The 57,671-nt window shown below is 65.2% G+C and carries 50 protein-coding genes, 1 tRNA gene and 2 pseudogenes (1 of these 53 running past the window's edge); 10 read left to right on the forward strand and 43 right to left on the reverse strand.

Annotated features, from left to right (window positions below):
• Positions 1–958 precede the first annotated feature (958 nt).
• Positions 959–1,357: a hypothetical protein gene (locus A5788_RS10110; RefSeq protein ID WP_156525491.1), complete on the forward strand. Its 399-nt coding sequence runs from the start codon at positions 959–961 to the stop codon at positions 1,355–1,357.
• A 338-nt stretch (positions 1,358–1,695) separates the two neighbouring features.
• Here the strand turns inward: A5788_RS10110 and A5788_RS10115 are convergent.
• A tRNA-Ala gene (locus A5788_RS10115) sits at positions 1,696–1,771 on the reverse strand.
• Positions 1,772–1,890: 119 nt separating this feature from the next.
• On the opposite strand from A5788_RS10115, the gene A5788_RS10120 reads away from it, so the two are divergent.
• Positions 1,891–2,673 carry a hypothetical protein gene (locus A5788_RS10120; protein WP_064870002.1) on the forward strand — a complete coding sequence of 261 codons (783 nt, stop codon included), beginning with the start codon at positions 1,891–1,893 and terminating at the stop codon, positions 2,671–2,673.
• Here A5788_RS10120 and sepX read toward each other — a convergent pair.
• The 6 genes from sepX to A5788_RS10145 form a co-directional block, all read right to left on the reverse strand.
• The gene (gene sepX, locus A5788_RS10125) at positions 2,630–4,027 is read right to left on the reverse strand and encodes a divisome protein SepX/GlpR (protein ID WP_064870003.1); all 1,398 of its coding nucleotides are present in this window, start codon (positions 4,025–4,027) and stop codon (positions 2,630–2,632) included. The two genes, A5788_RS10120 and sepX, sit on opposite strands and share 44 nt — an antisense overlap.
• Positions 4,028–4,188: 161 nt before the next feature.
• Positions 4,189–4,557, reverse strand: coding sequence for an SIMPL domain-containing protein (locus tag A5788_RS24490; RefSeq protein WP_331710817.1), 369 nt, complete (start codon positions 4,555–4,557; stop codon positions 4,189–4,191).
• Positions 4,558–4,571: 14 nt separating this feature from the next.
• A complete protein-coding gene (locus A5788_RS24495) occupies positions 4,572–4,847 on the reverse strand; it encodes a hypothetical protein (protein ID WP_331710818.1) in 276 nt (91 codons plus the stop codon).
• Positions 4,848–4,895: 48 nt separating this feature from the next.
• The gene (locus tag A5788_RS10135) at positions 4,896–5,558 is read right to left on the reverse strand and encodes a GNAT family N-acetyltransferase (RefSeq protein ID WP_039856816.1); all 663 of its coding nucleotides are present in this window, start codon (positions 5,556–5,558) and stop codon (positions 4,896–4,898) included.
• 81 nt (positions 5,559–5,639) lie between these two features.
• Positions 5,640–6,953 carry a molybdotransferase-like divisome protein Glp gene (glp, locus tag A5788_RS10140; protein WP_064870004.1) on the reverse strand — a complete coding sequence of 438 codons (1,314 nt, stop codon included), beginning with the start codon at positions 6,951–6,953 and terminating at the stop codon, positions 5,640–5,642.
• A gap of 107 nt (positions 6,954–7,060) precedes the next feature.
• A complete protein-coding gene (locus tag A5788_RS10145; RefSeq protein ID WP_064870005.1) occupies positions 7,061–8,017 on the reverse strand; it encodes a UTP--glucose-1-phosphate uridylyltransferase in 957 nt (318 codons plus the stop codon).
• Positions 8,018–8,179: 162 nt separating this feature from the next.
• Between A5788_RS10145 and A5788_RS10150 the strand changes: the two genes are divergently transcribed.
• Entirely contained in the window at positions 8,180–8,758 is a 579-nt protein-coding gene (locus tag A5788_RS10150) for a 5-formyltetrahydrofolate cyclo-ligase (protein ID WP_064870049.1), read from the forward strand.
• Between the two features lie 20 nt (positions 8,759–8,778).
• On the opposite strand, the gene A5788_RS23525 is transcribed toward A5788_RS10150, so the two are convergent.
• Both A5788_RS23525 and nhaA read right to left on the reverse strand, forming a co-directional pair.
• Positions 8,779–9,126, reverse strand: a complete 348-nt coding sequence (locus tag A5788_RS23525) for an FmdB family zinc ribbon protein (protein ID WP_082937984.1) — start codon at positions 9,124–9,126, stop codon at positions 8,779–8,781.
• A 107-nt stretch (positions 9,127–9,233) separates the two neighbouring features.
• Positions 9,234–10,487, reverse strand: coding sequence for a Na+/H+ antiporter NhaA (gene nhaA / locus A5788_RS10155; RefSeq protein ID WP_064870006.1), 1,254 nt, complete (start codon positions 10,485–10,487; stop codon positions 9,234–9,236).
• 281 nt (positions 10,488–10,768) lie between these two features.
• Here nhaA and A5788_RS10160 point away from each other — a divergent pair, with 281 nt between their 5' ends.
• Together A5788_RS10160 and mscL are read left to right on the forward strand one after the other, a co-directional pair.
• Entirely contained in the window at positions 10,769–11,428 is a 660-nt protein-coding gene (locus A5788_RS10160; RefSeq protein ID WP_197494530.1) for an SAF domain-containing protein, read from the forward strand.
• Positions 11,429–11,614: 186 nt separating this feature from the next.
• Positions 11,615–12,448, forward strand: a complete 834-nt coding sequence (gene mscL, locus A5788_RS10165) for a large conductance mechanosensitive channel protein MscL (protein ID WP_064870008.1) — start codon at positions 11,615–11,617, stop codon at positions 12,446–12,448.
• A 493-nt stretch (positions 12,449–12,941) separates the two neighbouring features.
• Here mscL and A5788_RS10170 read toward each other — a convergent pair whose 3' ends face one another.
• The 6 genes from A5788_RS10170 to A5788_RS10195 all read right to left on the reverse strand — a co-directional run bounded on the left by A5788_RS10170 (position 12,942) and on the right by A5788_RS10195 (position 19,650).
• A complete protein-coding gene (locus tag A5788_RS10170) occupies positions 12,942–13,661 on the reverse strand; it encodes an MspA family porin (protein ID WP_064870009.1) in 720 nt (239 codons plus the stop codon).
• 77 nt (positions 13,662–13,738) lie between these two features.
• Positions 13,739–14,383 carry an MspA family porin gene (locus tag A5788_RS10175; RefSeq protein ID WP_064870010.1) on the reverse strand — a complete coding sequence of 215 codons (645 nt, stop codon included), beginning with the start codon at positions 14,381–14,383 and terminating at the stop codon, positions 13,739–13,741.
• A gap of 695 nt (positions 14,384–15,078) precedes the next feature.
• Positions 15,079–15,735, reverse strand: coding sequence for a MogA/MoaB family molybdenum cofactor biosynthesis protein (locus tag A5788_RS10180; RefSeq protein ID WP_064870011.1), 657 nt, complete (start codon positions 15,733–15,735; stop codon positions 15,079–15,081).
• 161 nt (positions 15,736–15,896) lie between these two features.
• Entirely contained in the window at positions 15,897–17,300 is a 1,404-nt protein-coding gene (locus A5788_RS10185; RefSeq protein ID WP_064870012.1) for a S1C family serine protease, read from the reverse strand.
• 173 nt (positions 17,301–17,473) lie between these two features.
• Complete coding sequence (locus A5788_RS10190; protein ID WP_064870013.1) at positions 17,474–18,964, reverse strand: sensor histidine kinase; 1,491 nt, start codon at positions 18,962–18,964, stop codon at positions 17,474–17,476.
• On the reverse strand, positions 18,964–19,650 hold the full coding sequence (locus A5788_RS10195) for a response regulator transcription factor (protein ID WP_005207267.1): 687 nt from the start codon (positions 19,648–19,650) through the stop codon (positions 18,964–18,966). The genes A5788_RS10190 and A5788_RS10195 overlap by 1 nt, the downstream gene beginning before the upstream one ends.
• 174 nt (positions 19,651–19,824) lie before the next feature.
• Here A5788_RS10195 and A5788_RS10200 point away from each other — a divergent pair.
• Positions 19,825–20,793 (forward strand): annotated as a pseudogene (locus A5788_RS10200) (cation:dicarboxylate symporter family transporter); the annotation flags it as partial.
• A 7-nt stretch (positions 20,794–20,800) separates the two neighbouring features.
• On the opposite strand, the gene A5788_RS10205 reads toward A5788_RS10200, so the two are convergent.
• Positions 20,801–22,240: an IS30 family transposase gene (locus tag A5788_RS10205; RefSeq protein ID WP_082937986.1), complete on the reverse strand. Its 1,440-nt coding sequence runs from the start codon at positions 22,238–22,240 to the stop codon at positions 20,801–20,803.
• A gap of 44 nt (positions 22,241–22,284) precedes the next feature.
• On the opposite strand from A5788_RS10205, the pseudogene A5788_RS10210 reads away from it, so the two are divergent.
• Positions 22,285–22,740, forward strand: a pseudogene (locus tag A5788_RS10210) (cation:dicarboxylate symporter family transporter); the annotation flags it as partial.
• 27 nt (positions 22,741–22,767) lie between these two features.
• On the opposite strand, the gene A5788_RS10215 reads toward A5788_RS10210, so the two are convergent.
• Together A5788_RS10215 and A5788_RS10220 are read right to left on the reverse strand one after the other, a co-directional pair.
• The gene (locus A5788_RS10215; protein WP_064870015.1) at positions 22,768–24,363 is read right to left on the reverse strand and encodes a 4Fe-4S binding protein; all 1,596 of its coding nucleotides are present in this window, start codon (positions 24,361–24,363) and stop codon (positions 22,768–22,770) included.
• Positions 24,363–25,307, reverse strand: coding sequence for an AurF N-oxygenase family protein (locus A5788_RS10220; RefSeq protein WP_064870016.1), 945 nt, complete (start codon positions 25,305–25,307; stop codon positions 24,363–24,365). Before A5788_RS10220 ends, A5788_RS10215 begins: the two co-directional genes overlap by 1 nt.
• Positions 25,308–25,533: 226 nt before the next feature.
• Between A5788_RS10220 and A5788_RS10225 the strand changes: the two genes are divergently transcribed.
• Positions 25,534–26,304, forward strand: a complete 771-nt coding sequence (locus A5788_RS10225; RefSeq protein WP_064870017.1) for an SDR family oxidoreductase — start codon at positions 25,534–25,536, stop codon at positions 26,302–26,304.
• A 38-nt stretch (positions 26,305–26,342) separates the two neighbouring features.
• Here A5788_RS10225 and A5788_RS10230 read toward each other — a convergent pair whose 3' ends face one another.
• The 3 genes from A5788_RS10230 to A5788_RS10240 form a co-directional block, all read right to left on the reverse strand.
• Positions 26,343–26,981, reverse strand: coding sequence for a trimeric intracellular cation channel family protein (locus tag A5788_RS10230; RefSeq protein ID WP_005207273.1), 639 nt, complete (start codon positions 26,979–26,981; stop codon positions 26,343–26,345).
• Between the two features lie 184 nt (positions 26,982–27,165).
• Positions 27,166–27,339, reverse strand: a complete 174-nt coding sequence (gene rpmF, locus A5788_RS10235; protein WP_005174583.1) for a 50S ribosomal protein L32 — start codon at positions 27,337–27,339, stop codon at positions 27,166–27,168.
• A 296-nt stretch (positions 27,340–27,635) separates the two neighbouring features.
• On the reverse strand, positions 27,636–28,571 hold the full coding sequence (locus tag A5788_RS10240; protein WP_064870018.1) for a DUF4190 domain-containing protein: 936 nt from the start codon (positions 28,569–28,571) through the stop codon (positions 27,636–27,638).
• Between the two features lie 193 nt (positions 28,572–28,764).
• Between A5788_RS10240 and A5788_RS10245 the strand changes: the two genes are divergently transcribed.
• On the forward strand, positions 28,765–29,703 hold the full coding sequence (locus A5788_RS10245; protein WP_064870019.1) for an AEC family transporter: 939 nt from the start codon (positions 28,765–28,767) through the stop codon (positions 29,701–29,703).
• Between the two features lie 92 nt (positions 29,704–29,795).
• On the opposite strand, the gene A5788_RS10250 is transcribed toward A5788_RS10245, so the two are convergent.
• Complete coding sequence (locus tag A5788_RS10250; protein WP_064870020.1) at positions 29,796–31,316, reverse strand: MFS transporter; 1,521 nt, start codon at positions 31,314–31,316, stop codon at positions 29,796–29,798.
• An 85-nt stretch (positions 31,317–31,401) separates the two neighbouring features.
• On the opposite strand from A5788_RS10250, the gene A5788_RS10255 reads away from it, so the two are divergent.
• Positions 31,402–32,064 carry a TetR/AcrR family transcriptional regulator gene (locus A5788_RS10255; protein WP_064863812.1) on the forward strand — a complete coding sequence of 221 codons (663 nt, stop codon included), beginning with the start codon at positions 31,402–31,404 and terminating at the stop codon, positions 32,062–32,064.
• A gap of 101 nt (positions 32,065–32,165) precedes the next feature.
• On the opposite strand, the gene A5788_RS10260 is transcribed toward A5788_RS10255, so the two are convergent.
• The 21 genes from A5788_RS10260 to A5788_RS10360 all read right to left on the reverse strand — a co-directional run.
• Positions 32,166–32,822, reverse strand: a complete 657-nt coding sequence (locus A5788_RS10260) for a DUF1707 SHOCT-like domain-containing protein (RefSeq protein ID WP_231894211.1) — start codon at positions 32,820–32,822, stop codon at positions 32,166–32,168.
• A gap of 245 nt (positions 32,823–33,067) precedes the next feature.
• The gene (locus tag A5788_RS10265; protein WP_064870022.1) at positions 33,068–35,068 is read right to left on the reverse strand and encodes a vWA domain-containing protein; all 2,001 of its coding nucleotides are present in this window, start codon (positions 35,066–35,068) and stop codon (positions 33,068–33,070) included.
• 35 nt (positions 35,069–35,103) lie between these two features.
• A complete protein-coding gene (locus tag A5788_RS10270; protein ID WP_064870023.1) occupies positions 35,104–36,549 on the reverse strand; it encodes a sigma 54-interacting transcriptional regulator in 1,446 nt (481 codons plus the stop codon).
• A gap of 49 nt (positions 36,550–36,598) precedes the next feature.
• Complete coding sequence (locus A5788_RS10275) at positions 36,599–37,177, reverse strand: maleylpyruvate isomerase family mycothiol-dependent enzyme (protein WP_064870024.1); 579 nt, start codon at positions 37,175–37,177, stop codon at positions 36,599–36,601.
• Position 37,178: 1 nt separating this feature from the next.
• A complete protein-coding gene (locus A5788_RS10280; protein WP_064870051.1) occupies positions 37,179–37,667 on the reverse strand; it encodes an SRPBCC family protein in 489 nt (162 codons plus the stop codon).
• Positions 37,661–38,059, reverse strand: coding sequence for an ArsR/SmtB family transcription factor (locus A5788_RS10285; protein ID WP_064870025.1), 399 nt, complete (start codon positions 38,057–38,059; stop codon positions 37,661–37,663). The genes A5788_RS10280 and A5788_RS10285 overlap by 7 nt, the downstream gene beginning before the upstream one ends.
• Positions 38,060–38,784: 725 nt before the next feature.
• Entirely contained in the window at positions 38,785–39,723 is a 939-nt protein-coding gene (locus A5788_RS10290) for a TauD/TfdA dioxygenase family protein (protein WP_064870026.1), read from the reverse strand.
• A 303-nt stretch (positions 39,724–40,026) separates the two neighbouring features.
• The gene (locus tag A5788_RS10295; protein WP_064870052.1) at positions 40,027–40,857 is read right to left on the reverse strand and encodes an ABC transporter ATP-binding protein; all 831 of its coding nucleotides are present in this window, start codon (positions 40,855–40,857) and stop codon (positions 40,027–40,029) included.
• Between the two features lie 37 nt (positions 40,858–40,894).
• Positions 40,895–41,971 (reverse strand): taurine ABC transporter substrate-binding protein, encoded by a 1,077-nt coding sequence (locus A5788_RS10300; protein ID WP_156525492.1) that lies wholly within the window; start codon positions 41,969–41,971, stop codon positions 40,895–40,897.
• A 6-nt stretch (positions 41,972–41,977) separates the two neighbouring features.
• Positions 41,978–42,847, reverse strand: a complete 870-nt coding sequence (locus A5788_RS10305; RefSeq protein WP_064870027.1) for an ABC transporter permease — start codon at positions 42,845–42,847, stop codon at positions 41,978–41,980.
• Between the two features lie 163 nt (positions 42,848–43,010).
• Positions 43,011–43,754, reverse strand: a complete 744-nt coding sequence (locus tag A5788_RS10310) for a sulfite exporter TauE/SafE family protein (protein ID WP_049697903.1) — start codon at positions 43,752–43,754, stop codon at positions 43,011–43,013.
• A 90-nt stretch (positions 43,755–43,844) separates the two neighbouring features.
• Positions 43,845–45,425 (reverse strand): bifunctional phosphoribosylaminoimidazolecarboxamide formyltransferase/IMP cyclohydrolase, encoded by a 1,581-nt coding sequence (gene purH / locus A5788_RS10315; RefSeq protein WP_064870028.1) that lies wholly within the window; start codon positions 45,423–45,425, stop codon positions 43,845–43,847.
• The gene (purN, locus tag A5788_RS10320) at positions 45,422–46,003 is read right to left on the reverse strand and encodes a phosphoribosylglycinamide formyltransferase (RefSeq protein ID WP_064870029.1); all 582 of its coding nucleotides are present in this window, start codon (positions 46,001–46,003) and stop codon (positions 45,422–45,424) included. The genes purH and purN overlap by 4 nt, the downstream gene beginning before the upstream one ends.
• A gap of 53 nt (positions 46,004–46,056) precedes the next feature.
• Positions 46,057–47,718 carry a cell division protein PerM gene (locus tag A5788_RS10325; protein WP_231894206.1) on the reverse strand — a complete coding sequence of 554 codons (1,662 nt, stop codon included), beginning with the start codon at positions 47,716–47,718 and terminating at the stop codon, positions 46,057–46,059.
• Between the two features lie 165 nt (positions 47,719–47,883).
• On the reverse strand, positions 47,884–49,323 hold the full coding sequence (locus tag A5788_RS10330) for a hypothetical protein (protein ID WP_064870030.1): 1,440 nt from the start codon (positions 49,321–49,323) through the stop codon (positions 47,884–47,886).
• Between the two features lie 100 nt (positions 49,324–49,423).
• Complete coding sequence (locus tag A5788_RS10335; RefSeq protein WP_064870031.1) at positions 49,424–51,445, reverse strand: acetoacetate--CoA ligase; 2,022 nt, start codon at positions 51,443–51,445, stop codon at positions 49,424–49,426.
• Positions 51,445–53,088: an AMP-binding protein gene (locus A5788_RS10340; protein ID WP_064870032.1), complete on the reverse strand. Its 1,644-nt coding sequence runs from the start codon at positions 53,086–53,088 to the stop codon at positions 51,445–51,447. The genes A5788_RS10335 and A5788_RS10340 overlap by 1 nt, the downstream gene beginning before the upstream one ends.
• Before the next feature lie 47 nt (positions 53,089–53,135).
• Positions 53,136–54,056: an HpcH/HpaI aldolase/citrate lyase family protein gene (locus tag A5788_RS10345; RefSeq protein ID WP_414651981.1), complete on the reverse strand. Its 921-nt coding sequence runs from the start codon at positions 54,054–54,056 to the stop codon at positions 53,136–53,138.
• A 50-nt stretch (positions 54,057–54,106) separates the two neighbouring features.
• Positions 54,107–54,616 (reverse strand): MaoC family dehydratase, encoded by a 510-nt coding sequence (locus A5788_RS10350; protein WP_064870033.1) that lies wholly within the window; start codon positions 54,614–54,616, stop codon positions 54,107–54,109.
• Complete coding sequence (locus tag A5788_RS10355; RefSeq protein ID WP_064870034.1) at positions 54,613–55,758, reverse strand: acyl-CoA dehydrogenase family protein; 1,146 nt, start codon at positions 55,756–55,758, stop codon at positions 54,613–54,615. The genes A5788_RS10350 and A5788_RS10355 overlap by 4 nt, the downstream gene beginning before the upstream one ends.
• Positions 55,758–57,671: the 3' portion of an acetyl/propionyl/methylcrotonyl-CoA carboxylase subunit alpha gene (locus tag A5788_RS10360; RefSeq protein WP_064870056.1), read on the reverse strand. The gene runs 150 nt beyond the window's last position; the window shows 1,914 of its 2,064 coding nt (coding positions 151–2,064); its start codon lies beyond the right edge, outside the window; the stop codon is at positions 55,758–55,760. Before A5788_RS10360 ends, A5788_RS10355 begins: the two co-directional genes overlap by 1 nt.

A 57,671-nucleotide genomic window follows, 5' to 3' on the forward strand; every position in this document is an offset into this window, starting at 1 on the left:
TGGGCACAGCTGGCATCCTTCCAGGCCGCCCGGCAGGGCAAGCCAGATCAGATGTCACCTACTCGTGCACCAGCCCCGACGATGTCAGCACTGTAAGCGGCCTCGCGTCGCTTCCTATGGCCAATCGGGCTGGCGGCGGCATCGCTGCCAACGCTTGCTCACAAGCGAGAACCACGGGATTCGGAAGCACTGTTGTGATCGCCTCCCAAAGTGCGCGATCGCCAGTCCAAGCGGCTCGTTCCAGCGCACGAACCACTTGGTCGACATCAACTCCACTTCCTGCGTTCACTGTCGCAAGTGGCGTGAGCTGCGTCGAGAGCGAACCGAACTCTCCGATGAATAACTTGGCCTTGCCAACTGTGGTCTGCACGTAGAAAGCCGGCGCTACCGCCGGAAATTCACTGGTCACGAGGATCCTCAAAGTAGTTTCTACGGGTACGACGTCATGTGCATCGCTACGGGCGATGCACTGCAGTCATGAGAGAGAAAGCTGACGCTGGCTTCGCTACCGGCGAAGCTGCTCGACAACCTGCATATACCCTCAGAGTCCGCGACACATCCATTGATTTTCCAGAACGCCGAGATTCAAGAACCCCTCGTGACAGCCTGAGGAGCCCTAAGGCAGGCATCTTCCGCCAATAGCATCAGAAGCAGGAGAGTCGATCTAACAGCCGATCACTCACGGCGGCAGGGCAAAACAGACTATCGGTTCGAGTACATACCCTTACCTGTCCAGCTTGTGGAGCTAGGGAGAATCGAACTCCCGACCTATCCGATGCGAACCGCCGTGCCGCCGACTCTCGGCAATTCTGTTCAGCGACAACGCCGCTGGTCGCCGGAGTGTCAGCGAATAGTACAGTCCGCTCGATATGCCCGAGTTCGCGGGTTTCGGGTGGGTAAGGGTGGCTGTAGATGATTTGGAGGCGACTGTCACCACACGGCTGTAGAGTCCCGGATCATGATTCGTCGGGTGATCGCGGCAGTAGGTGTAGCTTTCGCGGTGAGCGTTCTCGTCGGCGGTTGTGGATCAGATGACGGCGGCGCTGACGCGCAGTCGACGACGACAGCCATAGCGTCGTCGGCGACGTCCTGCAATTCGACCGACGCGGACCTGAAAGACCCAGCGAAGAATCCGGACATGATCATGTGGATGCACGCCCCACGAGTTGAAGATTCCGCCGAGGTGATCGGCGGCTTCGATGTACTGTCGTGTGGCGATCAGTGGAGGTCAGCGCAACCGACCGGAGCTGGTTACTGCACGATCATCGCGCGGTCATCCGACAATCCCGGCTACGACGTCGACGTGAAGCCCGCGCCCCGCCCCTCGAATCCGGTCGACACGGTGGGCGACTGCTGAGTCACACGTAACACCCGACGCCGCTGGCGAAGAGCTGGGCCTGGTGTTCCCTGGTCGGGATAGCAGGCTGCGGCCGTCGTCCGGGCGGCCCTTCTGACAGGTTCGAGTGGGTCACGCCGAAGACGTTTCGCAGAACGGTGGCCACGCTGCTCGCCGATGAGATCGGGATGGAGGCGGCGGCCGATCAGCTCGGTCATACGTCTTCGGAGCTCACCCGACGCCACTACGTGCGGCGCAAGTACGTCACAGGCGACGTGCGCCATGTACTGGATCCGGGTGAGCACACAGAAAGACGGCCCCTTCGGCGATGCCGGAAAGGCCGCCTACTCTGCTGCTTCTGGTGGAGCTAGGGAGAATCGAACTCCCGACCTACTCGATGCGAACGAGTCGCGCTACCAACTGCGCCATAGCCCCGGGTGACCACTGCGTGATCAGCCGTAGGTCACTCTAGCAGCCGCCGCGCGCAAGCTCACACACGCCTCGTCGTCGTGGCGACAAGCCGGATGTCGACACCGCTCCGATACCCTCGGCGCGTGGCCACAATGTCCGATAAAGAGCTCGCAACCGCCATCGACCGCGCGGTCGCCATCATCAACCCGATCCTCGATGCACTCTCCTCCTCGGATCCGCTGGGAATCAAGGCAAGCACATTCGACGACGACCCGGGGGACCGTTCTCGCCTCGACAAGCTCCGACACGTCGTTGCACGTGGTTTCGATGTCGCCGATTGGCCGGGCACGCGAGGATGGTCGGAGCTGTCGATCAAGGAGCGCGGCAAGTGGTGGGTCGATCGCGTAGGCGCGCTCAACACGATTGCGGTCTCCTACCCCGGAGTCTTCGGCGCGTGGGCAAAAGCTCTGCCGCTCACCAGCGCTCTCGGCTACGCCAATCAGGCCATCGTGCTCGTCGCCATCGCTCGCGAGTACGGGGTCACCGATCGCAATGATCAAGTGCGACTGCTTGCTTCGGTACTGAGCGATCGAGAACTGAGTTCCGACGCCGCGTCGAACACCGACCCCTTCGACGACACGTCGTCGACAAAGAAGCGTCGCGGATGGTCGGTGATCGGTGGGCTCTGGGAGGTCGCGCAGATCCTGCGCAAGGTCAACGACGAACTCGATCGTCGACCCGGTCCGCCCAAGCTCCTCGGAATGCTCAGCTACATACCAGTTGTCGGCGCCCCGGTGACGTATGTCGGTGAGCGCGTTGCGCTTTGCCACGCCGTCACCGACGCAAGCAAGTGGATCAAGAACCACCCGGACGCGATCACCGTCAGCCGGCAGCAGCCCGACGGAACTCCTCGTCCTCACGCATGACACGACGCCGCTGGAACGGCGGGATGTGATCGAAAATCGGGTCCTCGTCGTCGATTTCGACGACGACGGCTCCGCCGGGCCTACGCATCTGAGGTGCGGGCTCGGCCACCGGGACGAACTGCGGCGCAGCCATCTCGCGACGTCGACGCTCCTCGTCCTGGCGACGCTGACGCGCCACACGAGCTGCCCGCTGAGCACGTAGTCGCTGCTCGTTGCGGACCGCGCTACGCAGGTACGCCAGGTAGGCAAAGAGCATCACGACGGTGATCCCGGTGGCGATCCAACCGATGAGTCCCAGGAAGGCTCCGAGCGCGATCGAAATGACCACCAACGTCAGCAGCGCGATGGCCACGCGCTGACGCTCGCGGTAGCGAATCTTCCTGTCCCGCTCGTCAAATGACGTACCCGAACGTCGAGCATCACGTGTGCGACCACGTTCGACGACGTGCGTCGGCTCGGCTTGTGCTGCGGCGGAACGCTTGTCGCGCGGCACGGGGTTCTCGTAGCCGTCCATCTCGTCGAGATAGTCGTCGTCCGCGTCCTCCGCGTCGTATTCATCTTCTTCGTCGTAATCGTCTGCGTCGTACTCATCTTCGACGTCGTCCTCGTACTCATCTTCGACGTCGTCCTCGTACTCATCGTCCGCGTCGTAGTCGTCGTCCGAGCTGTCGTCTGCTACGTCGTAGTCGTCCTCGAACTCGTCGTCCTCGAACTCGTCGTCGAGGTCGTCCTGGTATTCAAGATCGTCGTCGTACTCGGCTTCATCCTCGACGTCCGAATCATCCTCAAGCTGAGCATCTTCGGTCTCAACGCCCTCGGCCTCAGCATCCTCGACCTCAGCGTCGACGACATCCGAAGAGTCCGCAGCGTGGTCGACCTCTTCGGTCTCAACCTCGGCAGCATCGACGAGTTCGCCGGTGAGCGTGACACTCTCGTCGGTCGACTCGACATCCTCTGCGTCAAGATCCTCTGCGTCGACATCCGACTCCGCCTTGGGCGCCTGCACCTTCGCTTCGGTTGCACGCTTGGTGGTGGTCGCCTTCCGCGACTTCGGAGCATCGTCGGATTCGGTCGACACCTCTTCGTCGGACTCGGTCTTGTCGAGAAGCGCTGTCGCGGCGCTGCTTGCAGAGCGCGACGACCGTCGCGACGTCCACGACGGGTCGTGCGGATGTGCACCGGCCGAGCGTCGAGCAGTCGAGGTACGGGCCTTGGTGCCGCCGCGGTGAAGAAGGCGCGTCATGCGCGCGGCTTCGGTCGACTTCCGCATCTGCGGTCGACCCTTGATGACCATGGGAACGAGGACGAAGAGCCACACCACGACGAGGCAGACCCACAGCACGGAATTCGGCATTCGACCTCTCCCTTCAATCACTCTGGTTACACCGGACCACCCAATAATCTAGGTGCGACCATTGTGCGAACTGCGCAGACGCGCCGAGCTCCCGCCAGATTGAAGCGATTCATATGGCTTTCTCAGCCGCCCCGTCAGCCGGCTTATCGGCACTCCCGCGGCTATCCCGCGACGAATCGCGCGTCCACCGAGACCTCGAGATCGATGTCCTCGGGCCGCAACTCCAACGTCGGCGCGTCAGCGGGCGCGTCCGCGAATGTCACCCGAGCCATCCGTTCGGGTCCACTCGACAGCATGTCCGGGTCGGCGAGCCGGACTGCCCGCACCTCGCCCCGCCCCACCGCGTCGGAGTACGCCTGCGCCTTTGCCACCGCATCGTCGACCGCGCGACGTCGAAGTTCCCTCTCATGCTGGGCCCGCCCCTCGCGCGTGACATCCCAACGCACGCCACCGACGTCAACACCCTCGACCGTCGCCCAGGCGTCGATGAACGCATTGAGTTCGTCGAAGTCGACGAACTCAGTGGTCACGCGAATCTTCGTGACTACAGCAGTTCTCGCGGCTTACCGTTCGCATCGACCGGTCGATACGACCAGACGTGCACCGACTCGCTGTGCCACGTCGACACCGCGGCCCGTGCCTCGAGCGAGGTCAGCGACCCGACGATCCGTCCCTGCACCTCGACAGCGTCGCTGTAGACGGCCTCGCGGTTCGAGCCCGAGAAGTCGATGCTGAGCGAGAGCAGCGCACGCTCGGGCGGATAACTGTCGCGCGCGTGTCCGCGCACCACGATCTCGAGCAACCCCGATGACTCAGCCATACGGCAACCCTACGCAGAAGGACAGGTCGCCCAGACAGGCAACGAGAACTAGCCCTGCAAGAAGTTCGCGCGCCCCGAGCGCACCAGACGCTCGACGGCCCCTTCGGGAACCTCCTCGGCAGTCAGGGCGAACAGGTTGTGGTCGCGCCACCGCTTGTCGACGTCCATATAGCGTTCGAGAAGACCTTCGTGCCGGAATCCGAGCTTGGTCAACACCGCCTGCGACGCCCCGTTCGACGGCTGTACCGTCGCCTCCAGGCGATGCAGCCCCACCGGACCGAAGCAATGGTCGACGCCCAAAGCGACTGCGGCAGTGGCGATTCCCTGACCGAAGTGCGCCTGGTCGATCCAGTATCCGATCCACGCGGTCCGCACAGCTCCGCGTTGGATGTTGCCGACGGTGAGCTGTCCGACGTATGCGCCGTCGAGTTCGATGACGAATGGCAGGATGGTGCCGCGCCTGGCCTCGGATTTGAGGATCGCGTACAGCGGTGGCCACGACGCCGGCTGATGCCGATCGGCCCAACTGCCGACTCCGGTCGGCTCCCACGGCAGTAGCGAGTTCTGGTTGCGGATGCGAAGGTCGCTCCAGCTCTTGGCATCACGAACCCGCACCGGACGCACGGTCACCGCTCCACCACGAGAAAGCAATGGTCCCAACGTCGCCGGCCACCCGGGACTGGCCGGAACACCGCTCAACCATCTGAACACGCCAGTGAGTCTATTCGGTGAATGTTGTCGCGTGACCTGCTCGCGCATATGCGTGGATTCGGAGAAGCACCACGCACGCACTCATCCGCGCTGAGCGAGGAACGCGACCTCGACCTCGTCTCCCGTACCCAACTCCTCGACGTCCGGCTCGACGATGATCAGGCAGTTCGCGTCAGCGAGCTCGGCCAGCAGATGCGACGATCCCGTTGGCGACGCCCCGAGCACCTGCACCAGGTACTCCCCCGACTTCTCGTCGCGCATCAACTGGCCGCGCAGATATCCCTTGCGGCCCGCAACGGACGCGATCGGCCCGATCGTCCGTGCGGTGATCACGCGTCGCATCGGCTGTCGCTTGCCCAGCGCGATCCGGATCAGCGGCCGCACCATGACCTCGAACGTGACCAGCGCGCTCACCGGATTGGCGGGCAGCAGGAACGTCGGCACCTCATCGCGGCCGAGTCGGCCAAAGCCCTGCACCGAGCCCGGATGCATCGCGACTCGCGCGATCTCGAGGTCGCCGAGGTCGGCCAGGGCGTCGGCGATCGCCCGCGAGGCCGTTCCGCCCACCGCGCCGCAGATCACGACGATCTCGGATCGAATGAGTTGCGCCTCAACCACTTCGCGCAGTCGCGACGACTCGCGTTCGGCGAGTCCTACCCGGTTCACATCGGCACCGGCATCACGGGCGGCGGCCGCCAGGGAGTAGCTGTTCACGTCGTAGATCTGGCCGGGGCCGGGAGTGCGATCGATGTCGACGAGTTCGCTGCCCACCGAGATCACCGACAGTCGAGGTTTGGGATGAACCAGCACGCGCGACTGACCGACCGCCGCGAGCAATCCGACCTGCGCCGGGCCGATGATCGATCCGGCACGGACCGCGACATCGCCGGGCTGGACGTCGTCGCCGATTCGTCGAACGTAGTCGCCGCTGTCGACACCGTGCCCGACCTTGACCTTCTGATCGCCACCGTCGGTCCAGCGCAGGGGCACCACGGCATCGGCGAGCGTCGGCATCGGGGCGCCCGTCTCGACGCGTACCGCCTGCCGCGGCTGAAGTCTGGTCGGGGTACGCGCACCCGGCGCAACCTCGCCGACCACGGGAAGCGACACGATCATCGGCTCACCGGGCTCGAGGTCGACCAATTCGGCACCGCCTGCGTCGAATTCGTCGAACTCGTCGGGATCGCTGGGAGCCGACGCTCCGGCGAGCGCCACATCGACGGCCCGCACGGCGTACCCGTCGATGGCGGCCTGGTCAAAACCGGGCATCGGTCGCTCGGTGACGACCTCCTCGGCGCACATCAATCCCTGCGCCTCGGAGATGGCCACCCGTACCGGCCGCGGAGCCACCGCCGCAGCGGTCACCAGCGTCAGATGATCTTCGACGGACCGCATCTCACCTCATCGCCTCGCCGGACACACGTCAGGCAATGACGTTAGCGGCAGTGCCCCTATCTGTGACGCAGGCGCGCTGAGCCGACGTCGAGTCGGACGGCGTCGGTTCAGTCTGCTGCCAGTCGCGCGACGAGCCATTCGCGCAGGTCGGGTCCGTAGTCGTCGCGGTCGAGTGCGAAATCGACCGCAGCTTTCAGGTAGCCGCCGGGGTTGCCCAGGTCGTGACGGGTGCCCTTGTGGACGACGACGTGCACGGGTTCGCCCTCTTCGATCAGCAGCGCGATGGCGTCGGTGAGCTGCAGCTCGCCACCGGCGCCGGGCTTGATGCGACGCAGCGCGTCGAAGATCTTTCGGTCGAGGATGTAGCGTCCGGCGGCCGCGAGATTCGACGGCGCGTCCTTCGGCTCCGGCTTCTCGACCATGCCTTTGAGCTTCATCACATTGGGATTGTTGGCGTCGGGCAACTCCTCGACGTCGAACACGCCGTAGGCGCTGATCCGGTCTTCTGGCACCTCGATCGCGCACAGCACCGAACCGCCTCGACGCTGCCGCGTGCGGGCCATCACCTCGAGGACACCGCCCGGAAGCACGAGGTCGTCGGGAAGGAGGACCGCGATGGCGTCTTCGTCGTCGTCGAGGTACTGCTCGACACAACCGACCGCATGGCCGAGACCGAGAGGCTTCTCCTGGATGACCGAGGCGACCTCGAGCAACGACGGCGCCTTGCGCACCTTGGCGAGCATGGCCGCCTTACCCCGCGTGGCCAGCGTGTTCTCCAGAACGAGATCTTCGACGAAGTGCGCGACCACCCCGTCTTTGCCCGGCGACGTGATGATCAGCAGCCGCTCAGCGCCTGCCGACTTGGCCTCTTCGGCCACGAGCTCGATGCCCGGTGTGTCGACGACCGGCAGCAGCTCTTTGGGGACGGTCTTGGTCGCGGGCAGGAATCTCGTGCCGAGACCGGCTGCGGGCACAACCGCGGTTCTCGGGATAGGCGGGGTGTTCGGTACAGACGAGTACTCGCTGAATTCGTCGGTGCTCGCCTTGCTCACGCTGGACGTCATACCGACACCCTAATGTCGGAGTCTGACGACGTCCGCGCAAAGTCTTGTGGATCACCTGACCGGTGGACGCGCGCGTTGCGGTACACGTCACTTTGGGGCGCTACAGTTCGAATGCAGAGCGGGCGAGTGCAGGTGCAGGTGCGCAGAAAGGCGGAGGTCGCGGTGCCCACCCTCAAGAATCAGTTGCGCGAGGAGATCTCAGCCAAGCGACGCGACATGTCGCCGTTCGCACGCGAGCAAGCCGCAGGCGACCTCGCCGACTGGATCTACGCCGCACCATTCCGACTCGAATACGACGTCACCGTGGCCGCATACGTCCCGATAGGCACCGAGCCGGGATCACCGGCGATGCTGGACGCACTCATCGACCGTGGCGTGAGTGTCTTGGTCCCGATCGTCCCAGATGGCGACCCGGCACCGCTGGACTGGGTCCGCTACGACGGCGCGACAACACTTCAACCAGGACGCTGGGGGCTGCTCGAGCCGTCGGGCGAACGACTCGGCACAGACGCCGTACACGCGGCGTCGGTGGTGCTTGTGCCCGCTCTCGCGGTGGACAAGACAGGGGTTCGGCTGGGCCGCGGCGCGGGCTACTACGACCGAACACTGATCGGGAGCTCTGCTGAGCTCGTCGCCGTCGTCTACGACGACGAGGTCGTCGACGCTCTACCGTCGGGCAACTACGACGTCCCGGTCGGGTGGGCTCTCACGCCCGCGGGGGGATTTCGGAGACTCAGCTAGGTTCCGAACTCAGCCAGGAGTCAGGAGGACGCAGCGGCACTGCTCTTGGACTCGCTCTTCGACGACGTGCTCGAACCGCTGCTGCTCGACGAGGAACTATCCGACGACGAGCTGCTGCTCGAAGAACTCTCCGACGACGAACCGCCGTCGGATTTGCTGCTCGACGACGCCGCTTCGGAACTCGACGAACCCGAGCGGGAGTCGGTGCGGTAGAAGCCGCTGCCCTTGAACACGATGCCGACCGAGTTGAACAGCTTGCGCAGACGCCCTGAGCACTGCGGGCATTCGGTCAACGAGTCATCGGAGAACGACTGAACAATGTCGAACTTGTTGTCGCACTCCGTGCACGCATACGAGTAAGTGGGCACCGGTACCTCCGAAGACTTGAGTGATTCGCCACTGATTCTAACCAACTCTGGCACTCGTACATTCCGAGTGCCAAACCGGACGTCGCCCTGCGCCGCGGTGAGTGCGCTCAACCCCCGATGACGTCGAGATCGGAGTCGACGACGCCGTCGCGATTCATGTCCGGATCACGGGTCTTGTGCGCATTCCAACGCAGCAGAACAGCGGCCGCGCCCGCCGCGATCAGCGACCCCACGAGGATCGCCCCCTTGGCGGGTGCGGCATGTGCGCCCTCTTCGAAAGAGAGCTCCGCGATGAGTAGGGCGACCGTGAAGCCGATTCCGGTGAGCATCCCCACCGGAATGAGGTCGCGCAATCCGATGGCATCGGGAAGTCGTAGGGGTGTGAACCGGGTCATGAGCGCCGTGGCGCCGAGTACGCCGACCATCTTGCCGACACATAAACCCAGCACGATCCCGATCGAGACCGGCTGGATCAACGGCTCGTCTGCTCCGACCAGTGAGACTCCTGCGGCAGCGAAGGCGAATAGTGGCAACGCCACCGCCGCCGACCAGGGGCGCACCGCCTCGTCGAGTTGCTCGGTGCGCGGCAGTTGCTCACCGCGGATCGTCAGTGCAGGCACGACGAGGCCGAGCAGCACACCGGCGACCGTCGAGTGCACCCCGGAGGCGTGCATGCACGCCCAGGCGACCACAGCCAACGGCAGCAACAACCACCGATACGCGCGTGACAGACGCACGACGACCCCGAACGCCGCGATGGCCAACAGCGCGCAGCCGAGCATCACGAAGTTGATGGAGTCGGTGTAAAAGACTGCGATCACGGTGATTCCGAGGAGGTCGTCGACAACCGCGAGCGTGAGCAGAAACGTACGCAGCGCCAGCGGCAGACCACGTCCGAAGATCGCCAGGACGGCGAGCGCGAACGCGATGTCGGTGGCGGTAGGAATTGCCCAGCCGCGCAACGCTTCTGGATCAAGAGTCCCGACGACCGCCACGTAACACAGTGCGGGCGTGACCATTCCGGCCACGGCAGCGACGATCGGCACCCCCGCCAATCGCATATCGCGCAGGCTTCCGGCGACAAACTCCTGCTTCAGTTCGACGCCGACGACGAAGAAGAAGATCGCGAGCAGACCGTCGGCGGCCCACTCACCAAGCGACAGGTGCAGGTGCAGCGACTCCGGACCGATCTCGTAGGCCAGGAAGTCGTGGTATGCATCCCGCCACGGCGAGTTCGCCAGAATGACGGCAACGGCCGCGCTGACGAGCAGCAGCATGCCGCTGGTGGTGTCGAGGGATAGGTGGCGGCGCAAGCGCTCACGGGCGGGTGGGCGCCCATCAAATGAGCTCTCTGCGGGCATGAATAATCCTGTCGGACGATCCCGGCGCCAAGGCCGAGACGGGTCGAATACGAACCCGGATCAAGGTCCGGGTTGCCGACCAGACTTCCCGGCACACCGAGGACCATTCTCCCCGACGAGCGGCCGCGGCACCACTCGTGCTGGTCAGGCGGCGCGTCAACGTCGGTGTAGGTCGGTCCCGCGCGGCGTCGAGTTGTCCACAGTCGGCCGCAGATCGCGGTGTTGTCCACATACTGCCGCGGCGTCGGTTTCCGCGACCTCCGGGCGGCTAACTTGCGCGCATGCGAACAGCCCGTGGAGACAGTCTCAGCCCGCGCCTCGTCGACCGTCTGGGAGCTGCCGTGCGTCCGGGTTGGGCTAGGTCGTTGTTGATTCGACGATGCGCCGCAGCGCTACTCGTCGTGGCCGCACTGGGTTTCGCGACCCTCGGTGGGGCAGAACACGACGACGAAGCGGTCATGGTCGCCGCGCACGACCTGCTGCCGGGCACCGAACTGGCCGCGAGCGATCTCGTCGTGCGCAGGGTTGGCGCCGGAATGGTCCCGGCGGGCGCACTACGTATGTCGCGCGACGGCGCGGGTAAGACGGTGACGAGCATGGTCCGAACCGGCGAGATTCTCACCGACGCACGGCTTCTCTCACCCCGGCTGCCGCAACAGTTGACCGGGTCGACCGACGCCCGCCTCGTCCCCGTGCGTCTCTCCGACGAAGCCGTGTCGGCGCTGTTGCGAGCGGGCGATGTGGTCGACGTCGTCGGGCCTGAGGCGGATGTACTCGCCACACGTGCCGTAGTCGCGCTGGGCACCGAACGTCCGGTGTCGAGCGGGTTGTCGGCGCGGAATCAGGCGTCGGCACCGGTTGTACTCGCGATGGACCAGAAATCAGCGCTCCGCGTAGCCGCGGCCGGACTCGACATCGCCCTCGCCGTAATAGTGCATTGAACTGTGCTTTCGCGATTCCTTGCACAGCATCGAAGATTCATTGCACAGGACACAACATCGTTTGGTTCCGCAACGCACATGCCTATCTCTACTAACATCACGGAGAACGGGCTGTGCACCACTGAGCAGATTCCGTCAACACCTCACCACAGGCACGTACCACCGACTGAATGAGAGGACCGGAAAGTGCTCAAGGGTTTCAGGGATTTCATCATGAAGGGCAACGTGGTCGATCTGGCCACAGCGGTCATCATCGCCACGGCCTTCACCGCGATCGTCACGGCATTCACCGACGGCATCATCAAGCCGATCATCAACACCATCCCGTGGAGCCCGAACGAAGCCGACGGCCTCGGATTCGAGCTGGTCAGCGGCAAGTCGTCGACGTTCGTCAACATCGGTGGAGTGCTCACGGCGGTCATCAACTTCCTGATCATCGCCGCTGTCATCTACTTCTTGATCATCGTTCCGTACAACAAGCTCGCCGAGCTCGGCGGCTTCGGCAAGAAGGCCGAGGTCACCGAGGTTGCGCTGCTCACCGAGATCCGCGACCTCATGGATCCCGACAGCGTGTCGAAGGCCAAGGCTGAGGCGGAGAAGGATCTCCCCGACCATCTGAGCGACTCGGGCGGAGGTGACGATGGCTCATCCGGTTCGGGAGCTTCCGATTCACCCGACACGTATTCGCCGTCCTCCGACGCATATCCGTCCGGTCGACTCGACGCAGCACCGCCCACCCAGCGCCTCACGACGCCGCCACCGGCTTCTCAGGCCCCGTACGAGGCGCCGTCGACCTACGGCAACCCACCGTCGTATCAGGCGCCTTCCGGGCAGCCGCAGCAGAACCCGCCGACTTACCCGGCAGGCGGCCCGGGTGCACCGCAACCCGGCTACCCGACGCCGAACCCGGCTCCGGGCAACTATCCCCCGCCCGGCAACTACCCGCCGAGCAGCTACCCGTCTCCGGGATCGCAGTTCCCCGGCGACAACCCCGGCGACTCGGGACGCCACTCCCGCTGATCAGACACCAATCGAACGGCCACGCCCACCTCGGGCGTGGCCGTTTCGCTATGTCCAGCCGTTTGACAGCGACTTGACCATCGCATCCCAAGGTTCGATTCCTAGGTTGAAATCCGTTGGCGCTGATCTTGATTCATAGAGCGTCGACGAAACGTCACATCAACCCAATGGAGGAGCAACGATGCCTCAGCCTCACGGAAACCAGCGACCGGGCCAGAACAACCACGGCCGACCGCAGCCCCAGCCGCGCCCTCGTCCGCGTCCGTGGTTCCCGTTCCCCTTCTTCGGGAGCTGAACCTACAGTTCTGAACCCCAGCAGCCGACACAATCGGTAGCTGATCACTGGTGTCGTCCGACGCGCCAGTACGAAACAGGTTTCGCTGTGTCGATGGTCGATCCCCGAGGCGATCGGCTCAGCGCAACGCCGCAGGGCGGGAACCGGATCTCCGGTTCCCGCCCTGCGGTCGTGTTCAGTTGTGTGCGACGAGCGCGATCAGCCGAGAGTAAAGGGCTTACCCGTGTAGGTGACGATGCCCTTTACGGAGTCCGTCTTGACGGTCACCTGGACAATCGTCCGGGCCGACGCGTATCCCGCGCAGCCGTTCAGAACGAAGTGCTCTTGGCTGTAGGTGACTCCACCGGTAGAACCCGTGAACGTCAGATCGCCTGCGGTGTAGTTGTCGTCATCCTTATTCGTCACGTCCGACGACTGGATGCTGTTTCCGAGGCTGTCACCGCTGATGAGCCAGTACTTGGTCACGCCGCCGGGCCCGAGCGTGACCTGTCCGTTTCCACCCTGGGTACCACTCCATTTAGCGTCGGTATCGCCGATGGCCTTGGGGTTCGCTGCGCCCGGCTCGACGCTGGCGCCCGTACCCAGACCACCGGACACGCCGAAGTCAACCTGGCATCCCAGCTCATAGCCGACCTTGATGGAGCCGCCGTCGGCCTTGCCGCCGACCTTGACGCTGACCGTTCCCGATCCCCAGGCTTCGCGGCTCAGCGCGCTCTGGTTGATCGGACGCTGGACGCTGATGCTCTCCTTGGAAAGCGTGATGCTGACCGGAGTTCCGTCAACAAGCGTCTTGGTGACCTTGCCGCCGGGCAGCGGACCAGCGTCAGCCTGTCCTGCACTGACACCGCTCAGACCCATCGCGGCGGCACCCGCGACGGCGGCGACAGCCGCCAGGCGGCGAGTGTAGCTCTTCTTCATGATTCCCCTTCGTGGAATGTCAATCTGCCTACGAGCAGATAAATCTCAGAGTGAGTTGTTGAATTACCTGCTGCGGCTTAACTGACGTTGAAAGGCTGGCCGTACAGAGTGGACTTCACCAGAGGTCCGTCGACGTTCAGCGTGCCGCCCTTGGCATCGAATCCCTTGGCCGCGTAAACGGAGACGTACGAGCGTGCCGACGCGTAGCCGCCGCACTTGTCGAGAATGACCTGGAGGTCCGAAACCTGCAGCGATGCGACACCCTTGTCCGAGATGCTCATGCTGGAGAGTCCGTAGTTCGCAATCTGACCCGGCTTGATCGGCAGGGTAACGCTGCCGCTGCCGGTCAGTCCGCCACCAACGATGTCGAAGGTGCCGCCAAGATCCAGGCTGATACCGGAGATGTCGACCTGGCAACCGATGATGTAGCCGACATTGACCTGGCCACCGACACCAGCAGCGGTCTTCGTGGTGTAGGTGCCGGAAATCGCCAATCCCCGCGACAGCGGGTTGTTGGCCACAGTTCCGACTCGCGTGAAGTACTCGCCCTTGCGCCAGGTCTCAACAGTCGTACCGTCGCCCGCGACGGCCTTCTTGTAACCATCGGCCAGCTTTGCGGCCTCCGCGTGTCCCGCCCCCATGCTGGTTGCGCCAATCACCGCGGCAGCGGCGACGGCGACCGCAGCAGCTCCGCGGCGCCCAAGCTTGCTGAACTTGCTCATTCGTTCCCTCTCACAGGATTCGGCTGTTATCCGAGGGAGACGAACTCGTTCCCTCGGGTTGACCTTGGCGGCTCGCGGGAATCATCGTCCGCTCCGGTTAACACGCTGTTTCGTCGTGCTCACCGAGGCGTTAAACTCCCTGCCCCCTCGTTCCACTGCTGCTGGCCGACGTTGATCGGACTGCAGGACCACGGCCCCGGCCTCCCGCAGGGACCGAGTGTTGTCGCAGCGAACGTTATCCGAGCGATATCAAAACGGGCAACAGCAACGCTCAGGACGATCTCAACATTCTCTTACAAGATTTCACAGGCTGACTTCACGTCAGTGTCAGCAAGAGTGTTAACAAAAGGAAAACACCCTGCGTCCGACGTGCCAGAAGCGGCATTTCACTCATAGTGCGGCGGCCGCTGGGCGCGGTACCACTCCTGAGAATCACCTATGGGACCTTCGTCACTCTCGTCTGACGTGGTCTCAGGGAGATCGTCGCCGAAGACATCGTCAATCCTGCGACGATGCCTCGATTTCCGTCGTGAACCGGCCTGCGTCTCGCGATTCGAGCCTTCTTGCGACATATCGACTATTCCGTCTCAGAACCTAAACCGCATGCTGCAGAAATTTCCGTGAACACAAAGTGAACCGAAGTCATGCACACGTGCGCATTTCCTGATATTTGCGCACCATTCGATTCGCTCGACTCAGAACTCGCTGATCGACTCGATTACGTGCTTGGCGAGTGGCGCCACAGTAGCCATTCCGTCGCGAACGGCTGCGCGCGACTCGGCGATGTTGACCACGAGCGTCTGCCCCGAGATGCCCGCGAGCCCCCGCGACAGCCCGCCGTCGGTGGCTCCCGCAGCGAGACCGGAGCTTCGGACTGCTTCTTCGATGCCGCGAAGTCGGCGGTCGAGCAGCGGCTCGGTGGCCTCGGGAGCCACATCGCGAGCACCGACTCCGACGCCACCGACCGAAACCACCAGGTCGACGCCCCCGATGACCGCGGTGTTGAGCGCATTGCGGATCTCGATCTCGTCGCCGGACACTGCGAGCGTCGCGTCGACGTGAAAGCCTGCCTCGTTAAGCAGCTCACCGACCAGCGGGCCGAGTGAGTCGGCGACCTCGCCGTGCGCGATCTGGTCGTCGACGACAACCACCAGCGCTCTACCGATCTCGTCGCCCGCGGTCCCGGCCGCCTCGCTGGTGTGGCGGGCAACAAACTCGCGGGCCGCAGCGTCTGCGGCAACCACGTCGGCGGGATCGACCTCGGAAGCCTCCAACGCGATCGGATCGATCACGCTCGACGCATCGTCGTCGGTGAGGGTTGAGCCTTGCGGACTGCGGCTTGATTCGATCATGCTCGCCTCTTTCTCGTTCTCGCCTGTTCTCGCCCCTTGCTCATGGTCTCAGATCGGGGGCCTCGATGATCAGTCGGTGGCATATCACTTTGTGGCATATGAGTCGGTGACACATCACTTGGTGGCCGGCAGATGCTCGAGTGATCGAGCGACGGCACCGGTCAATTGGTGGTGAGCGTTCCCAGCGTCACCGACGCTGTGCGGGTCTGCCCATCCGCCACGTAGGTGACCGTCACCTTCTCGCCGGGTGCGTGCGAGCGCACCGCGGCGACCAACGCATCGCCCGACGCGATGTTCCGGTCGTCGAGTTTGGTGACGATCGCGTTCTTGGCGATACCCGCCTGCGCGGCAGGCCCACCGGCCGTGACGTCGGAGATCACAGCACCGGGTGTGCTCGCGGGACTGTTCGGCCGCACCGACACCCCGAGGCTGGCATGTGTCGCCTTGCCGCCGTTGTTACGGAGTTCGTTGGCGACGCGGACGGCCTGGTCGATCGGGATCGCGAAGCCGAGGCCGATACTGCCGCTCTGCTGCTGTTCGGATGCACCGAGCGATGCGATCGCGGTGTTGATGCCGATCAAGGCGCCCCTGGCGTTGACCAGAGCGCCACCCGAGTTACCCGGATTGATCGCGGCGTCGGTCTGGATGGCGTCGATGACCGACGTCGTTCCACCGTCGCGCGACGTGGATACGGGACGGTTCAACGCGCTGATGATGCCTGTGGTGACGGTGCCCTGAAGTCCGAGGGGCGCACCGATCGCGATGACCGACTGCCCGACGGCCAGGTTCTTCGACGTTCCGACGTTGATCGGCGGGAGGTTGTTCTTCTCGACCTTGATCACCGCGATGTCGGAGATCGAGTCGGCGCCGATCAGCTTCGCCGATGCGCGCGTGCCGTCTTGGAAGTTGACCTGGATCGCCGACGGTCTCCCGCTTCCGGATGAGCCGGCGACAACGTGGTTATTGGTCATGATGTATCCGTCGTCGGAGAGGATGACGCCCGATCCCTCGCCCGCCTCGGTCTCGCTGACCACGTCGATCGACACCACGGACGGGAGCGTCTTGGCGGCGACCTCCTGCACCGACCCCGCGGGCGCGGCAGCCACGTTCTGACTGTTGGTGTTCGGATCGCCGCCGAGCGGCGCCGAACTGCTCGACGTCGAATCGTCGTCGGAGACCTTTGCTCCGACGACGCCGCCGATTCCGCCTGCGACCAAACCGATCACCAGTGCGCCACCGACGAGGGCTGCGATGAGTCCTCCGCGCGACTTCTTCGACGACGTTGAGCGACCCGGATCCGACGAGTCGAATCCCGTCGGAGACTCGGGCTGGAAACCGCTGAACGAGTGGTCGGTCGGCGTCGTCGAACCTGATGCACCCCACGCTTGGTTGGGCTGCTGACCGGCTGGCGGTCCGTAGTACTGCTGCGTCGGTGGTGCGCCGTAACCCTGCTGGCCGCCCGGACTCTGCTGCGAATCGCCGTGACCCGAGCCGTACGCGGGAAATCCACCGGTCTGCGGGTCGTTTTCGTACGGATTCCCCCCGTGCGGGCCTCCACCTGTCATCGTCGTGCTTCTTTCCTCGCCTTGTTCAGACCGCGCCCTGGCAGACGGCGGACCAATCGACCGATCTTCGACGCCGGACCGCCCTTCTGGTCCGGCGCTCACTTGTGGCTCAACACTATGGGACCGTCTGCTCGCGTAGGTAAGCGATAGGCCGGATGCGTCGTCTCCCGAAACTATTGACGAATCACCTTCGGTGAAGGTTCCACGGGCGTCGGTCGTCCGGGCAGCGTCATCGTGATCATCGCGCCACCGAGGCTCGACTGGTCGGCCCGGACGGTCCCGCCCATCCGGTCGACGACCTGCCGCACGATCGCGAGGCCGAGCCCCGAACCGGGCATCGACCGCGACTGCGTCGACCGATAGAAGCGTTCGAACACCAACTCCCGATCCTCCGGTGGGATACCAGGGCCCGCGTCGGAGACGGAGAATTCGGCCGTGCCGGTGTCGAGCTGTCGCAGCGTCACGAGCACCGAACGCCCACGCGGACTCCACTTGGCTGCATTGTCGAGAACGTTGACCACCGCACGCGAGAGCCCGTGCTGCTCACCGAATACGAACCACGGCTCGAGATGCACCTCGAATTCGACGTCGACGCGGCGTCGACGTACTCGCTCGAGCGCTGTCTCGACGAGTTCATCGAGGTCGACCTCCTCGAAGACCACCTCGGGGGTGTCCTCGCGCGCGAGGTCGACGAGATCGCCCACCAGAGTGGACAATTCCTCGATCTGCGCCACGATGTCGGAGCGGAGTTCGATCATGTCGGCCGCGGGCACCGCGGGCGCGCCGGGTTCGCTTGCGGCCATGAGCAATTCGAGATTCGTGCGCAATGACGTGAGCGGAGTACGCAATTCGTGGCCCGCGTCGGCAACGAGTCGCGCCTGCTGGTCACGCGACTGTGCCAGCGCGTGCAGCATGGTGTTGAAACTCTCGGTGAGACGGGCCAGTTCGTCGTTTCCCGCGACCGGAATCGGGGTGAGATCCTGCGTGCGGGCGACCCGTTCGGTAGCGCGAGTGAGGCGGGCCACCGGTCGAAGACCCGCGCGCGCGACGGTCGTGCCGGCAACCGCCGCGAGCGCGACACCACCGCAACCGACGACGAAGAGCACCCATGCCAGTCGTTTGAGGACGCGGTCGGTGTGCAGCAGACTCTGCGCGAGGATGAGGGTGTTGCCGTCGTCGAGCTTGCGCGCGAGTACCCGCTGATTGTTGACCGTTCGCAGACTCTGCAGGTTGTTTCCCGGATTCGACGGCGAGCGCGCGACTTTGCGTTCCACGTCCTCGAACGGCACCGAACCGACGAGGTAGGTCTGGCCGCTCGGTTTCACCAGCGCGAGAGAGATGTTGGTGGAGAACACCGTTCCCGCCACCAGCGACTCGGGCCTGTCGTTGAGTGTCCCCATCTTCGCGAGCGCGGTCATGCCGTCGGCGCGGGACTCGAGTTGGTTGTCGACCTCGTTGTACATCGCGCGATACACCACGAAATACGCGGCAGCGGCCATCAAACTCACCGAGACCAGAACGACCGTCGCCGACAACAGCGTGACGCGTAGACGCAGCGAGACCAACCGGGTCAAGGGCATCGGGTCGCGCATCTCGCCTGACTTGCCCTTCGGACGCACCCGCAACCACAGCCGTGCGAGGCGGAGTCGAAGCACAGACGGCACTACGGCGGCGTCTCACGTAGCACGTAGCCGACGCCGCGCACGGTGTGGATCAGCCGCGACTCGCCGTCGGCTTCGGTCTTGCGACGCAGGTATCCGACGTAGACCTCGAGCGCGTTGCCCGAGGTCGGGAAGTCGTATCCCCACACTTCCTCGAGGATGCGGCTGCGGGAGAGCACTCGGCGCGGATTGGCCATCAGCATCTCCAGGAGCGCGAACTCCGTGCGGGTGAGACTGATCTGGCGTTCGCCGCGTGACACGTCGCGCGTCACCGGGTCGAGCGAGAGGTCGGCGAAGGTGAGCGCCTCGGAGTCGGCGTCTTCCTCGGGTGCCGCGCGGCGCAGGAGTGCGCGCAGCCGCGCGAGCAATTCCTCGAGGGCAAATGGCTTGGGCAGGTAGTCGTCGGCGCCCGCATCGAGGCCGGACACCCGCTCGGAGACGGTGTCGCGGGCGGTAAGCACCAAGATCGGCAGGTCGTCGCCGGTCGACCGGAGTCGACGACACACTTCGAGACCATCGAGCCGGGGCATCATCACATCGAGAATCGCCACATCGGGCCGTTCGGCCACGATCTTCTCCAGCGCTTCGATGCCATCACCCGCCGTGTCGACGGTGTATCCGTTGAACGTCAGCGAGCGGCGCAGCGACTCGCGGACCGCCCGGTCGTCGTCGACAACAAGAATGCGCATGTAGATAGTCTTATCCACTTCGACTGAGAACCCGCTGAGCAACTCGCGGATTACCCCTAACTTCGTGACGCCTGGCGGGCCGTAGACGTACGACGTCGGGCACGCGGATGGGTTGTTACCTGTGCGCAACAGCTCGTTCACGGAGTCGCACCCGAGGCGTCGGACACTTGCGCGATGACAACAGACATCGCTCTCTCGGAAGGTCCGGTCGAGTCGTCGAAAACACCGTGGTACCGATCGATGTTCACCTGGTTGCTGGTGGCGATCGTCGCGGGCATCGTCGTCGGCGCGGTCTGGCCGGACTTCGGCTCTGCTCTCAAACCGCTGGCAGACGGTTTCATCAAGCTGATCAAGATGCTGATCGCACCGATCATCTTCTGCACGGTCGTGCTCGGCATCGCCCACGTCGGCGATATGAAGGCCGTCGGACGGATCGGGATCAAGGCACTTATCTACTTCGAGGTCGTCACCACGTTCGCCCTGATCTTCGGGCTCGTGATCGGCAACATCGTCAAACCCGGCGCCGGTTTCAACGTGAATCCCGAAACCCTTGCGACCGGAGCCGAAGCCGTCGCGAAGAAGACCAGCGACGGCGAACTCCCCCACACCATCGAATTCTTGATGAACATCATCCCGACGTCGGCGATCTCGGCCTTCGCCGAGAACGAGCTACTGCAGGTGCTCTTCTTCGCGGTCCTCTTCGGACTCGCACTCGCCAAGGTCGGCGCGAAGGCACCCATTGTGCTCGGGTTTGTCGACCAGTCCAGCCACGTCTTCTTCACCATGATCGGCTGGATCATGAAGCTGGCTCCGCTCGGAGCGTTCGGCGCGATGGCGTACATCATCGGCCAATACGGCATCTCGTCGCTGGGCAGCTACGGCAAACTCATCGCATGCTGCTACCTCGCGGCAGTGCTGTTCATCCTGGTTCTCGGGGTGATCGTCCGGGTCTTCGCAGGCGTCAACCTGTGGAAGTTCATCGTCTACATCAAGGACGAGCTGTTCGTCGCACTCGGCACCGCGTCGACGGAAGTGGTGCTGCCACGCATCATGACCAAGCTGACGTACGCGGGATGTTCGCGATCTGTCACGGGACTCGTTGTCCCGACCGGCTATTCGTTCAACCTCGACGGCGCGACCCTGGGCAGGTTCAACCGGTCGTTGCAACACCGGGTTGTTCAAGGGAGCGTAGTTGCTCGTCGAAGACCTCGGCGGGGGTGCGCCATCCGAGGACTTTGCGGGGCCTGTTGTTCAGGGTGTATGCGACGGCCTCAAGGTCCTTAGCCGACCAGCGGGACAGGTCAGTGCCCTTGGGGAAGTACTGCCGCAGTAGCCCGTTGGTGTTCTCGTTGGTCGGCCGTTGCCAGGGCGAGTGCGGGTCGGCGAAGTACACCTTGGTGCCGGTGGCCAGCGCGAACGTTGCGTGGCCGGACAGTTCTTTGCCGCGGTCCCAGGTGATGGTCTTGCGCAGCTGCTCGGGCATCGTGGTCATCGACGCGGTCAGTGCGGCGTTCATCGCCTCGGCCCCGTAGCCGCCCAGGGATGGCCCGTTCTTCACGTACGGCTTGTGGCCCCAGCCTTCCTGTCGCGGCAGGTGCACCAACACGGTGCTCCTGCTGCTGCGTTCGACGAGGGTGCCGATCGCCGACCTGCCGGTGCCGATGATCAGGTCACCTTCCCAGTGACCGGGTACGGCACGGTCATCGGCCTGGGCCGGGCGCTCGGCCAGGACGACATCAGCGGTGACGTGCCCGTGCGCCTTGTTCCGGGACCGCTCCCGCGGACGACGCAGAGCCCGGCCGGTGCGCAGGCAGGCGACCAGCTCACGCTGGAGCGCGCCGCGGCCCTGGATGAACAGCGACTGGTAGATCGCCTCGTGGCTGATGCGCATGGACTCATCATCGGGGAAATCGACCTTCAGCCGCTGGCTGATCTGCTGCGGGCTCCACGCCGTCGACCACCGACGATCGGCCCGGTGCGGCTTGTTCAGGCCCTTCCACGCAGGCGGTGTCGGACCATCGACGATCATGCCGTCAGGCCCTCGAACGCTGCCCGCGAGCCGCTCTTGGACGTACTGCCGCAACCGCTCGTCCTGGACCAGCTTCGCACTCTTGGGGCGCTTGGCTGCCTGCTGAGCCTTCCACTGCGCCACCCCCGCGCGGTACTCCTGCTTCCCGCTACGAGTGGCGGCGTTGCGGCGAAGTTCGCGTGAGATCGTCCCCGGGTCACGCCCGATCGCGCGCGCGATCTCGCGCACGCCCTTGCCTCGGGCGCGCAGGATCGCGATCTCCTCGCGTTCCTCGAAAGACAGATAACGGCCCGTGGGCTCGACCAAACAGATCGGTGGCATGCCGCCAGCGTGACGAAACCAGCGAGAACCGACCGGCACGGACACGCCCACCCTCACCGCAGCCTCGGCGGAGGTGATACCCGTGGCGATCAACAACCAGAACTGACGCTGCACCACACGCGAAGGCTCGGGCCGACCAGGCGAACGCATCGGCGGGCGCAATGCCCGATCCGCACGCCACTGCCGACGCACACCTTCGGGCGCATCGCCGGTCTTCCTGCTCCAGTCCACCGTTGCCATCGTGGAACACCTCCATGATCGAGGTGTTGCGACGACCAGTTGATTCCGCCCTGTATCTCTCGATCTGTGTGCTGTTCCTCTCACAGGCGATGGGCGTGCACCTCAGCCTCGGCGAGCAGTTGACCGCAGTGCTGGTGCTGATGCTGACGTCGAAAGGCATGGCGGGAGTACCGGGTTCGTCGTTTCTGGCATTGTCGGCAACGATCTCGGCCATCGGTCACGGATCGATTCCCGTTGCGGCCGTTGCCCTTCTGCTCGGCGCCGACCGCATCATGGACTCGATGCGGGTGTCGGTGAACCTGATCGGCAACTGCGTCGCCACCTTCGTCGTGGCCGCGTGGGAGGGCGAACTCGACAAGGAGAGAATGACACTCGTGCTCGACGGCCAGCCGGTTCCCCCGCTCGAGGAATCCAACCCGCTCACCGGCGAGAAGCAACTACTCCCCGAGGAGGAGGGACTCGGCCTGCACACCGTCGAATCCGAGGCCAAGCAGGACTAGGCGGGGCAGGTCGAATGCCCTGGGCTGCTACCGCTTACGCCAGCCGGCAGCGCCGACCATGTCGCCGACGCGGGTGAACTTCACCCGCGGACGGCCCTGTTCGGAGCCGCGTCGACGTTCGATCCGGTCGATCGCGCGCATACCGCGATAGCCGATGACGTGTCGAGTTCGCTTGCGCAGCAAAGAGGTGAACTCGCCGGGCTGACGCGTGGTGCGAATCAGTTTGCCGTCGACCGCGTCGCGGATGAAGTCCTCGACAGTCAGCTGGGCGCATTTCTTGTTTGCCCCGATGCCGCCACTCGGACCGCGCTTGGCCCAGCCGAGCACGTAGGAACCGGAAATGATCTCGCCCGAGTCGTCGAGCATCCGTCCATCGACGTTGGGGAACAGTCCGCGAGCGTCGTCGAAGGGAAGTCCCGCGATGGGAACCGAGCGGTATCCGATGCTGCGCACCGCGAGGTCGGCGTCGATCCGATGCGTCTGCCCACCGGTAGTGACGGTGACGCCTTCCACGCGCTCGTCGCCGAGGATCTCGTCGGGAGTGCTGTGGAACAGGAACACGATTCGTCGGTGGTCGGGGTCCGCAGGCCCGGTGAGGTCGGGAACTCCGGCACCGTCGGCGTCGTCGACGACGAGCACCTCGACACCCGGAATCGTCGACAGCGCACGGTATTCGGCAGACGTGTAAGCCGCGTGGGCCTGATCTCGACGACCGAGCAGGACAACCTCGTGGACGTTCTGCTCTTCCAGGATCCCCAGAGCACGGTCGGCAATGTCGGTGGTGGCCAATAGTTCCGGTGGCGACACCAGGATTCGCGCGACGTCGAGGGCCACATTTCCGGTTCCGACGATCACGGCGCGTCCGCTCGCCGGATCGGCGTCGGTCGAGCGACGGATCGGCGGAGCCGCGTCGGCACCGGGCACCGCGTTGTACCAGGCGACAAGTTCGGTCGCCGACGTCGAGCCAGGCAGGTCCTCACCCGAAATGCCAAGGCGTCGTGACTCACTCGCGCCGACCGCGTAGAACACGGCGTCGAAGTGCTCGGCGAGTTCGGCGGGCGTGATCTGACCCTCCGACTCGCCGACCTCGACATTGGTCGCCATCGTGACGCGCGGGTCGCGGTAGAGCAGATCGAATCCGCGAAGGACGCCCTTGGTGCCGGGATGGTCGGGGGCGACGCCCGCACGAACCAGTCCGCCGGGTGTCGGCAGCTTGTCGATAACGGTGACCGACGCCTCGGTGCGGTCGAGCAGCGTACGCAGCGCGTAGCCGCCCGACGGTCCGGTGCCCACCAGCGCAACCCGAAGTCCCGCAGGCAATTTCGGAATCTCCGGGTAGACAACGTCAGACCAGCCCGACTTCACGTCCGGGTTGTTCTTGTAGTAGTCGGCGTTGATCTCGATGAAGACCTTGTCCCTGGTGCCGAGGTTCTCGGCCGGGAAGATCGCGTCGACGGGGCACGCGTCCGCACACGCACCACAGTCGATGCAAGCCTGCGGATCAATGTGCAGGATGTCGGACGTACCGAAACCGCGCTCCTCCGGCGTCGGATGGATGCAGTTGACCGGACACACGGACACACATGCTGCGTCGCTGCAGCAGGACTGAGTGATGACGAACATCAGAGCATGTGCACTTTCCGGTAGTAGTACGCGGCGGGCTTGGTCAGCAAGCCGACCTCGTCGAGGAACTCCATCAGGTGTGCACAGCTACCGCGGATCATCGAGTGGAAGTGCGAGTTGGTATTCATCTCTGCGACAGCGCGATCGGCGTCGAGCCCGGCGTCGACGAAGGCTTGACGCTGCACGAGACTCGACACGATGAAGTAGCCACCGAGCGCGACGTAGAGCGCGCTGAACTGACGGCGGAACCAGCCGACACCCTTCATCGAATCGCGAACCTCTTCACGCGCGAACTTCATGTGGCGCGACTCTTCGAGAACGTGAATCTCGTTGACGGTGCGGATGAACGGAAGCACCCGCTCGTCTCGCATGCAGCCGCGCTGGAAGACGTCGAGCACCTCTTCGGCGACCAGGATGCCTGCGAACGCGACCTCGTTCTTGGCGGTCCGCTTGAACAGCTTGCCCGCGCGGCCAACCCACTTGGTCGGCTTGTACGACGTGCCGACCATCTTCTCCGACGCCTTGGCGAACATGATCGAGTGACGGCACTCGTCGGCGATCTCGGTGAGCGCGAACTGGAACTCATTGCTGTGATAGGCACCGAGGTATTGGTCGCGGATGACCATCTCCTGCAGGATCATCTCGAACCAGATGCCGATGTTCATGATCGACGCGAACTCGTGACGGGTCACCGAGATCCGCTGTTCCTCGGTCATCTCGTCCCAGTAGTCCGTGCCGTAGAGCGACGACCACTCCGGGCTGCACCCGTACTTGGTCGGGTCCATCGGAAGGCTCCAGTCGATCTCCGTCATGGCGTTGCGCGAGAGCCGCGCCGCCGAAGCAAGGAGACGCTCGGACACGGCGTCGGCACCCTCGTCACGAAGACTCACGACGTTGCCGACGACGTCGTCGGCGGGTTCGGTGCGGTCCATTGCAGCAGTCATGGTGCTCGACTTCCCATCTCCGCCTGCGGCGGAACTCGGCGACCTGAATTTCAGTGGCACAGCGGTGAGGTGTTGACCCTCAGTTTTGTATCAACGACTAATGTCATATCAACGCTTGTTGTCAAGATAGCACCCAGGTGTGACGTAGTAAACAACTCGGACATCTATACTGGCGAGTAAGTTACGGAAGCGGAACGTCGTCGCAGTTCAGAAGGGCAGGAACCTCATGTCATCGATCTTCATCACCGGTGGAGCCGCGGGTATCGGCCTGGCCACGGCGGAGCGTTTCGCACGCGAGGGGTGGACCGTCGGCGTGTACGACGTCGACAACGACGCGCTCGACAAGGTGAAGGCGAACCACCCCGATTTCATCACCGGCAAGATCGACGTCCGCGACCCCAAGGAGTGGGACGACGCCCTCGCCGACTTCACAGCACACACCGGCGGAACCCTCGACGTCCTCGACAACAACGCCGGCGTGCTCACCGAGGGCAAGCTCGCCGACATCTCCCCCGTCGCCGTGCGTCGCCAGATCGACATCGACGCCCTCGGCGTGACGCTGGGAGCTCAGGCCGCACACAAGTACCTCAAGAAGACGCCGGGCTCGCACCTGGTGAACATCGCCTCGGCGTCGGCGATCTATGGGCAGCCGGGCATCGCCACCTACAGCGCCAGCAAGTTCTACGTCGCGGGACTCACCGAGGCACTCGAGCTCGAGTGGGAACCCGACGGCATCCGCGTCGTGAGCATCTGGCCGCTGTGGGCCAAGACCGCGCTGGCGGCCAACGGCGCCAAGTCGACCAAGACGCTGGGCGTGCGGATCACCCCCGAGCAGGTCGCCGACAAGATCTGGGAGTCGGTCCATCCCACCAAGAATGATCTGCGGCTGCACCGCACGAGTTACTCCGTCGGCACCCAGACGCTCTTCCTGGGCAACGCGGCAAAGTTCATCCCCAACTCGCTCAACCGACTGGTGAACAAGGTCATCGCTCAGTAGTCACCCGAGACGGGCGGTGAGAGGTGTATCGCCGCCCGTCACCCGCGACGACGCCGGTTGTAGCCGACGCCGCGTGGCGCCATCGGCAGCCGCCAACCGAGGACGAGCGCAACCAGGCGTAGCAGTGCGCCGACGATGAGTCCTGCGATGACCCAGACCTGCGACGGCAGGTCGGAGTACGTTCTGCCGATCGCGACTACCGCGGCAGCGACGATTGCGGGCACCGCGTAGAGATCGGCTGGTTGCAGGAGCAACGGAATCTCGTTGGCGAGCACGTCGCGCAGGACGCCACCGCCGATCGCCGCGAGCATCCCGATGAGGGTTGCGGCGAAGGCGTGCGCGTGATGGTCGATCGCGATACTCGCGCCGGTGGCGGCGAACAATCCCATGCCGATCGCGTCGAGGACAACGATGGTCCGACGCAGCAGCGCAAACGACGGATGAAAGATCACGGTCACCAGCGCGGCGATCAGTGCTGTCGTGACGGGGACCCAATTGTCGAGCGCCGAGGGCGGGGTGATGCCGAGCAGAAGATCGCGCAGAATGCCGCCGCCGACTCCGGTCAGCACCGCAACCGTCGCGATCCCCCAGATGTCGAAGTCCTTTCGGATTCCGACCAACGCTCCCGACGCAGCGAACACCCCGATACCCGCGATGTTCAAGATCGCAAGCAGCATCGGCACCTCGCTTTCACGGCGACCACCCGCGCTTTCACGGTGTACTTCCGCACTGGAGGACTTTCACCGCGTAGTTCCGGAGGAGTGCACATCCAGGCGTACTTCCACAGAACAGCACAACTGCCGCAACGTCTGGGACGTTGCGGCAGTTGTGCTGGATTAAGTCGCTGAGGTTATGTCGCGATCAGCGGCGGTCGAGATCGATGATGCCAGCGCGCGCAGCCTTGACCAGACGACGCGGGATGCGCTGAGCGACACCGTTCACCTTGACCTCCTGCAGCGCGGGGTTGTCCGCTTTCCACTGCGAACGACGGCTGCGGGTGTTGGCCCGCGACATCCGGCGCTTCGGTACAGCCATGGTTGTGCCCTTCTCTACTGTGTCCTTACGGACTGTGTCTCACTGTGGTCCTCGTGGACCAATCACTGCGGTCCTCGCAGACCTGCAATGTGGCCCTCGCGGACCCGTAACGCTGGCCCTCGCGGACCGTGCCCTCAGGTCGTCCGTTCTCCACAGAGTGGAGCGTCGACCGGCGTGGTGGACGTGCCACGCAACCCTCGGGCGCAGCACGCAACCTCTCTAGACTACCGGTCGCGCGGTCAACCTCCAAAACGACGGGAGTGAATGGCGCCGACGTCGGGCGCGTTCGGCCTCTGTCAGTACGTCGAGCTGTCGCTCAGATCCCAGTTGCCCGAGCTCAAGAACGCAATCCAATAGATGACCCCGATGACCACGCCGATCGCGCCGACGATGATGCCCGCGAGTGCCATCCCGTCGCCCTTCTGGGTTCCATTGGAGGCACTGATCTGTTTACGCGCGACGAAACCCAGCACGATGCCCACCGCCGGGACCACGATGGTGAAGCAGCACGCCAGCGTTCCGACAATCGACACGATCAGCGACGCGATCGCCATACCGTTCGTCGTCTGCCCCGCCGGATAGCCGGGCTGACCGTAAGCGGGCTGACCGTAAGCGGGTTGTCCGTACGCCTGCTGGCCATAGCCGGGCTGACCGTACGAGGACTGGCCGTAGGGCGGTTGACCGTACGGCGGCTCGGCGGACTGCTGACCGAAACCCTGCGGCGTGCCGTAGTCGGGCTGCACCGAGGACTGGCCGTACTGAGGCGTCGAGCCGTAGTCGGGGGTCAAGCCGGGTGTCTGACCGTAGTCGGGTGTCTGGCCGTATTGCGGAGCCTGCGAGCCGGAGCCGTAGTCGGGTGTCTGGCCGTACTGCGGAGCCTGCGAGCCCGAGCCGTAGTCGGGCGTCGAACCGTACTGCGGCGGCTGGTACGTCGACTCTCCCTGCGAGGGCGGGCCGTAGGCGGAGGGGTCGAACTTGGTCGTCGGAGGCTCAGGTGATCCGCTGCCGGTCGACGGAGTTGCACCCGAGGCCCCCGAGCCCGAAGCCCCCGAACCAGAGGCCCCCGAACCAGCTGAGCCGGAGCTTGGCCGCTTGATCAGCGAGGTGGCATCGTCGCTCGGCGTCGACCCAGGTGCGTCGGCGCTGGGTGAGCCGGAACCGTCGGAGCCGGTCGAGTTCTGGTCTGGGCGCTCTGGATCCGATGCGCTCGAACCTCCATACGGAGTGGACATCTGCGTTCACCTCTCTGGGTTCGCCCCTTTGGGTTCGCCCCTTTGGGTTCCCTCGTTGGGATCGCCGTCGGCGTTATCGCCGCACCGACCGTACTGTCAGAGGGACCAGGCACGCCCCGCAGGGCGTGGTCACTCCAATGCTGCCGCCAGCTTAGTGAAAAGCGCACAAGCCCGGCTGCATACACTCATCCGAGTGTCAGGCGTCGTCTCAGGTTTCACCGTCATCTTCATTCTGGTGGCCATCGGATTCGCCCTGGGCCGGACGCAGATCCTCGGTGAACACGCCCATGACGTGCTGTCGCGACTGGTGTTTTTCGTCTGCACGCCGGCGCTGCTGTTCTCGTCGCTGGTGACCTCCGACCTCTCGGTCATCTTCTCGTCGACACTCGTCATCGCAGGAGTCTCGGCGTTTGCCACCGGAACGCTCTACATCGTGCTCGCCCGCGGCATACTGCGACGTCGCGAGATACCGGAACTGACCATCGGCGCGCTCTCGTCGTCGTACGTCAACAGCGTCAATCTCGGTCTACCGATAGCGATCTTCGTTCTCGACGACGCCTCGTTCATCGCGCCGTTGCTGCTGTTTCAGATTCTGATCTACTCGCCGCTGGCGTTGGGCGTCCTCGACGTCACCGCGTTGGACCGCACCGCGGGAAAGTCGGTGCTGCGCGACACCCTGCGACTCCCCCTGATCAACCCGATCGTGATCGGCGGGCTGATCGGAGTGGTCGTCTCGCTGATCGGGTGGCATCCGCCCACCGCGATCCTCGAACCGATGAAAATGCTCGGCAGTGCGTCGGTGCCCGCGGCGCTCCTGGCATTCGGAATGTCGCTGACAGGCGTGCCGCTGTTCAAGAAGGGGCAGAGTCCGCGGCGCGAGGTCGCACTCGCGACCGTGCTCAAGATGCTGTTCATGCCCGCGTTGGTCTACGTGATCGCGCGATGGGGCTTCGGCGAGTCAGGACACACGTTGTTCGCGCAGGTCGTGATCGCGGCGCTGCCGACCGCCCAGAACGTGCTGGTCTACGCGACGCGGTATCGGCGGGGGCAGGTACTCGGGCGCGACACCGCACTGCTCACCACCCTGGTGTCGATCCCCGTCATCGCGGTGATCGCGTGGTTGCTGGCCTGAGGGACCGAGTTGCGGCGTAATTCCGCTCAGTTGCGTGGGACGCTCGGGGGCATTTTTGTACCCCTGTGTCCCACGCAACTCGGGCCAGATCGTCAGTCGACGTCGACGGACCCGGTCGCGAACTCGCCCGCGGCGCCGAGCGCGATCTCTTCTTCACGCTGATGCGCCGTCAGGTGGTGCGGGCTTCGACGTGGAATCCCGAAGGCCGCGAGCAGGGCAGCGAGCGCGAACGCTCCGGCGCCGAGCAGGAACGCCGCGCGGTAAGCGTTCTCCGTCGGAAGCGAGACCGCGGTGCCACCCACGACGTGAATCGCGACCTCGGCAGCGAGCACGGTGATGATGACCGCGCTGCCGATCGCGCCACCGACCGTGCGCATGATGGAGTTGATCGAATTGGCGATGCCGGTCTCATGCGGCTCGACATTTTCGACCAGGAGCGCAGGCATAGCCGAATATGCCGCGGCCACAGCCACATTCGCAACGATGAGGCCTGCGATCATCTCGCCGGTGTTCTCGTGCAAGAAGGTCAGCATCAACATTCCGACCACGCCGATCACGCTCGCACCGAGCAGCACGATGCGGGGACCCACACGGCCGACCAGTCCGCCCGCGACCGGGCCTACGAGGATCGACACGATCGCGCCGGGAAGCATGAACGCCACACTGGTCCGTAGGACAGAGGCGCCGAAGCCGTAGCCCGCCAACGCATCCGGAGTCTGCACGAAGTACGTTGCGCCGAGGAACACGCTGAACATCGCGAACCCGACACACAGCGACGCGACGTTCGTGGCGAGAACTGCTCGCTGCTTGAGCAGGTCGACGGACACCAGCGGCTCGCCGCGTCGACTCTGCAGTATCCAGAAGCCGCCGAGCACGACGACGGCGGCGACGTAGAGGCCGATCACACGTGCCGACCCCCAGCCCCACGTGTGGCCCTGCGACGTCGGCAGCAGGAGGCACACCAGACCGACCGCGAGCACCAGCGCACCGAAGTAGTCGACGCGACCGCCCGTTCCCGGTCGAGACGGAATCGCGAAGATCACGAGCACCAGAACGACGGCCGACATCGCCACACACAGCCAGAAGATGCGTCGATAGTCGGCGCCGCCCTGTGTCAGCAGGCCTGTTGCCACGAGCGCCAGCCCGCTACCGACTCCCAATGACGACGCCGTGATCGCCATCGCCCCGGTGAGACGTTCGCGGGGCAGCTCCTGCCGCAGCACGCTGATCGCCAGCGGGAAGAGTCCGAAGCTCGCACCCTGCAACACGCGACCGACGATGAGCAAGTCGATCGAATTCGCCAGCGCCGCAATGAGACTGCCCACCAAGGTGATCAGCAGCACCGCGACGATCACTCGCTTGTGCCCGTAGACGTCGCCGAGACGCCCGAACAGCGGAGTGAATGCCGACGCCGCCAGCATCGTCGCCGTGGTCACCCATCCGACAGTCGTCAGCGAGACGCCGAGCTGCTCACCGATCTGCGGCAGCGCGGGCACCGCGAGGGTCTGAATCATCGAGAGCAACAGCACCGACGCCGCCGCGGCAACGACGATCAGTGCTGTCGACGAGCGCACCTTCGAGGGTGCCTGCTCCGGAGCTGCCGCTTGTGTCATACGGGACAATCTAGAACAAAATCGACGCTTCGTCGATTTTTGTCGACGACTAGTCGAAATTGTCCGGATTTCCTACTATGGAGGTATGACGACCAAGGCGCCCGACGATTCGCAGGCCAACCCGGCCCGCCGTAGAGGTGCTCGCACCAAGGGCGACGAGCGTGAAGATCAGATTCTGAGCGCGATGCGTTCACTTCTCGCCGACCATCCGATCGACGACGTCACCATCGACGACATCTCTTCTGCGGCAGGCATTTCACGAACGAGCTTCTACTTCTACTTTCCGTCGAAGCAGGCCGTCCTCACGACGCTCATGGAACGGATCTGGGACGACTTCGCCAGCACTCACGACTGGTTCGACGCCGTCGGACCCGACCCCGACGGCCTGCGCGAGCAACTCGACGCCGTCGCCGCGATCTGGCAGACGAACGGATCGATCATGGCGTGCGCAGCCCGGACCGGATACACCTCCGGTTACGCGCCGCTACAGGACTTCCTCGCGCGAGCACGCGCCCGATTCGTCGAACGACTCGCCGCCAAGATCGAGCGCGATCGATCAGCGGGGCTGGCGCCCGACGGTCCGCCAGCCGCCAATCTGGCAAACCTGGTGGCCGTGATGCGCGACGCAGGCCTGAGCGAACTGACATCGTCCGCGGGCACGGTTCCTGCGGTCACGGTCCCCGCGGACGACGCTCTCGACACACTCACCGTCGCCATCCTGCGGATGATCTACGGTCGCATCGACTGACGACCCCGCGAGCGCGATCAACAGCACCGCGCGAGCGCGACCAACAGCACCGCGCGGGTGCGATCAGCGACACCGCGCGGGCACGATCAACAGCACCGCGATCAACGACGCTCCTTGCGCTTGACGTCCACTCCGCCCATCAACGCGAATCCGGTGACGTGGACAGTCGGAGCGCCGGGGCGCCCGGGCCCCTCGGCTTTGCTCTCGAATCCGCCCATGATGGCGAGACCACCGACCTCGAGGGTCACATCCGGCGGCACGATGACGTCGACGCCACCCATGATCGCCACACACTGGACAGTCAGCACCGGTTCGGTGAACTCGACCTCTCGCAGGTCGATCTCGACGCCGCCCATGATCGCGGTCGCCTCGAGCTGATCAGCAACCGCCGCACGGCCTTTCAGCTCCGAGCCGGACATGATCGCGAGTCGATGACGCACCGGCTTACGCCCCGACCCCGTGCCGGGACGCGTCACGCCCGTCGGGTACGGGTCGCCGGGTCGCGGCAGGGGTACACCGAGTTTCCCGACGGGAAGGTCGTCGGTCAATGCGTCGAGATCGCCGAAAGTCTTTGCGGTAGAGGCCTTCAGCGCCCGCTCCTCGTATTCGCTCGGCGTCAGCGCGCCGCTGGTCATCGCCGCGGAGAGGATCTGGTGCACGAGTTCGCGGTCGGCGTCGGCCGCTCTGAGCCGGTGATCGGGCGCGGGCGTACCGCCGGGAGCCGCGGTCTCGTGCTGGACGGGACCGAGCTTGGTCAGGTCGGACTTGGCCGGCTCAGTCTTGGCCGGCTCAGGCTTGCCCGGCTCGGGCTTGGTCAGGTCCGGCCCGGTCGATTCAGGAGCTGCCGGGTCATGCCCGGTCGAATCGGGTTCTGGCAGTTCAGGCTCTGGCAGTTCGGCGGGAACGCTCATACCGTCGACGTTAGTGATCGCATGCGGCGCCCGACACCCTGAAATACCCTGACTCGTCCCCTGATTTCTCCGAGATCCGCCTCACGCGCCGATCAACCGCGGCGCGGACGCCGTGACCGCAGGTAGTCTCCGACCACCGCGGCGCCGAGTCCGTCGACGTCTGGGGCCACCACCCGACCGCCGATCCTGCGGGCGATCTGGTCCATGAAGTGCGCGAGGCCGGGGTCCTCCCCCAGCCGGAAGAACGTGACCTGCGCACCCATCCGTGCGACGTGGTCGAGTTCGCGCACGGTGAGCGCGATGGTCTGCGGGTGCGGCGGATAGAAGAAGAACGGCTCGCCGCTCGGGTCGAGGTGCGCGGTGGGCTCACCGTCGGTGACGACGAGGACCACCGGCTGCGCGTTGGGGAATCTCCGCAGGTGCCGTTGGGCGAGCAACAGTGCGTGGTGCAGGTTGGTTCCCTGTTCCATCCGTGGCTGCAGGCCGGTGAGTTCGGCGATGTCGATGCTGCGGGCATATCGTCCGAACGCGATCACTTCGAGTTCGTCACTGCGAAACCTGGTGGAGATCAAGTGATTCAGCGCGATCGCGGTCCGCTTCATCGGCGTCCAGCGACCTTCCATCTCCATTGAGAACGACGTGTCGACCAGCAGCACCACCGCGGCCTGTGTCCGCGCCTCGGTGTCGGCGACTTCGACGTCGCGGACCGAAATGTGCACACCCTCGCGAGCCATCGCCGACGGCGCGTTCACGGGATCGGAACTCTCGGAGATGGTGCGCAACACCGCATTCGAGACAGTTCTCGTGACATCCCACGGGTCGGTGTCGCCGAACTCCCACTCGCGCGTCGCCCCGGTCGGCTCGCCGAGCAATCCTGATTTGCGAGTCTGTCGGTCACCCCGACGCCCCGACATCTGGTCGGCGATGTCACGAAAGATGGTCTGCCCCAACTGCCTCATCGCCTTGGGGCTCAGGCGCAGAGTGCCGTCGGACGTACGGTCGAAGAATCCCTGCTCGGTCAACGCCTTCTCGAGCTCGGCGAGCGTTCTGGCGTCGACGGCTGCCTGGTCGCCGAGTTGTCGTGCGAGGGCGTCGAGGTCGATGTCGTCCATGCGCGCACCGGCGTACTGCTGCGAGAGTTGCTCGGAGAGCGCGTCGAGTTCGGAGATGTCGCGCAGCGCCGCCGCACCCTGCCCCAATCCCATCTGCTGATCGCCCGAGAACGACTCACCGCCGTCCCAATCGAGGCCGGGCCTGGCCTCCCGCAACGCCGAATCCATTTGCGCGAGTTGATTCATCAGGTCGGGCGAGCCGAACGCCTGCTGCGCGAGCTGATCGAGTTCTGCTCGTTGTTCGGGCGTCAGCGAGTTGTAGAACTGCTGCGCCGCCGCGGCACGTTGTGCGAGCGAGTCGATGAGTTCCTCAGTGTTGCGCGGGTTTTCGGGGAAGTACTCACCGTGCTTGCGCATGAAATCGTCGAATTGCTCAGTGGTGTCCTCGCCACGATTGTGGGCGTCGAGAAGCTTGTTGAGGTCGGTGAGCATCTCGGAGATGGCCTCACGGTCCTGGTCGGAGGCACCCTCGAGCGCTTCCTTCATCCCCGCGAAACGCTGGTCGAGCAGTTCCCGGCCCAGCAGATCCTTGATCTTCTCGAAGTCCTCGCGCGCCTGCGGGCTCCGCCAGTTGTACTCCGACAGTTCCTCGACGGCCTGAGCAGTCGAGGGCGGCAGACTCCCGATCTGCATCTCGGCGAAACGCGCGTCGTCGTCGAGGTCGCGTGCGAGTTGTTTGCGCTCCTCGAGTACCGCACGGTCGAGGAGCTCGCGGATCTCATTGAACGTTCCGTCGAGGTTTCGTTGCTTCAACAGCTGCTGCCGCCGACGGTTGACTTCCTCACGCAGCTTGTCCAGGCCGCGCATGTCCGACGTTCCGCGGCGCAGGAATTCGCGGAGCGCGCGCTGCGGCGACGCCCCCGCCATCACGTCGTCGCCGATCTCCTCGAGCGCTTCCCGTAGATCGACCGGCGGCGCAAGCGGGTCGGGGCCGCCGGTGTACCGCTGATAGCGCGAACGGTGAAAGTTCTTCTGAGCCATGTGTATACGTCCAGCCCGATGTCGTACGGCGTAGATCAGCCGTAGATGGTCTGCCCCTCGTCGTCGGCTTCCTTGCCGATGCGACGGGCCAGAAATAGTCCCTCGAGCGCTAATTCGAGTGCGCTCGCACGCTCGCCGTCCGCCTCGGCGTCGAGTCGTTCGGCGATGCCGTCGATGACACCGGCCGTCGTCTCGGGTGAGGGGATCGACGCCAGGAAGTCCGACGCCGTCACCCTGTCGCCGGTGACAACGGGTTCTCCGTTCTCCAGGGCGTCGACGAGCGGCGCCATGTCGATGCCACCGAGGTGTGCGCGAACGGTGTCGGCGACGGACTTACGGAGCAGGTGCTCGAGGATCTCGAGCTCGCGCCCCTCTTCACCCGACTCGAACTCGATCTTGCCGCGCAACACCTCGATCACCGATTCGAGATCGACGACGCGCGCAACGGGCACGTCCTCCCCGGTCACGGTGGCGCGATGCAACGCTGCGGCGGCCACGGTCTCTGCGGCCGCGATCGAGAACCGCGCCGAGACGCCCGACCGCTGATCGATCGACGGATGGTCGCGCGCATAGCGGGTGAAGCGGGCGAGGATCTCGGTGATGAACGTCGGAACCGTCGCCGTGAGGTCGGCTTCCTGCTCGATGACGGAGATCTCGTCGTCGAGTTCGAGTGGGTAATGCGTCCGGATCTCGGCGCCGAAGCGGTCTTTGAGCGGTGTGATGATGCGGCCGCGGTTGGTGTAGTCCTCGGGGTTCGCGCTCGCCATGACCAGGACGTCGAGCGGGAGTCGCAGCGTGTAGCCGCGCACCTGAATGTCGCGCTCCTCCATCACGTTGAGCATGGAGACCTGGATGCGTTCGGCAAGGTCGGGCAGCTCGTTGATGGCGACGATGCCGCGGTGCGCACGGGGAATAAGTCCGAAGTGAATGGTCTCCGGATCGCCCAGGCTGCGGCCCTCGGCCACCTTCATCGGGTCGATGTCGCCGACGAGGTCGGCCACGGAGGTGTCGGGTGTCGCGAGCTTCTCGCTGTAGCGCTGGCTGCGATGACGCCATTCGATCGGGAGCTCGTCGAGAAGTGCGGCTGCGCGTCGAACCGACGCCGGCGTGATCGGCTCGTACGGATGCTCGCCGAGTTCGGAGCCCTCGATGACTGGCGTCCACTCGTCGAGCAGGCCGACCAGTGTGCGCAGAATGCGCGTTTTGCCCTGGCCGCGTTCGCCGAGCATGACCACGTCGTGGCCCGCGATCAGCGCACGCTCGAGTTGCGGTATGACCGTCGCCTCGAACCCGACGATTCCCGGCCACGGGTCGTCGCCCTCGCGAAGCGCGGTGAGCAGGTTGTGGCGGATCTCGTCACGCACACTGCGCTGCACATGGCCGCTGGCACGCAACTCGCCGACGGTTCTTGGTGAGGGTGGGCGACTTTCGGTGGTTTGGGAGTTGGATGTGGTGAAGTTCTCCTCTGGCACCTTCTCCACGGTACTCCCGTCGAGCGTGCGGGCGCCGGGTTCGCGAGCCCGTTCGCCGCTAGCGCTCGGGACGCCAGGCGGGATCGCGCCCGATGAATCCGACGAGCCTCGCGACCGGATCGGCGTCGTCGTCAACAGGCACCGCCGGTCCGTACTGACCCGACGATCGCAGCAGCTCCTCGATACCGGTCATGCCGTCGAGCAGGCGCTGCGCGAAGACGGGGTCGAGGTTTGCGGTCCTGCCCCCGGCCGCCGCGAGATCCCAGGTGTGCATGAAGACGTCGGCCGTGTAGAACTGATCGATCGCGTCGGCGAGACGATGCTCACCGACCATCGGGTGCACGAAAACCGAGTTCGACGACGGGCCGTCGAGCAGTTCGCCGATCGCGGCACTGCGCGCCTGCCAAGCGGCGAGCGGGTCGTCGGCGACAGACGGCGCGTCGGGAAGCTGCACTCCCCCGGCGGCGAGGAAGCTCGCGAACCAGTCGATGAGATGAGCGACGACGTCGCGCGCCACCCATCCATCGACCGGCGTCGGCGCGTCCCAGTCTTGTACTGCTGCAACCTCTTCCGCGAACCCGCCCGCGATGATGCGATGACGGTCGGCAGCGCTGAGCTCGGTGAGCGACGTCGTCATGTCAGACTTCTCCGAGCAGGCCGTCGAGCTTGGCATAGCCCTCGTTGACCCCGACCTCCATGCCCGACGACAACCAGCCGTCGCGGGCTTCGAAGCTGTCGCAAAGGGATTGGGCGTGCAGGCGCGTGGTGCCGTCGCCGAGGTCCTCGAAGTGCAGCGTCTCCAGCGCCACCTGATCGGGCATGCCCTCCCAGGTGAAGGTCTGCACGATCGTGTCGTCGGACACGGTGTGGAAGCAACCGCGGAAGGCGAATTCGTCGTCGTCACGCGATGACACATAGCGCCAGCTCCCACCGTTGCGGACGTCCCACTCGACGATTCTGCTACTGATCGAGTCCGGCCCCACCCAGCGCACGAACAGCTCGGGATCGGTGTGTGCTTTCATCAATTGTGCTGGGGTGCCGCGGAAGTCGCGTGTGATGCGGATGATCGGCACCTCCCTGTCGGCCTCGATGGTGGCTTCCGGATAGCGCGTCTGCGTGCTCATGATGCCTTGCCCTTCTTCATCGGTGTCTCGTCGCCACGGCGAACCGCGTCGTTCTTCTCTGCGTCGTCCATCGTCGAGTTGTTCATCTCTGCCAATACGACGTCGAGACGCTGATAGCGCTCCTCGGCCGCGCGGCGATACCGCTCGATCCACTTGGTCATGAGGTCGAATACCTCGGCTTCCAGGTGGACAGGACGGGTCTGCGCCTCCCGGGTGCGGGTCACCAGGCCTGCGTCTTCGAGCACTTTCAAGTGCTTCGACACCGCCTGGATGCTGACGTCATACGGCTCGGCGAGCTGACCGACCGTCGCATCCGAGACCGCGAGCCGCGCGACCATGTCACGCCGGGTCGGGTCCGCCAGCGCGGCGAACACCTTGGACAACTCGTCTGCCACTCGCCCTCCTCAACCGTTTGGTTGAATACGAGTGTGCGACGCCGCCGCCGGGTTGTCAACCCTTTGGTTGAATACGCCGCGCGGTGGTGGTCGAGCAGCCGCCACTGGTCGAGCCGCGCGCCGCTGGTCGAGCTTGTCGAGACCACCCACCGGCCGGGTGCACCCGTCGCTGGCGCGAGCTTCCCCCGCCAAGGTGGTTTCGACTCGGGTGCTCGCTGCGCTCGCGCCCGCTCAACCAGCGGAAAACGGGCCCAGCCCGCTGGTCGAACTGAACTCGCTGGTCGAGCGCACTCGTCGCTGGTCGAGCCTGTCGAGACCACCCGCCGGTCGGGTGCACCCGTCGCTGGCGCGAGCATCCCCCGCCAAGGTGGTTTCGACTCGGGTGCTCGCTGCGCTCACGCCCGCTCAACCAGCGGAAGACGGGCCCAGCCCGCTGGTCGAGCCTGTCGAGACCACCCGCCAGCCGGGTGCACCCGTCGCTGGCGCGAGCATCCCCCGCCAAGGTGGTTTCGACTCGGGTGCTCGCTGCGCTCACGCCCGCTCAACCAGCGGAAGACAAACCGGCCCCCGCTGGTCGAGCTTGTCGAGACCACCCGCCGGTCGAACTGCCCCGCCAAGGTGGTTTCGACTCGGGTGCTCGCTGCGCTCGCGCCCGCTCAACCAGCGGAAAACGGGCCCAGCCCGCTGGGCGAACTGACCCGTATCCTCGCTAAACCCGCGCCCGCTCAGCCGGCGGCAGGCGGACCCACCGGCTCGTCGCCGCGCAGCGTGATGCGGTGCATCACCCGGCGGTTGTCGCCGTAGTCGCGGTTGGCGTAATGCAGGGTGTTGCGGTTGTCCCACAGCACCAGGTCGCCGAGGCGCCAGCGGTGTCGCACAATGTGTTCCGGCTTTGTCAGGTGCGCGTACAGCAGATCGAGAATGCCCCGGCTCTCCGCATCGGACACGCCCTCGATATGCGACGTGAAGCCCGGGTTGACGAACAACGATTTGCGCCCGGTCTCCGGATGCACCCGCACGACGGGATGGGTCACCGGTACCAACTCGGTGACTTCCTTTCCGTCCCAGACGTTTCCGCGACCACCCCGACGCTGCTTGAGGTAGTAGCCGAACTCTCGATTACCGTCGTGCACGGCAGAAAGATCTTCGACGAGCCGCTGTACCGGAGCCGACAAAGACTCGTAGGCGAGCTCGGCGTCGGCCCAGTTGGTGTCGCCTCCGTTGCGTGGCAACACAACCGGGCGCAGGATCGAGCCCATCGGCGGTCGGGGCATGAACGTGACGTCGGTGTGCCAGACGTCGGCGAAACCGTTGTCGGTGCTGTCGAGCGAGTACACCTCGGCAGGCACGTCGCCGCTGTTCCACACGGGATGTCCTGCGGTGAGATCGCCTACGCGACGGCCGAATTCGACGTGCGATGCGTCGTTGAGGTGCTGGTCGCGCAGCACGATCACCTTGTACTCGATCAGCGCGGCCCGGATGGCGCGAATCTCGTCGTCGGATGCCGAAGCGACGTCAACGCCGCGGATCTCGGCGCCGAATCGTGGGCCGAATTCGTCGATGTCGAACTCGACCCCCGACGCGACCGTCGCCGAATCAATTGGCGTCGAATCGAGTGGGGCTTGTGCGCCGGTACGTGAAGAATCAGGGAGTGAAATGGTCATGGTGGGTCCTTCTCGGGGAGTCGTAAGTGGTTGCGAGTCCGAGAGGGACCGGCGGCGAGCCGTGGTGGCTGCCGTCTGCCCATGTCATCCGGTGAATCATCTGCGCGTACCCCTGCTGCTCCTGAAAGGCCGTGGTCCGCGCCGACCCACCGTCGACAACAGAGTCCCACAGTCGACACCGATCGGCAGCGCGAAGCGTGCCGACGGGTGCGATGAGGTGGGAGGTTGTGCTCACACCACCTGTTTAGTCACCGACGAGCAGCCGGAACAGGGTTTACCGCAGCGCGATAAAAACCCCGACGCTCACTTCTTCCCAGCAGATTCGCCGCGCGCCGCACTCTTGACCGCGCTCGCGATCTCGGTGCGCAGAACGGTGTACTCAGCAGAGTCTCTGATGTCGTCGGCGCTGATTCCGGTACGCGGAATCGGCGACGAGATGTCGAGCGCCACACGACCGGGACGGCTCGTCAACACGACGATCCGCGATCCGAGGAACGCAGCTTCCTCCGCGCTGTGCGTCACAAAGACATTCGTGCGGCCCAGCTCGGCACTCACGGTCCTGACGTCTTCCTGAAGCGTCTCGCGGGTCAGCGCGTCGAGAGCCGCGAACGGCTCGTCGAGCAGGAGCAGCGACGTGTCGCCCGCCAACGCACGCGCGATGGCGACACGCTGCTGCTGGCCACCCGAGATCTCCCAGATTCGACGATTCGCCGTGTCGGACAGACCGACTCGCGCGAGGAGTTCCTCCCGGCGTGCCGGCCGACCCGAACGCGGCACGCCTGCGTACTTCAGGGCGAGGTCGACGTTGCCTCCGACGGTGCGCCACGGAAACAGCCTCGGCTGCTGGAACACCACGCCAGACGAGCTGCCGGGCAGCGGCTTTCGTCCAGAAACCTCTACGACGCCCGACGCGGGGTCCTCGAATCCGGCGATCAGCCTCAGGAGCGTCGACTTGCCACAACCCGACGGACCGACGAGTACGAGCACTTCACCGGGGTCGACCTCGAGGTCGACGGGCCCGACGGCCGTCACAGCGTCGTTGCCTTTGCCGTACCGCTGGGTCACCGCGCGCAGGCTGATGCTGCCTTCGCCTTGCGCTGCAATGGGAGTCGACGACGCTTCGCCTTCGGTCACCGCAACGTCGACCTTCTTACCAGCGTCAACCTTGGTATCACTGTGCTGTGAGGACACCGGGAAGCCCCTTGGTGTAGATCGCGTTCTGGAACGTCGACAGCGGGGGCGCCGACGGGATCTGCTGTTGTTCCGCAAGGAATTCCGCGGCGCTGTGCAGGTTGTCGGCAACGTTGCCCGGCTTACCGTCGGTGCCGAGCCACTGCGGCGAGGTCAGCTCGTCGTTCGTCAGGTAGATACCCTGCTTGAGCTGGTTGGCCGCGTCCTCGGGTGTCGTATTCAACTGTGCGGCAATAGCCTTGGCCGCCGCCTGCGGATCGTCGTGGATCTGCTTGAGAGCGCGCGCTTCCGCCTTGCGCCAGGTGTCGACGACGTCGGGGTGATCCTTCGCGAAGTCCGACGACACGACGCCGAGGTCGAGCGTCGGCTTACCCCAGGTGGACACCTCACGGCTGGTCACGATGGTCTTACCGGTCTTGCGCAACTCGTCGAGTGTCGGCAGCCAGGTGTAGACGGCGTCGACGTCTCCGCGTTGCCACGCGGCGAGCGATGCCTGCGGCTGAAGATCGATCAGGTTGACGTCCTTCGGGTTCACACCGGCGTGGTTGAGTGCGGCGAGCAGACTGTAGTGCGAGGTCGATGCGAACGCCGTCGCCACGCGCTTGCCCTTGAGGTCGGCGATCGAATTGATCCCGGTTCCGTTGCGCGCCACCAGCGCCTCGTTGTCGCCTGCGACATCGAGGATGAACGCGACCTGGTAGGCGATGTTCAACGGCGCGGAGAGTCCGCGCGCCACGGGGCTCGAACCGATTGCGCCGAAGTCGATCTGCTTCGCGACGAACGCCGTGTTGATGTCGGCGCCTGAATCGAACTTGGTCCACTTGACGTTGTAGTTCGGTAGCGCGTCCTCGAGCCACTTGTTGTTCTTCACGATCAGATCACCGCTCGGGAAGGACTGGTAGGCAAGGCGAATCGTCGGCTTGTCGCTGTCGCCGCCGGACTTGTCGACAGAGCAACCGGTGAGCACGACCGCAGCCGAAGCGACGAGAGCACCGACCGTCACCCCCAGCGAGCGCAGCCGCGATCGACGAGCCTTGCTCGATGTCAGGAATGTCATTGTTGTTCAGGCCTTTCCGCGCCACGGCACCAGGCGGTGCTCGATCATCCGAAGTATTCCGTCGATGACAAGACCCGACAGTCCGATGAGGACAATGCCGACAAGCACGACGGGAGTGTTGTTGTAGTTGCTGGCGTCCTTGACGACGCCTCCGATGCCGGGAATACCGTTGAAGAGCTCCGCCGCGACCACCGACGAATAGGCGATGCCGACCGAAAGCCTGATGCCCGTGAATGTTTCGGGCAGTGCGGCCGGAATCACGACGTCGGAGATCACCTCACGCCTGCTTGCTCCCAGCGCGCGTGCGGCCTCGATCAGCGACACCGGGGTGGCGCTGACGGCGGTGGTGGTCGCCACCGCTGCCGGTGGAAGAGCAGCCAACGCGAGAAGCGTGATCTTCGGCGCCTCGTCGATTCCCAGCCAGATGACCAGGAGGAAGAAGTACGCCAGCGGAGGCAGCGCGCGCAGGAATGTCAGCCACGGCTCGAGAAGTCGACGGACCCACGGGATCGACCCCATGATCAGCCCGAGGACAACACCCGCCGCAACGCCGATCACGACACCGACGAAGACACGACGCAGCGTCATGTAGAGGTGTTCCCACCAGTAGTAACCGGCGTATCCGACGACGCCGTTGTGCGTCGTCGACATTTCGACGAAGGCGTGCCATACGGTGCCGAGACGCGGCACGAATGTCTCGCTCCAGACGCCGCTGACGGCGACGGCTTGGTAGACAGCGAGGAACAGAACCACGGAGAGCACGGGGAGACCGAATTGCAGTGCAACAGAACGAAGCCTGCTGCCGGTCGAGGTCTTCTCGACCCCTGGTTGCCCGCCCTGCTGCTCTTCGGGCGAGATGTCGACGAACAAAGTCACCGGCTATGTGTACCGGTCCGGGCAGCGCGCGACCATCTTTTTCCTCAGCGTGAGAAAAAGGCGCGCCGAAGTGGCGTGGTGGGTAGTCGCTTCTATAGGGACGTCGACCATTATGTGCGCCAAGCGTACGTTCGCACAAGGGATCTCGACTCGACGACGGGTATCAGCTGAACGCCAACCACACAGCAAGACCGAGCCCGCCGAGTCCCACCGCGATACGCAGGGGCCCGGCGGGCAGTCGCTTGACCACGGGTGGACCGCACCAACCGCCGATCAGGCAACCGATCGCCATCGCGATCGCGGCCGGCCAATGAACCGGGCCCCAGATGATGAACCCCACGGCCGCAACAAGATTGGCCACGCCGAGAAACAGAGACTTCAACAGCGTTGCGCGCCAGAGTGGTTCGCTTGTCACGACGAGAGTCAGGGCGAGTAGCACGATGCCCGCGCCCGCACCGAAGTAGCCGCCGTAGATGGAGATCAGGCCGAGTCCGACGACGAAGAGCCACGGACGGTCGGCGTGGCGTGAGGCGAGTCGTCGAAGCTGTGGTTGAACGAGCAGAGCAATCGCCGCAAACCCGACGAGGTACGGCACGATCACCTTGAAGCTGTCGGGGGGCGTGATCAAGAGAATGATCGCGCCGATCGTGCCGCCGATCAGCGACGCGACCACACCGGCGTACAGCGGCCGACGATCACCCGCGAGCAGTACTTTGCCGGACTGGCCGAGACTCCCCGCCCCCACCGCGACGAGCGACACCGTGTTGGTGACGTTCGCCGCGATCGGGCTGAGTCCCACTGCCAGAAGGGCGGGATAGCTGACCACCGACGCCAAGCCGGTGACGTATCCGATCAGCCCGGCGCCGAACCCCGCGACGAACAGCAGCACGAGATCGAGCACGCTCATCGGTCACGCCCACTCGGCCCAACGAAGCGCCCGGTCGGCAGAACGCGACGCCCACTCGACCCGACGGAGCGCACAGTCGACGCGATCAGGTCAGTGCGCGAAATGCCGTGCACCGGTGAGGTACAGGGTGATGCCGGCCTCGGCGGCGGCCTCGATGACCTCTTTGTCGCGGATCGACCCGCCCGGCTGCACGACGGCCGATACCCCACCGTTGATCAGCACCTGCAGCCCGTCGGGGAACGGGAAGAAGGCGTCCGACGCTCCAACGCTGCCACTGGCCCGCTCGCCTGCGCGGGTGACGGCGAGGTGCGCCGAGTCGACCCGGTTGACCTGCCCCATGCCGACGCCTACAGAGGCGCCGTCCTTGGCGAGCAAGATGGCATTGGACTTCACCGAGCGGCATGCGCGCCACGCGAATTCGAGGTCGGCGAGGGTGTCGGGGTCGGCGGGAGGTCCTGCGACGAGTGTCCAGTTCTCCGGGTTGTCGCCCTCGGCGTCGAGGATGTCGCGATCCTGCATGAGCAGGCCGCCGGACACCGGACGGAACTCGAGTCCTGCGCGCACCGGCGGGACGGCTCGCAGGATGCGAATGTTCTTCTTGCGCTGCAACACCGAGAGCGCGCCGTCGGCGAAGCCCGGGGCGATGATCACCTCGGTGAAGATCTCGGCGACCTGCTCGGCCATCTCGACGGTGATCTCACGGTTGGCCGCGATCACGCCGCCGTATGCACTGACGGGGTCGCACGCGTGGGCGAGGCGGTGTGCCTCGCCGATCGTCTCACCAATGGCGATGCCACAGGGGTTGGCGTGCTTGATAATTGCGACGGCGGGTGCGTCGAAGTCATGGGCGCTGCGCCAGGCGGCGTCGGAATCGGTGTAGTTGTTGTAGCTCATCTCCTTGCCGTGCAACTGTTCTGCCGACGCGAGCCCCTCGGGCGCCGCAGTGGAGAGATAGAGCGCAGCGGCCTGGTGGGGATTCTCGCCGTAGCGCAGCACAGCGGAACGCTCCCAGGTGAATCCGGACCATTCGGGGAACGTCGATCCGTTCGCTGCCGGCGCCACTTCCTGCGACATCCAGGACGCGACGGCGACGTCGTAGTCAGCGGTGTGCCGAAATGCCTTGGCGGCCAACTCACGTCGCTGCGTCAGCGTGAATCCACCCTCGGTGACGGCGGTGGAGACCTGCTCGTAGTCCATCGGGTCGACGACGACGGCAACGGTGGGGTGGTTCTTGGCCGCGCCGCGCACCATCGACGGTCCGCCGATGTCGATCTGCTCGATGCACTCGTCGGGGGTGGCACCCGACGCGACGGTCTCGGTGAACGGGTACAGGTTGACCACTACGAGATCGAAAGGTGCGACACCCAATTCCTCGAGCTGCGCGACGTGCGACTCCTTGCGACTATCGGCGAGGATGCCCGCGTGCACCTTGGGATGGAGCGTCTTGACTCGTCCGTCGAGGCATTCCGGGAATCCCGTAACCTCCGACACCTCGGTCACCGGAATACCTGCTGCCGCAATGGTTTTCGCAGTCGACCCGGTCGAGACCAGTTCGACGCCCGCCTCGTGCAACGACGACGCGAGATCGGCGAGGTCGGTCTTGTCGTACACACTGACCAACGCGCGCTTGATGGGGCGTCGACCTGTGTCTGCGGGGGTGGCTGCGTTCACGGAATCCGGGCCTTTCGTCCGTCGATGACAACTCCTCGGGTGACGAGTTTCGCCACAACGTCGGCGAGCAGGAATCGCTCGACCGACTTGATGCGTTCGTGCAGGGTCTCCTCGGTGTCGCTCGGTGAGATCATCACCGGCGCCTGCGCGAGGATCGGGCCGGTATCGACACCGTCGTCAACGAGGTGGATCGTCGCGCCGGTCACCTTGACGCCGTGCTCGAGAGCGTCGGCGACGCCGTGCGCGCCGGGAAACGACGGCAACAACGCCGGGTGAGAGTTGACGATGCGGCCACCGAATCGCGACAGGAACGCCGGGCCCAGGATCTTCATGAAACCTGCGGTCACCACCCACGCGGGCGCAACTGCTGCCACCTGCTCGGCCAGCGCTTCGTCCCAGCGGGCGCGGTCGGCGTGGTCGGAGACACGACACACGACGACGGGGATCTCGTGGCGTTGCGCGATCGACGCTGCGCGGCAATCACGGTCGACGACTACCGCCGTCACCTCGAAGGCGGCATCGGGGCCGTCGGCGCGGTCGATGAGTGACTCGAGCAGCGTTCCCGTACCCGACGCCATCACGACGATCGGGACGCGTACCGGGTTATCGGCAGCGTCTACGGGGGTTCTGTTCACATCTGCGAGCCTAGTGGATCGCTGTTCGCGCCCCGTGAGCGAGTCGCTGCGTCCGCGGTGCTGACGGAGTCGACGCCGCTTCCGTCATCGTCAAATCCGGTGGCGTCCTCGAGCACTGTGCCGTCGTCGAGCACCGTGGCGTCGTCGAACCCAGTGGCGCTGTCACCCGCGCCACCATCGGGCTCGGCACTCTCGTCGTCGCTGACGTCAACGTCGCTGTCCTCATACTCCGAAGCGTCGTCGGCGTCCGCGCCGCTGGCGTCGTCGTTCTCGTCCCAGGAGTCGTTCTCATCCCACGAGTCGTTGTCGTCCCACGAGCCGTTCTCATCCCAGGAGCCATCCTCGTTCCACGAGCCGTCCTCGTCCCGGGAGTCGACGACGTAGTCGTCGTCGTATCCGGAGTCGTCGAGCCAGGTGTCGAGATCGTCGGAATCCTCACCGCCGGACTCGATCTGCAGCCTGGCGCGCCGAGTCGATGGCAGGCAACCGTAGATGAGCGCGACGATGAGGCCGACGACGACAACCCAACCGAGCGTGAACACTCCCGCGGCCGCGACATTGACGCCCGTCGCGCCGATCTCACCGAGTTGGCCGCCCGCGGGCCAGGCAAGCAGCACGATGATCGACGCCGCGACCGCTCCGGCCACGCCGACAGCGCGGACGTGCGCGATCGGGTCGAGCGATCGGCATCGCCAACCGACGTAGCCGGCGACGGCAGCGGGGACAACGAATCCGACGACGCCGAGCGTGCCGTAGTCGGCGTCGGGGAGCGCTGCTAGCAGTGGCACGGGCGGCAGCGGGCCGCTGCGTACGGACAGCAGGTCCACCGACATCGCCCCGACGTGGACGTCGGCGCCCACGAGAACTGCCGTCGCGCCCACGATCACGTTGGGAAGGTAAAGGATCGACAGCACTGTCAGCCCCAGGTAACCGTCGAAGCGGTAGCCGCCGCCGAGGAGTTGCCCGACGTCGGAGAAGCTCAGTAGAAGTCGCACCAGAACGAGCACCGACCCGGCCGCGAGGAGCGCAACCGCGGCAAGGAGACCGAAGCGAAACCCTCGACGGTCGGCTGCGGTCACCGAGGTCAGTGCTGCGAGGTCGCGACGTCGTCGCCAGACCACACCTGCGGCTGTCGCCAGCCCGTGCAGTGCGATCGTGCAGCCGAAGGCCAACAAGGCATTTGGCGCAGCAACGGGCATATCCGACGATCCGTCCATGAGCACGGCCAATGCCATCGCGGTGATCACGAGTGGTCCGCCGATCGCAGCCGCGGCGATCGCCGCGAGCTCAGACGGAGACCGTCCGACGCGGCTCGCCGACGATGCGAATCCGGCGGTTCCCGCTGCGACGAGGAGGGTCGGAAGCATGGGAAGTACACCGAGCGTGACACCGTTCATCGTCAGCGGCACCTGGTGGATCGCCAGCCAGCACGCCGAGATCACGTTCGCGATGCCCGACATATCTCCGCCGGACATGAGGAGCACCGCCAGCACACAGACCACGAGGACCATCAGCGTGATGACCGGAACCCCGAATGCGACGAGGATCAACTCGCGCGCGCTGCCCTCGGTGCCGAGACGCTGGGCACGGGTCGCCCGCCGCACCTGACGCAGACGCGCGGAAAGATTCTCTCTGGGCACAGACCTGATCGACGACATCGTTACGAGCGTGACACGAGTGACTGCAGTTGAGTCGGAGACGCGCCGAGAGACGACGCTCACGGCATACACGCAGGGCCCCGCAACGTGGCGGGGCCCTGCGCGTATCGAATTATCTGGATGGCTCCCCCGGGGATTCACTGCCCAGGGGCGTCGGCCGCATCGTCAGCTCGACGACGAACCGCCCCTACCCGACTGATCTTCGGGCCGGTGGAACGCCGTGGTGCGCTCCCCGCGCTCCCCGTATCCGCTCTCGGCCGACGGCGCGGCGGTCGGCGAGGACCCCGCACCTGCCTTCGAGCCCTTCGAACCCGGCCCTGTCGACTCTGACGCTCCGGTGCCGCCCGGGTATCCGGGCTGAGCGGACGGACTCGCCGACGGCTGCGACTGCGAATACGACGAAGCCGAGTAGGGCGAGTACGACGACGAGTACGACGACGATTCCTGGGGCGACGACTCCGGTGCCGACGCTGCGCCCGCGCCGTACGCAGTTGAGCTGCCCGCCTGGTGAGAGGGTGACTGGCCGTAGGTGTACGCCGACTGTCCGTAGCTACCGGCAGAGGAACCTGACGCAGGGGAATGAGAGCCAGCGGGACTCGAAGCGACAGGCGCCTGCGCCTTGCCCGATGCCTGTGCATCGCCGTAGCCGGTCGTTGTCGCCTGACCGTATGCCTGCGTAGCGGGCGTCGACTCGGCCACGATGGTCGTCTGCTCGACGGCTGTCACGGTCGCGCCGGTGGGCACCGAACCTGTCGTCGCGGCAGCGCCCGGCGCTGGTGCCACCTTGACCGCATCGAGCACGACGAGCAGCCAGAGGATCGCGAGTCCCGCGATCAGCAACGCCAGGACCAACTGGACGTAGTCCTGCCACGAGGTGGAGGCGGGCACGTAGCCGCCGTAGTTCGCGTAGTTCTGAGCGTCCGACACTGCGGAGCGAATGATCGAGTAGATCCGAGTCACCGCGTCGGCGCTGGTCCAAGCCGCCAGGACCGGAACGAGCGCGTTGACAGCGACTTTGTTCGGGAACAAAGCGGCGAGCAGCGACAGAGCGATCACGATGATGCCGGACGACAACCCGGAGCCATAGCTCCAGAAGCCGATGAAGAGGTTCAGCGCCGCGAGCGCGCACAGAGCGATGGCGAGGATGAACGAGATGTTCGCCGGAAGCCCCTGGCTCGCAGGCTTCGGCGCGGAACCGTAGCCGTATTGCCCCTGCCCGTATTGGTTGTAATCGGACTGACCGTATCCCGGCTGCGGGTACCCGGACTGGGGATATCCGGACTGTTGCCCGTATCCCTGCTGCCCGTAGCCCTGGTCTCCATAGCCCTGAGACTGTCCGTATCCCTGAGCCTGTCCATAGCCCCCCGCACCCTGCTGGCCGTAGCCGGAGGGCTGTCCGTAGCCGTACTGACCGGGCGCCTGCTGTCCGTAGCCCTGCTGTGACGATCCTTGCTGCGACGACCCCTGTTGGGACGATCCCTGCTGGTCAGAGCTGCGCTGCCCGCTCCCGGCCTGCGGATACCCGGCTTGTTGTCCGGCCTGTTGTCCATAACCCTGGCCCGAGTCGGAGGCGCCGAAACCGGAGCCCCCCGGCTGATAGCTCATACGTCATATCTCCTGGTCGAAGCGTGCGGGCCGCGCCCGCACAGACACGTGGCACGGCAGTTCCCCGACCACGCTAGTACATCGGTGTGAGACGGATCCCTCACCACTGATGTTCGCGACCCCGTGCTGCGTACCAGTCGATGAGGCCCGGATCGTCGATCGACCGGGGGTCGACGTCGACGCCGGTGCGGCCCGCGAGGATCGCGGTCACCGGCACCTCGAGCTTCTTACCCGTGCGGGTGTGCGGGATGCCGGGCGCCTCGATCACCTCGTCGGGAACGTGTCGTGGCGACAGCCGCGTGCGGATCGACGAGGCGATCGTCGAGCGCAGATCGTCGTCGAGCGTGGCGCCGGGCACCAGGGTCACGAACAGGGGCATCCAGTACTTGCCGTCGGGCCCGTCGACGCCCAGTACGAATGCCTCTGCGATCTCGGGGAGGCTTTCGACGACCTCGTAGATGTCGGCCGATCCCATGCGCACGCCCTGCTTGTTGAGCGTCGCGTCGCTGCGGCCGTGGATGATGAGCGAACCCCGATCGGTGACCGTGACCCAATCGCCGTGTCGCCATACGGGTTCCGAGTCGGTCTCGGTGCCCGACCACTCGTGCGCGAAGTACGCGGCACGATAACGAGCACCGTCCGGGTCGTTCCAGAAGCCCACCGGCATCGAGGGCATCGGTGCGGTGACGACCATCTCGCCGACCTCCCCGATCAGCGGCGTCGTGTCGGGAGCCCAGCTGGCAAGCGCCACACCGAGGTAACGCACCGAGAGCTCACCGGGCACGACCGGCTGACCCGACGAACCGCCTGCGAACGCGGTCACCACGTCGGTGCCGCCACTGATCGACGACACCGGAATCCCGGGGCGTACGTTCTCGTCGATCCAGTCGAACAGATCGGCCGACAACGCCGAACCGGTGCTCCCGATCCCCCGTAGCGCCGCCAGGTCGTGGTCGCGGCCCGGTTGCAGGCCTGCCTTGCGGCTCGCCTGCAACTGTCCGGGACTGGTGCCGAAGTAGGTGACACCTTCGTCGGCGACGAGTGCCCAGAGCCGATCGGCGTCGGGGTAGAGCGGTGAGCCGCTGTAACAGACGATCTCAGCGCCCACCAGCAATCCCGCGGCCCGGAAGTTCCACATCATCCAACTCAGCGCGGTGTGCCAGAAGAAGACGTCATCACGCGATAGATCGGCATGCAGGCCGGCGGCTTTCAGATGTTCGACGACGACGCCGCCGTGCCCGTGCACGATTCCCTTGGGACGCCCCGTTGTTCCCGAACTGAAGAGCACCCACAGCGGATGATCGAACCCGACCCGCACCGGGATGTCGGCGTCGGGAACGTCGGACTGCGCCTGCGAATTCGACGCAATGGCGCTCTCGTAGCTCAGAATTTCGATTCCGCGGGCAGGCTGTCGCGACGGATCTCCGACGACGATGTGGGAGCCCAGCCCTTCGAGAAGGCCTGCCAGTTCGGCGCTGTCGGCCGTCTTGTCGATGTCCTTGCCGTTGTATCGGTAGCCGTCGGCGGTCACCAGCACCTTGGGCTCGAGTTGGGCGAGTCGGCCCGCGGCACCCGACGGCGCGTAGTCCTGTCCGCAACCCGACCAGATCGCGCCGACCGCGGCGGTGCCGAGGAACGCCACCAACGCCTCGGGAATGTCGGGCAGGTAGGCGGCGACCACATCGCCGACACCGACCCCGAGCCCGCGCAGCGTGCGCGCGAACGCCAGCGACTGCTCGCGCAACTGTGCCCACGTCAGCGACACACGCGTGCCGCTCTCGTCGACTCCGACGATCGCGGTCCGCGCGGCGGCGTCGGGATCGTCGGCGTGCCGGAAGACCTGATCGACGTAGTTCAGGGTGACGTCGGGAAACCATTGCGCGCCTGGCATGTCCGTCGACGCGAGGACGGCGGCGGCGCCTTCGGCGAGCGGACCGGCAACGGCGTCGAGGTCGAAGAAGTCCCACACCGCGCGCCAGAACTGCGCAGGACTGTCCACCGACCAGGCCCACAGCGTCGCGTACGACGACGTGTCGACGCCGTGGCGCTCGGCGACCTCTCGCGCGAAATCGTCCATGCGCGTTGTTGTTTCGCCTCGGCCCGAAGATCCGGGGTCGGTCATCACGCCAACCCGAGAAGGTCGACGGACTCCGCGCGCATCGCCACCTTGCGTACCTTGCCGGTCACGGTCATCGGGAATTCCTTGACCACGTGGACGTATCTCGGGATCTTGTGGCGCGCGATCTTTCCGGTCGCGAACTCGCGCACGTCGTCGGCGGTGAGGTCGGCGACGCCGTCGCGCAACTGAATCCACGCCATGAGTTCTTCGCCGTAACGCTCGTCGGGCACGCCGATCACCTGCGCGTCGAGGATGTCGGGGTGGGTGTAGAGGAACTCTTCGATCTCGCGCGGGTAGATGTTCTCTCCCCCGCGGATCACCATGTCCTTGATGCGCCCCGTGATTCGCGCGTACGAGTTCGGGTCCATGACGGCCAGGTCGCCGGTGTGCATCCAACCGTCGGCATCGAGCGCCTCCGCGGTCTTCTCGGGTTCGTTCCAGTACCCGCTCATCACGCTGTAACCGCGGGTGCAGAATTCGCCGGTCTCACCGCGCGGCAGTGTCTCTCCCGTGATGGGGTCGATCACCTTGATCTCCAGATGCGGCCCCACCCGCCCGACGGTGCCGACCCGCAGTTCCAGCGGATCGTCGACTCTCGTCTGACACGAGACAGGCGATGTCTCCGTCATCCCGTAGCAGATCGACACCTCGCCCATGTGCATGCGATCGACCACCTGCCGCATCACGTGTTCGGGGCACGGCGAACCCGCCATGATCCCTGTCCGCAGACTCGACAGATCGTACTGGCCCGGCTCGACGTGATCGAGGAGCGCCAGCTCGGCGATGAACATCGTCGGCACACCGTAGAGGCTCGTGCAGCGATAGTCCGCGACGGCGCGCAGCGCGGCTTCGGGATCGAATGTCGGCGACGGAATGACCATGGCCGCACCATGACTCGTCGCGGCCAGGTTTCCCATCACCATGCCGAAGCAGTGGTAGAACGGCACCGGGATGCAGATGCGGTCGGCGTCGGTGTAGGCGAGGAGTTCGCCGACGAGATACCCGTTGTTGCTGATATTGGCGTGCGTGAGTGTCGCACCCTTCGGGAAACCCGTTGTACCCGAGGTGTATTGGATATTGATCGAGTCGTCCGGCCGCAGCGTCGACGCACGTTGCGCCACCGCAGCCAACTCGTCGTCCGACGGCCGGGCGAGCAGTTCGTCCCACTCGGGCGTCTCGAACAGGATCACCTCACGCAGTTCCGGCGTCGAAGGCCGGGCGGCGTCGAGCATTCCCCGGTAGTCGGAGTCCTTGTAGCGGTCGGCGGCGAGCACGACGCTCGTACCCGACTGCGTGAGCGCGTAGTCGAGTTCGTTCTGGCGATAGGCGGGATTGAGATTGACGAGAATGGCACCGATCTCGGCGGTCGCGTATTGCACCATCAGCCATTCGGGTCGGTTGGGCGCCCACAGCCCGACCCGATCGCCTGCCTGAACGCCGTGCCGCAGCAGTCCGGCGGCGAGCGCGAGGACCTCGGTGCGAAACTGTCGATACGTCCAGGTGCGCCCGCTCGGCGCGTCGACCAGCGCGAGGTTCTCCCCGTACGCCTCGGTCGTTCGCGCGAGCGTTTGCCCGATCGTCTCCGTCAGCAGCGACGGGTTGTCTTCACCACGGGCATAGGCCAATTCGACCGTCGGCTCGGCCATTCGGATCACTCTCTTCTCGTGGACTCATATCCTGATCATGCGGTCATTTAGGTGTCGAGGTTCTCGGCTGCGGCGGCACGCGCCAGCACAGCCTCGGCCTGACGAAGCACGGGGCCGTCGATCATCTGCCCGTCGAGGCTGAAGACGCCACCGTGATACTCCTCCGACTTCTCGAGAACCTGCTTGGCCCAGTCGATCTCGTCGGCATCCGGGCTGTACCCAGCGCGGATGATCTCCACCTGCGAGGGGTGGATACATGCTGTCGCGGCGTATCCGAGTGCGACGGCGTCGCGGACCTCTGCAACAAGGCCGTCGGTGTCGGGAATGTCGATGTGCACCGAGTCGACGGCAAAGATCCCGGCGGCCGCCGAGGAGATCCGCACCATCGCGCGCGCGTAGCGGGCAACGTCACGATAGGTACCCGCTCCTCGCTCGCCCTGACCGAATCTGCTCGACTTGCCGCCGAGACCGGCAACGAGATCCTCTGCACCCCACATCAATCCGATGCAGTTGACGGCTTGAGCGATCTCATTGACGTTGACAACCCCGAGTGGTGTCTCGATGAGTGCGATCGTCTGGAACGCCGTCTCGATGATCGACGTCGCGGTTTCGGCCTTCGCCTGCATGACCACCCGATAGTTGGTGTCACTCAAGGCTGCGAGATCACGCCGATAGTCGCCGGTACCTGCCGGGTTGATACGCACGACGGTTCGATCGGGGTCGATCGGGTTGGCGACCAACGCTTCCCGCGCTGCCACGCGATTCTCCGGTGCGACGGCGTCCTCGAGGTCGAGGATGACGACGTCGGCTCGCTCGAGCGCCTTCTGGTAGCGATCGGGACGGTCTGCCGGACAGAACAGCATCGCCGGCCCCGAGGGCAGCCAGGCGTTGACCAACATCTGCGGTTCATTGCCGATCTGGCTGGAAATACCGAACTGATTGGGCGGCACGATCGGGCCGGTGGTCACGATTCTCACTCCTGTTCGTTCAGACGTCGCCGGAGTTGTCTCCGGCGGTGTCAGTCGTCGGGTCGCTTCCGTACCAGTGTGGCCCTCGCGGCTCGGGCGACAACCACCCCGTCCTGATTGCGACCGACGTGGAGCAGATTGACAACCCCTTCGCCGGGCCGCGACCGGGACTCGCGGATGCCGGTGCACTCCGTCTCCGCGTACAGCGTGTCGCCCGCGAACAACGGTGCGGGAAAGGAGACCTCGCTGAAACCGAGGTTCGCGACGAGCGTCCCCTGGGTCAGTTGCGACACCGACAATCCGACGATCGTCGACAGCGTGAACATCGAATTGATGAGTCGCTGACCACCGAAGCCGGGTTGCTGCGCCGACCACGCGGCGTCGAGATGCAGTGCCTGGGTGTTCATGGTGAGCGTGGTGAACAGCAAGTTGTCGGCCTCGGTCACGGTCCGTCCCGGCCGGTGCTCGTACACCGTGCCCTCGACGAACTCCTCGAACCACAATCCGCGTTGTATCACCCTGCGAGCCGTCGATGTGGGCGATTGGGCTCCATCACTCATGAGAACCCCAGCTCTCGTGCGATGAGCATGAGTTGCACCTCGGTGGTGCCCTCCCCGATCTCGAGGATCTTCGAGTCCCGGTAGTGGCGTGCCACCAGGTACTCGTTCATGAACCCGTAGCCGCCGTGGATCTGTGTGGCCATCCGCGCGTTGTCCATCGCGGCTTCACTGGCGATCATTTTGGCGATCGACGCCTCCTTCTTGAAGGGCTTGCCCGCCAACATCTTCGCCGCCGCGTCGTAGTACGCGGTGCGGGCGACGTGCGCTCGCGCCTCCATGCGGGCGATAGCGAACGACACCGATTGGTAGTTGCCGATGGGCTGACCGAAGGACTGCCGCTCCTTGGCGTACTTCACGCTCTCGTCGACGCACCCCTGCGCCACGCCCGTAGCGAGTGCCGCGATGGCGATACGTCCCTCGTCGAGGATGGACAGGAAGTTCGCGTAACCGCGGCCACGCTCCCCCAGCAGATTCTCGGTCGGCACCCGCGCATCGGTGAAGGTCAGCGGATGGGTGTCGGACGCATTCCAGCCGACCTTGTTGTACGACGGCTCCGCGGTGAACCCGACCGTGTCCGACGGCACGATGATTGTCGAGATCTCCTTGCGCCCATTGTCTTTGACACCGGTCACCGCGGTCACCGTCACCAGCGACGTGATGTCGGTTCCCGAGTTGGTGATGAACTGCTTCGCGCCGTTGATGATCCAGCTGTCGCCGTCGTCGCGCGCAGTTGTGGCGGTTGCCCCGGCATCGGAGCCGGCCCCCGGCTCGGTGAGGCCGAATCCGGCCAGTGCGACACCAGATGTCAGGTCGGGCAGGTAGCGCTGCTTCTGCTCCTCGGTGCCGAACTTGTAGATGGGCATCGCCCCGAGCGACACGCCCGCCTCGAGCGTGATCGCCACCGACTGGTCGACCTTGCCGAGTTCCTCGAGCGCGAGCGACAGCGCGAAGTAGTCGCCACCCATGCCGCCGTACTCTTCGGAGAACGGGAGTCCGAAGAGTCCCATCTTCCCCATCTGCGAGACGACCTCGTACGGAAAGCTGTGTTCCGCATCGTGTTTCGCCGCGACCGGCGCAACCACCGACTGCGCGAAGTCGCGCACGGTGTCGATCAGGTCGGTGTAGTCCTGTGTCAGTTCCATCAGTTGGCCTGCTCCATCGAGTTCTCATCCGTTACGTGTGCAAGTGTTTGGCCCGCCGCGACCTTGTCGCCGACCTTCGCCGCGAGCGCGACCACGCCCGTGATCGGGGCTGTCAGCGTGTGCTCCATCTTCATCGCCTCGACGACGAGCACGGGTACCCCTGCCTCGACATCGTCACCGTCGACGACCGACACGGCAACGATGGTCCCCGGCATGGGCGAGGTGATCTCTCCGGCCTTCTCATCTGCGGCCTCGTCGAGAATCGGTCGGGCGAGTTCGAGAGTCCACGACCCCGTTGGTCCCGACACCCACCACGAGCCGTCGATCTCCGCGTGCGACCACGACTGACTGACACCGTCGACGATCAAGCGGTCGACGTGATCACCGTTGCCGCCCTGGTCGATTCGACGGTATTCGACGTCGGCTTCCCAGGAGTCGACGTCGTCGCCGGAGACCGACGCGCGTCCGCGCAGAGTGTCGTCGGTGGCGGCGTCGACACGGAACGAGACCGTCCAGTGCTTGTTGTCGCCGTCGACGATGCGGGTCACCACCGGTGCAGGTGCACCGATGCGCCAGCCGACTTCGGTATTCCAGACGTCGCCGGGTTGCCGAAACCCGGTGCGGGCAGCACCCAGGAGCACCAGCGCTTCCGGAACCGGTTGCGGCGCAGCGTAGTCGACGACGAGCCTGTCGAGCAGTTCGGTGTCGAGCTCGGCGTCGCGGACGCGGTCCTGCGCCAGCACGAAGCGGCAGAAGTCGATGTTGGTGACCACACCGAGCACTCTGGTGTGCGCGAGAGCCTGGTCGAGACGCTCGATCGCCTCGTCGCGGTCGCTGCCGTATGCGATGACCTTGGCCAGCATAGGGTCGTAATCGCTCCCGACTACCATGCCCTCGAACATCGCGGAATCGACACGGATGCCGCTGTATTCGGACGTCTCACCCGGCACGGCCGGCTCTTCGAGCGCCACGATCGTGCCGCCGGTCGGCAGGAATCCCCGCGCCGGATCTTCGGCATACACCCGCGCCTCGATCGCGTGCCCCGACAAGACGATGTCGGACTGGGTGAGCGCGAGCTTCTCACCGCGCGCAACCCGGATCTGCTGCTCGACGAGGTCGACTCCGGTGACGAGCTCGGTGACAGGATGCTCGACCTGCAGCCGTGTGTTCATCTCCATGAAGAAGAACTGGTCGGGTCGCTTGGCGGAGACGATGAATTCGACGGTGCCCGCTCCGGTGTAGCCGACACTGCGCGCCGCGTCGCAGGCGGCCTCGCCGATACGTGCGCGCGTCGCTTCGTCGAGAAGCGCCGAGGGTGCCTCCTCGATGACCTTCTGGTGTCGACGCTGCAGCGAGCACTCGCGCTCGCCGAGATGAATCACGTTGCCGTACTTGTCGGCAAGGACCTGCACCTCGATGTGGCGTGGGGTGTCGACGAAGTGCTCGAGGAACAACGAGTCGTCGCCGAACGCCGATCCGGCCTCTCGTCGTGCACGTTGCAGCGCCGCCGGGAGTTCGTCGGCGTTCTCGACGCGGTGCATGCCCTTGCCACCGCCGCCGGCGCTGGGCTTGATCAGGACCGGGAATCCGATCTCGGGGGCTGCGGCGATCAGATCCTCGTCGGTCAGCCCCGGCCGTGACAGACCGGGCACCACCGGAACGTCGCGTTCGACGACGGCGGCGCGCGCGGTGATCTTGTCGCCCATCGTCGCGATCGCATCCGCCGGAGGCCCGATGAACGCAATCCCCGCGGCGTCGAGCGCTGCCGCGAACTTCTGGTTCTCCGAAAGGAATCCGTATCCGGGGTGCACCGCATCGGCGCCGGTCTGCTGCGCCGCGCGCACCACCGCGTCGATGTCGAGGTAGCTGCGTGCGGCGGACGCAGGCCCGAGTCGTACTGCCACGTCGGCCAT

Source organism: Gordonia sp. 852002-50816_SCH5313054-c (assembly GCF_001665925.1).
GTDB classification, from domain to species: Bacteria; Actinomycetota; Actinomycetes; order Mycobacteriales; family Mycobacteriaceae; genus Gordonia; species Gordonia jacobaea.

Bases quoted from the DNA above. Each gene is read 5' to 3' on its own strand.
- A5788_RS10110 (WP_156525491.1), top strand. From the start codon at position 959: ATGATTCGTCGGGTGATCGCGGCAGTAGGTGTAGCTTTCGCGGTGAGC.
- sepX (WP_064870003.1), bottom strand. From the start codon at position 4,027: ATGCCGAATTCCGTGCTGTGGGTCTGCCTCGTCGTGGTGTGGCTCTTC.
- A5788_RS24495 (WP_331710818.1), bottom strand. From the start codon at position 4,847: ATGGCTGAGTCATCGGGGTTGCTCGAGATCGTGGTGCGCGGACACGCG.
- glp (WP_064870004.1), bottom strand. From the start codon at position 6,953: ATGCGGTCCGTCGAAGATCATCTGACGCTGGTGACCGCTGCGGCGGTG.
- A5788_RS10145 (WP_064870005.1), bottom strand. From the start codon at position 8,017: ATGACGTCCAGCGTGAGCAAGGCGAGCACCGACGAATTCAGCGAGTAC.
- nhaA (WP_064870006.1), bottom strand. From the start codon at position 10,487: ATGCCCGCAGAGAGCTCATTTGATGGGCGCCCACCCGCCCGTGAGCGC.
- A5788_RS10160 (WP_197494530.1), top strand. From the start codon at position 10,769: ATGCGAACAGCCCGTGGAGACAGTCTCAGCCCGCGCCTCGTCGACCGT.
- A5788_RS10170 (WP_064870009.1), bottom strand. From the start codon at position 13,661: ATGAAGAAGAGCTACACTCGCCGCCTGGCGGCTGTCGCCGCCGTCGCG.
- A5788_RS10175 (WP_064870010.1), bottom strand. From the start codon at position 14,383: ATGAGCAAGTTCAGCAAGCTTGGGCGCCGCGGAGCTGCTGCGGTCGCC.
- A5788_RS10180 (WP_064870011.1), bottom strand. From the start codon at position 15,735: ATGATCGAATCAAGCCGCAGTCCGCAAGGCTCAACCCTCACCGACGAC.
- A5788_RS10185 (WP_064870012.1), bottom strand. From the start codon at position 17,300: ATGACAGGTGGAGGCCCGCACGGGGGGAATCCGTACGAAAACGACCCG.
- A5788_RS10195 (WP_005207267.1), bottom strand. From the start codon at position 19,650: ATGCGCATTCTTGTTGTCGACGACGACCGGGCGGTCCGCGAGTCGCTG.
- A5788_RS10205 (WP_082937986.1), bottom strand. From the start codon at position 22,240: ATGGCAACGGTGGACTGGAGCAGGAAGACCGGCGATGCGCCCGAAGGT.
- A5788_RS10215 (WP_064870015.1), bottom strand. From the start codon at position 24,363: ATGTTCGTCATCACTCAGTCCTGCTGCAGCGACGCAGCATGTGTGTCC.
- A5788_RS10220 (WP_064870016.1), bottom strand. From the start codon at position 25,307: ATGACTGCTGCAATGGACCGCACCGAACCCGCCGACGACGTCGTCGGC.
- A5788_RS10225 (WP_064870017.1), top strand. From the start codon at position 25,534: ATGTCATCGATCTTCATCACCGGTGGAGCCGCGGGTATCGGCCTGGCC.
- A5788_RS10230 (WP_005207273.1), bottom strand. From the start codon at position 26,981: ATGCTGCTTGCGATCTTGAACATCGCGGGTATCGGGGTGTTCGCTGCG.
- rpmF (WP_005174583.1), bottom strand. From the start codon at position 27,339: ATGGCTGTACCGAAGCGCCGGATGTCGCGGGCCAACACCCGCAGCCGT.
- A5788_RS10240 (WP_064870018.1), bottom strand. From the start codon at position 28,571: ATGTCCACTCCGTATGGAGGTTCGAGCGCATCGGATCCAGAGCGCCCA.
- A5788_RS10250 (WP_064870020.1), bottom strand. From the start codon at position 31,316: ATGACACAAGCGGCAGCTCCGGAGCAGGCACCCTCGAAGGTGCGCTCG.
- A5788_RS10255 (WP_064863812.1), top strand. From the start codon at position 31,402: ATGACGACCAAGGCGCCCGACGATTCGCAGGCCAACCCGGCCCGCCGT.
- A5788_RS10265 (WP_064870022.1), bottom strand. From the start codon at position 35,068: ATGGCTCAGAAGAACTTTCACCGTTCGCGCTATCAGCGGTACACCGGC.
- A5788_RS10275 (WP_064870024.1), bottom strand. From the start codon at position 37,177: ATGACGACGTCGCTCACCGAGCTCAGCGCTGCCGACCGTCATCGCATC.
- A5788_RS10290 (WP_064870026.1), bottom strand. From the start codon at position 39,723: ATGACCATTTCACTCCCTGATTCTTCACGTACCGGCGCACAAGCCCCA.
- A5788_RS10300 (WP_156525492.1), bottom strand. From the start codon at position 41,971: ATGACATTCCTGACATCGAGCAAGGCTCGTCGATCGCGGCTGCGCTCG.
- A5788_RS10310 (WP_049697903.1), bottom strand. From the start codon at position 43,754: ATGAGCGTGCTCGATCTCGTGCTGCTGTTCGTCGCGGGGTTCGGCGCC.
- purN (WP_064870029.1), bottom strand. From the start codon at position 46,003: ATGGCGTCGGGTACGGGAACGCTGCTCGAGTCACTCATCGACCGCGCC.
- A5788_RS10325 (WP_231894206.1), bottom strand. From the start codon at position 47,718: ATGTCGTCGATCAGGTCTGTGCCCAGAGAGAATCTTTCCGCGCGTCTG.
- A5788_RS10330 (WP_064870030.1), bottom strand. From the start codon at position 49,323: ATGAGCTATCAGCCGGGGGGCTCCGGTTTCGGCGCCTCCGACTCGGGC.
- A5788_RS10335 (WP_064870031.1), bottom strand. From the start codon at position 51,445: ATGACCGACCCCGGATCTTCGGGCCGAGGCGAAACAACAACGCGCATG.
- A5788_RS10340 (WP_064870032.1), bottom strand. From the start codon at position 53,088: ATGGCCGAGCCGACGGTCGAATTGGCCTATGCCCGTGGTGAAGACAAC.
- A5788_RS10350 (WP_064870033.1), bottom strand. From the start codon at position 54,616: ATGAGTGATGGAGCCCAATCGCCCACATCGACGGCTCGCAGGGTGATA.
- A5788_RS10355 (WP_064870034.1), bottom strand. From the start codon at position 55,758: ATGGAACTGACACAGGACTACACCGACCTGATCGACACCGTGCGCGAC.